Genomic DNA, 56,983 nt, shown 5'->3' with positions numbered 1-56,983 from the left:
GAATGGCGGGGCCGGATAGCGTGCAGGCCATGTCTGCCGCCCCGCTCGCCCCTGTACGGACCGTAGTCATCAGGGCCGTCACCCGGACGGCGTACTGGACGCGGCTGCTGCCCCTCCTCGCGGCCCTGGCCGGTGTCACCCGGCTGCCGTCCTTCGTCCGTCCGCTGTGGAACCCGGACGAGGGCTACCTCGCCGTCCAGGCACGGCTGCTGGCCCACGGCGGGCAGCTCTACGACACGGTGGTGGACCGCAAACCGCCGCTGCTGCCCTGGCTGTACGAGGCGGTGTTCGCGGTGTGCGGCTCCGGATCGCTGACCCCGCTTCGGGTGCTGGCGGTCCTCGCCCATCTGCTCACGGCCGTGGCGGTCGCCGCCCTCGCCCGGCGCCGCTGGGGCGACGGCGCGGGCCGCACCGCCGGGGTGCTGTATCTGCTGGTCTCGGTCGGGCTCAACCCCGAGGACGCGCAGGCGGTCGGCTTCGAGGTGTTCATGCTGCCCGGTACGGCCGCCGCGCTGTGGTGCGCGGACCGCGGACGCTGGGGTGCGGCCGGGTGCGCCGTGGCCGCTGCGTTCCTCGCCAAGCAGACCGGCGGCGCGGTGCTGCTGCCGGTGGCCTGGCTGCTGCACCGGCGGGGCGCCCCGCGTCGGGACGTGCTGCGGCTCGCGGCCGGCGCTCTGCTGCCGGTGCTCGGCGCGGCCCTGCTGACGGACCCGGCCGGATTCCTGTTCTGGACGGTGACCGGCTCCGCCGCCTACGCCTCCTTCGCCGGCTCCGAGCTCCATGTCCTCGCCCGTGCGTCGGCGAACGGCGCGCTCCTGGCCGGGGCCTCGGCGGGCCTGCTCGCACCCGTCGTACGGACCCTGCGCGTCACCCGTGCGTCCGCGGCGGACCTGTGGCTGTGGCTGGCCTCCTCGGTGGTCGCGGTGACCCCCGGCTGCCACTTCTTCGGCCACTATTTTCTGCAGCTCACCCCGCCGCTCGCCCTGTCGGCGACCGCCGCGCTGCACGCGCTGCCCGCCGGACGGCGTGCGCGGGCCGTCCGCACCTCGGCCGGGGCCTGTGCCCTCTTCCTGGTCTGGGGCCTGATCGCCCCGCGCCCCGAACTCGCCCACGCCCAGCGGCTCGCGGCCGCCCTCGACCGGCGCACCACCACCGCCGAGCGGGTCCTCGTCTGGGGCATGCACCCGGAGACGTACTGGCTGGCCGGCCGCGCCCCCGCCACCCGCTATCTCACCGCGGGCCTGCTCACCAACTACAGCGGCGGCCGGGGCGGCCCCGGCGTCGGCGAGAAGTACGCCGTCGCCGGCGCCTGGCCGGTCTTCCGGGGGGAGCTGGACCGCCATGCACCGGCCCTGGTCGTCGACGACTCCCGGGGCAAGCCGTACGCCCCGGGCCGTGTCCCGACCCTGCGCCGGTGGCTGGCCGCCCGGTACGAGGAGACGGGCACCGTGGACGGAGCGGTGCTGTACACCCGGGTGCCCGGGGAGTGACGGCGGGCTCGCCCGCCACCGTACGGATGGCTCAGCCCGGCTCAGCTCAGTTCAGCTCAGCACCGAGCGCGGGCCGGTGACCTGGGCGCCGTGCTCCTGGACCCGGCGGCGCAGTTCGCGGTCGGCGGTGACGACCAGGCATGCGCGGCCGGCCGCCGCCGCGAGGTCCACGATCAGGTCGTCGCCGCTGCCGGGCGCGTCCGCGACCCGCACCCCGGGCACCGGGGCCACGCCCCGGGCGGCACCCTCCACCACCAGGACCAGCTCCACCGGACCGGGCAGTCCCGGCACACCGGACCGGGCGAAGGGCACCAGCCGGTCGCGCAGGCGCTCGGCGGCGCCGCGGCGGTCGCGCCACCAGCCGTCGGGCACCGACCCGACGACGTTCGCACCGTCGACGATGAGCAGGGGGAGGGGCTCGTCCGCCACACCCGAAGTGTCCGTCATGTCCGGTAACAGCCCCGTGGTAGCGCGTGTGTGACGCACTCAGTCTTTCACGGGTTTCGCCGCCCATCGGCGGGTGATCTCGGCGATCGCGGCGGCCGCCCGCTCGGCGGGCTGTCCTCCGGCCCGGACCGTGGGGGAGAACTCGACGTGCAGGAACGGCACATGGTCGGCGTCGGCCGCGTGCCCCTGCACATTCGTCCTGCCCTCCAGCGGACAGGAGCGCACCCAGGCCCGGCACACCGCGAAACCGTGCCCGCGCAGGGCGTCGGCCAGCTCGCGGCCCTCCGGCTGGGCCGCCGTCCCGGCACCGGTGGAGGCGATCACGTCATAGTCGGGCGCGGCGGAGGCGGCGAAGCCGTGCAGCTGGATCCCGGGCATCCCGCGGCGGGCCAGCTCGGCGCAGATGGCGTGGAAGACGGTGTCCGTGCGGTGCGCCACATCCGCGGAATTGCCGACCCCGGCTTTGCGATGTGCTCCTGCTATCACCAGGATCCCGCCGGGCGAGCCGCGCAGCACCCGCACGCCCAGCTGCTCGGTACCCAGGTCGAAGCCGGGATGCGGAACCTGGACCGACCAGCTCGGGTGGTGGTCCAGGTCGAGGTAGACCCGGCCCCAGCCGCGCGGTGTCACGGCCGCGTCGGTACGGTCCGCCACCTCGACGAGACGGCGGCCGGAGGGCCGGTCGACGACCGTGCGCACGGTGAAATCGCGTTGTGAAAGCCGCTGTTCCGCTTGTTTGCGCTGGCCGTCGAGCAACATCCCGATGGCCGAGGCGATGTCCTCGCGGTCGGCCCGGCCGGGCTGCCGATAGCCGTGGCCGGGGCCGAACCGGCCGGTGTAGTCGGCCACCTCGCGCGCCAGGTCGATCGGTGCGACCCCCGGCGGGACGGGCCGGCCGGCATCGTCGGAGCCGCCGTCCGTGCGCCGGAGCAGGACGGTCAGACATGCGGCCAGGGTGGCGACGGCCAGCAGAATTGTTGCGATCGTTATGACGCGTGAGCGATGGGCTCTCATGGTTGTATCAAGATATCTTGGTGAACACACGCCGTAGCCGGACCCTGCTGTCCCTGCTGACCCCGCTCTCCCTGCTCGCCGCAGTCTCCGGCTGTGGTCTTCTGTCGGACGACGCCTCACCCGAGGGCGGCGGACGTTCCTTCACCGTCGCGGCGGCCGGGGACATCCTGATGCACCCCGAACTGGTCGACCAGGCACGCAAGGACGCGGGGCGCACCGGCAAGGGCGTGGACGGGCTGGACTTCGGGCCGATGATGGCCGGGATCAAGCCGCTGATCAGCAAGGCGGACCTGGCCATCTGCCACTTCGAGCCGGTGATGGGCCCGGCGAAGGGCCCCTTCGAGGGCTTCCCGGACTTCCAGGTGCCTCCGCAGCAGGCGAAGACGATCAAGGACATCGGTTACGACACCTGCTCCACCGCCTCCAACCACACCCTCGACCACGGCTATGACGGTGTGAAGCGCACCCTGGACGCGCTGGACGCCGCCGGGCTGAAGCACACCGGCTCCTTCCGGACCGCGAAGGAGGCGCAGACCCCGCTGGTCATGGACGTCAAGGGCGTCAAGGTGGCCCAGATATCCTTCGCGTACGGCTTCAACGAGCCGCACCGGCTGCCGAAGGGCAAGCCGTGGCTGGCCAACCAGCAGGACCTCGGCCGGATCAAGGCCGCCGAGCAGCGGGCCCGCAAGGCCGGCGCCGACGTGGTGATCCTCTCCCTGCACTGGGGTCGTGAGCACCATCCCGAACCGTCCGGCGGGCAGATCTCCTTCGCCCGGCAGATCGCCCGGCACACCGGTATCAACCTGGTCATCGGTCATCACGCGCATGTCGTGGAGCCGATGGAGAAGGTCCACGGGACCTGGATCAGCTACGGGCTCGGTAACCAGATCGCCCGGCACGAGCAGCCGACGGGGCTGACCGAGGAGGGTGTGATCGCCTGGTTCACCTTCACCGAGCGCGGCAAGGGGCGCTGGGACGTCCAGCCGCGCTTCGAGCCGACGCTGCTGACGATCCCGCCGGACGCCGAGAACGTCCGCGACGGTGGGAAGGCCGCCTACGGCGACGACGACGTGCAGGACTACCGCCTGCTGGACGTGCCGGCCGCACTGCGCGACGACCACCACCTGACGGACACTCAGAAGGCCCGATTGCGGCTGGCGTTCGAACGGACGGAGGGTACGCTGCTGAACCGGGGTGCGGGTGCGGACGGGCTGAAGCCGCTGACCTCGCTGCCTGGGTAAGACTTCGTACAAGACGCGAACGAAGGCTGAACCAGAGCTGGACTGGACACGTATTTGTCCGTGCTTGTCTGCAGGTTGCGCGATGTTGCCTAGATCACGTCCGACTTACGGCAACTTAACCGCCCTCTTATCTGTCTCAGGTTTCCGGGTGCGGTCTTACCATCGGCGCGCCCGGACCATATTCAAGAGAGGACCGTCCTGTGGCGTCACCGCCCCCGGCGCGGCAGCACCGAGCCCGCCGTCGAGCCGATATGTCGCTGATCGGAGGCATACGCCCGCCGATCGCGGTCCTCTCGGCGCTGCTGCTGACGCTCGCCGGCATCACCGCACTCGTCCTGGGCCGTGTCGACGGCGCCGGTGTGCCGAAGGCGGTGCTGACCTCCCAGCAGCACTTCGCCGAGGACGGCGCCGTCGCACTGCGCGCTTCCATCGACGAGTCCGTGACCGATGTCACCCGCTCCGCCGCGCTGTTCAGCGCCGGGGAGCCGGTCTCCGGTGACGCGGTCCTCGACAAGCTCGGCAGCACGTACCAGAAGTGGACGGGCATCGCCGTCGTCGAGATCCGCACCGGCAAGCTGGCCGCGGCCCGCGGCGAGACGGTTCCGCTCACCGACGTGGACCTCTCCGGCCTCAACGGCGAGGACGGGCTGGCCCCGCGCATGGTGCGGCTGAAGAACGGCGAGGTGCGGCTGCTGTCCTTCGGCCTGCTGACCTGGCAGGGCAAACCGCAGCTGCTGCTGGTCGCCTCCCGGAACCTGAAGTTCCCGGGCATCAGTCTCGGCCAGTTCCGTTCGATCGCCGTGGTCGACTCGGCCGGCGCGATCCTCAGCAGCGACGGCATCGCCGAACCGGAGTCGGCCCGCAACAGCATCGACCGCAAGGACATCAAGGACTCCACCAAGCAGCTGAAGGACTTCGCCGGGCGGGCCGCCGAGAAGGCGCGGCAGGATCCGCGCAGCAGCAAGGAACCCGGCATCGGCGGCTACCAGGGCGTCAGCGGCAGCCTGCTCGGCGGAAAGCTGACCGACGACCGGTCCGTCGCCGGATACGCCACGCTCGCCGCGCCCGAGTCCGGCGAGTCCACCACCGCCAGCGGCCTGGGCCTCTCCGTGGTCGCCATGGTCAAGGTGACCGAGAAGTCCGGCACGACCCTCTCCCCGGTGTTCGGACTGGCTGCGGGAGGTGCGCTGCTCATCGTCGGCGCACTGGCCGTGGCGGTGCTGCTGGGCACCGTGCAGCGCCCGCTCATCCGGCTGTTCCTGGAGTCCCGCCGGCTCACCCGCGGCGATCTGACCCGGCCCGTCACCGTCCCCGGCTACGGCGAGGCGCACCGCATCGGCGGCGCCCTGGAACGGCTGCGCCGGCAGCTGCTCGGCGAGAGCGCCGAGGCCGCCGGCCCGGCCGAGCAGCCGCGCGGGGTGCGCCGGGTGGGCACCAGCGCCCTCCTCGCGGTCTGCGCCGTACTGCTGCTGGCCTGGTCCGCCCCGCTGATGCTGCTGGTCAACCGCGCGGACAGCACGGCCGACGTCCCCCGCCAGCTCGTCAACGACCAGCGCGAACGCACCGACACGCTGAGCGACCGGGTGCGCCGCGCGCTCAACGAGGGCGACGCCGACCTGCAGTCGGTCGCCTCCCTCATCGGCGACAAGACCTCGCCCGAGGCCATGGAGACGGTGCTGGAGCACACCTACAGCGAGAACAAGCGCTACCGCTCCCTCTACGTCGTCGACTCCCACGGTGAGATCCAGGCCCGCGAGGGCAAGGACCCGAAGGTGGTCCGCTCCGACCGGGTCTCCGGCAAGCCCATCCGGCTGCTGGGCCGCGGCGGCAAGGAGCCCGTGGTCGTCGCCTCCGCCGAGATCCCGGGCCGCAGCGGAGCCCAGCTGGTCGGCGAGTTCCGCGTCGAGTTCTTCAACGCGCTGCTGACCCGGCCGGGCCTCGGCGTGGTCCGGCTCGTGGACGACCGGCACCAGATCATCGGCGGCAACACCGGCTTCCTCGCCTTCCAGTCGCTGCCCGACCAGCACCTGAGGGACCTCGTCGCGGCCAGCTCCCAGCGGCTCGGCAAGAAGCCGCGCCCCAACGGCGTGCTGTACCGCGAGAACGGGATCCGGATCGCGGCCGCCGCGCCGTTCTCCGGCAGCGGCTCGGCCGAGTCGCTCGGCTGGAGCGTGGTCAGCTGGCAGCCCGTCGACCGGCTCGCCATCCCGGAGTACGACGCCCAGAACCGCACCGTCCTCGCCGGTCTGCTCGGCGCCGCCGCGGCCGTCGCCTGCCTCGGCTGGCTGCACATCGTGGTGGCCCGGCCGCTCAGCTCCCTGGCCGACCGGGCCGACGCGCTGGCCGGCGGCGACCGCAAGACCGTGCTGTTCCCGCAGCACCACGACGAGGTCGGCGCCGTCACCCGCTCCCTGGAACTCATCCGGCAGCAACTGCAGGACCAGAACCGCCGCCAGCCCCGCCGTGCGCAGCCCCCGCGGCCCACGGCCCAGCCGTCCCCGCCCGAGCAGTACACAAGGAACTGATCACCCGTGCTCTTCCTCTACACCGTGCTGCTGATCTGCTGCGCGATTCTGCTCATAGCGGGCATCGTGGAACAGCGTCGGCACTTCGCCAACCTGGACCACATACCCACCCGGGTCCTGGTGAACGGCATCCGCGGCAAGTCCTCCATCACCCGGCTGTGCGCGGGCGCCCTGCGCGGCGGTGACCTGGTCACGGTCGCCAAGACCACCGGCACCGCGGCCCGCTTCATCCACCCGGACGCCACCGAGGAGCCGGTCTACCGCAAGTTCGGCATCGCCAACGTGGTCGAGCAGATCGGCATCGTGCGGCGCGCCGCCGCGTACAAGCCGGACGCGCTGGTCATCGAGTGCATGGCCGTCATGCCGGCCCTGCAGGAGATCAACCAGTCCAAGCTGATCCGCTCCACCATCGGCGTGCTGTGCAACGTCCGTGAGGACCACCTCGCCGAGATGGGCCCCACCCTGGACGACGTGGCGCGCTCGCTGTGCCGCTCGATGCCCGAGGACGGCATCTGCGTCACCGCCGAGAAGGACCGCTACCACATCCTCCAGGAGGAGGCGAACGCGCGGAACTGCAAGCTCATCTACGCCGACCCCGAGACGGTCACCGACGAGGAGCTGCGCGGCTTCAGCTGGTTCACCTTCAAGGAGAACGTGGCCATCGCCCTCGCCGTCGCCGAACTCCTCGGCGTCGACCGCGAGACGGCCCTGCAGGGCATGTACGACGCCCCGCCGGACCCCGGTGTCCTCTCCGTCGAGCGCTATCTCACGCCCGGGAACAAGAAGCTGCGCTTCGCCAACGTCTTCGCGGCCAACGACCCCGAGTCGACGCTGATGAACATCAACCAGCTCCTCGACCTCGGCGCCATCCACCGCCCGCTCAACGTGGTCATCAACTGCCGCCCCGACCGCGTCGAACGCAACGGCCAGATGGGCGAGATCATCCCCGACCTCGACCCCGAGCGCGTCTTCGTCATCGGCCACCCGGCCAAGTCCGCCATCGACGCCATCCCCGCCGAGTTCCGCTCCCGCGCCGTCGACCTCGGCGGGGACAAGCGCGACCCCGAGGAGTTCATGGGCAAGATGCTGGACATGCTCGGCCCGGACTCGTCGATGGTCGCGATCGGCAACATCCACGGCCAGGGCGAGATCCTGCTGGAGCACCTCGCCGAACTGCCCCCGGACGAGAGCGGCGACGAGCCGGCCGCCGAGGCCCCGGCCCGGCGCTCCGACGAGGCACCGGCCGTGGTCGACCCGTCCGAGACCATGCAGCTCTACGTGCCCCGCCTCGACCCCTACCAGCGCTACCCGGAGGCGTACGAGGCGCGGTACACGCAGACCCAGCCGCACGTCCCGCAGCTCCCCGCACAGCGGGACGCCGCCCATCCCTATCCGCACGGGGAGCCGGGACGCCAGGCCGGCCCCGCCGCGCTCCCGCCCGCCGACGACGGCCGGGCAGCCGAACCGCCCGAGTCCCGCGGCATGTTCGAACCCCGCCGCGCGCCCCAGCCTTCCGCCGACGACAGCCAGCAGTGGCACAGCCCAGGAGAACCGCGTTGATCCCCTCCGTCCTCACCCCCGAGATCGCCGCGATAGGCATCGGCCTGGGCCTGATGTTCTCGCTCATGTGCTACCTGACGACCAATCTGTCGCCGGGCGGCATGATCACCCCTGGCTGGCTCGCGCTCACCCTCATCGAGGACCTGCAGCGCGCCGCGCTCGTCGTCGGCGTGACCGTCCTGACGTACCTCGCCACCCTGCTCATGCAGAAGTTCGTGATCCTGTACGGCAAGCGGCTCTTCGCGGCCGTCGTGCTCAGCGGCGTGCTCATCCAGGCCACCGTGATCATCGTGCTGCAGATGGAGTTCCCGCTGCTGTACGCCAACCAGACGCTGGGCTTCATCGTCCCCGGCCTGATCGGCTACCAGCTGGTCCGCCAGCCCAAGGGCGCCACCCTGCTGTCCGTCGGCTCGGTCACCCTCGCCACGTATGTGGTGCTGACCGCCGGCATTCTGCTCGGCGCCATGCCGACCGCCTGACCCCGACCGCCTGACCCCGACCGCCTGACCCCGACCGCCTGACCCCGCCCGTCTCCGTCGCACTCCTGGAGCCTCCACCATGCCGAAGCGCAAAGGCCGCCCCGTCGTCCACACGGTGACGGTCCTGGCCCTGCTCGCGGGCAGCGCCTACTTCACCTACGAGCTGCGTCACGACGCGAAGGCGAAGCTCCCGGCCGGCCAGTCGGTCACCGAGAACCTGCACACCTCGGGCGGGGCGCCCGGCAAGGAGACCTGGGAACGGCTGAACAACCCGGCGCGCTCGGTGCTGCGCGACGGCAAGGGCGCGGTCATCGCCACCTTCACGGACGGCGCCCGCACGGCCACCCTCAAGGGCCCGACGCGCACCTTCAGCGAGCCCGTCAACACCACCACCAAGGTCGTCACCGACGACTGGGTCCGTCTCATGCCGGAGACCTGGACCAAGGGGTCCGAGAAGCAGCAGTGGTTCAAGGACTGGTTCAAGCAGTACTACGGCAGCCAGGAGGACGACGTCTTCGCGTTCGCCTTCCAGTACATCCAGGGCGCCCCGGTCAAGAAGGACGACCAGGGCATCCAGTACGAGGGACACGCCACCTACGGCCCCCTCAAGTCTGACGGCGTCGACCGCTACGAACAGACCGACTTCTACGACTACCTGGGCATCCCGTACACCTTCCGGGACGGCGTCACGGTGTACCCGCAGAAGGACCGCCTGCGCGCCGTGGACTGCTCCGGCTATCTGCGTCTTGTCTACGGTTACCGGGCCCGCTTCCCGCTGATGTCCGACAACATCCACGGCGACGGGCTGCCCCGCACCGCCGACGGCATGGCCCGCGGCAAGGAGGGCGTGGACATCATCAAGCTCCGGGGCCCGAGCCCGTGGTACGTACAGCCGCAGAACATCGACGTCCTGCAACCGGGTGATCTGCTGTTCTTCAAGATGGACCACCGCACCGGCAACCACATGGACCACTCCGCGATCTACCTCGGGCCGGACACCGAGGGCCACAAGGTGTTCATCTCCAGCCGCAAGGAGCAGAACGGCCCCACCATCGGCGACCAGGGCGGTGTCTCGCGCCTGGACGGCAACGGCTTCTACGCCAAGCTGTTCCGCAGCGCGAAGCGGCTGTGAACGGACGGCCGCGGGCGGCCGCCGGGCCACCGCACAGGGCGAACCGGTGAACGGCGGCTGGCTCCTGCGCGGGCGCGACGGCCGGCTCAGCGTCTACCAGCTGTCGGGCGACGCCGTCCGGTGCCGGGCGGAGCGCGAGCCCGGCGGCCCCTGGACCGCCCCGCGCACGGTGGGCGGCGAGCAGACACTGCACCCCGTCCTCGCGATCGGCCAGGGCCCCGACGGCTACGCCCACCTGGTCTCCTGGCGGCCCACCGTCAAGGGCGAGTCGGGGCTGGTGCACTCCACCCACTTCCGCCCGCGCCTCGCCGCCCTGGACTGGAACCCGCTCGGCCACCCGCTGAAGAAGGGCGACCGCACGGGTACGCCCGCGGTCGCCGTCGACGCACAGGGCCGCGCCCATGTCTTCGTGCCCGACGGCCAGGGCGGGGTGCGGCTGCTCGCGCAGAAGGCGAAGGGCGGCTGGGCGGCCTGGCGCGACCTGAAGGGCCACGGGGTACGGGACGGACTCGCGGCGGTCACCGGGGAGTCAGGCCTGGTCGAGCTGTACGCGGCCGTCGCCGACGGGATCGCGCACTGGCGCCAGGAGGAGGCGGGCGCCCCGCCGGTCCTCCAGGAGTCCGTCGCGGCCCCGGTCCGCCCGGGCACCCTCCACGCCCTCGCCACCTCGGCCGACAGCACGACCCTGTACTTCACCAGCGCCTCCGGAGACCTGTGCGCCTGGCGCCCGGGCGGAGCGCCGGTCACCCTGCTGTCCCCGGCCGGATCCGGGCCGGTCTGCGCGGTCCGCTGCGATCTCGACGGCCATGACTGCACCCTGCTCGCGCAGCGCTCGGCGAGCGGCCGCGTCGGCTTCGCCGCCTACCCGACCGAACAGGAGTCGGCGGGCGCCTGGTGGACCGAGTCGGGCCCCCGACTGCCGGTGGACGCACGGGTGTCCCTCACGACGGATGCCCAGGGCCGGGTCACGGCCGCGACCTTGTCCCCGTCCACGGGCCGGCTCCTGCTGACCCGGCGCAAGGACGAGCCGGGGCTGGCCCTGGAGGCCTGGCGGCAGGTCTGAGCATGCGAGAAGGGCCCCCGCCGCCGCGGGGGCCCTTCCCGTACGCATCCGGTGTTACGCCGGGACGCTGGCGACGCCCTGCGCCAGGAACGTCTTGCCGTTCACGCGCTCCGAGACACCCTCACGGTCCAGGTACGGCGTGATGCCGCCCAGGTGGAAGGGCCAGCCGGCGCCCGTGATCAGGCACAGGTCGATGTCCTGGGCCTCGGCGACGACGCCCTCGTCGAGCATGAGCCCGATCTCCTGCGCCACCGCGTCGAGGACCCGGGCACGGACCTGCTCCTCCGTCAGGACGGAGTCGCCCTGCTTCAGCAGCGCGGCGACCTCCGGGTCCAGCTCCGGCTTGCCGCTGTCGTAGACGTAGAAGCCGCGCTTGCCCGCCTTGACGACGGCCGCGAGGTTCGGGGAGACCGTGAAGCGGTCCGGGAAGGCCCGGTTGAGGGTCTCCGAGACATGCAGACCGATCGCGGGGCCGACCAGCTCCAGCAGGACGAGGGGAGACATCGGCAGGCCCAGGGGCTCCACCGCCTTCTCGGCGACCTCGACCGGGGTGCCCTCGTCGATGACGTTCTGGATCTCGCCCATGAAGCGGGTCAGGATGCGGTTCACGACGAACGCCGGGGCGTCCTTGACCAGGACCGCGGTCTTCTTCAGCTTCTTGGCGACGGCGAACGCCGTGGCCAGGGAGGCGTCGTCGGTCTGCTCGCCGCGGACGATCTCCAGCAGGGGGAGGATCGCCACCGGGTTGAAGAAGTGGAAGCCCACGACCCGCTCGGGGTGCTTGAGCTTCGACGCCATCTCGGTGACCGACAGCGAGGAGGTGTTGGTCGCGAGGATGGCGTGCGCCGGGGCGACCGCCTCGACCTCCGCGAACACCTGCTGCTTGACGCCGATCTCCTCGAAGACGGCCTCGATGACGAAGTCCGCGTCCGAGAAGCCCTCGGCCTTGTCCAGGACGCCGCTCACCAGCGCCTTGAGGCGGTTGGCCTTGTCCTGGTTGATACGGCCCTTGCCGAGCAGCTTGTCGATCTCGGCGTGGACGTAGCCCACACCCTTGTCGACGCGCTCCTGGTCGATGTCGGTCAGCACGACCGGCACCTCCAGGCGGCGCAGGAAGAGCAGCGCGAGCTGGCTGGCCATCAGACCGGCGCCGACGACGCCGACCTTGGTGACCGGGCGGGCCAGGTTCTTGTCCGGGGCGCCCGCGGGACGCTTGCCGCGCTTCTGCACCAGGTTGAACGCGTAGATGCCGGAGCGCAGTTCGCCGCCCATGATCAGGTCGGCGAGGGCCTGGTCCTCGGCGTCGTAGCCCTGCTGTAGGTCGCCGTTCTTGGCGGCCGCGATGATGTCGAGGGCACGGTAGGCGGCCGGGGCCGCGCCGTGCACCTTGCCGTCCGCGATGAAGCGGCCCTTGGCGACGGCCTGGTCCCAGGCCTCGCCGCGGTCGATCACCGGACGCTCGACCTCGATGTCGCCCTTGAGGACCTGCGCGGTCCACAGCAGCGACTGCTCCAGGAAGTCGGCGCCCTCGAAGATCGCGTCCGCGATGCCGAGGTCGAAGACCTGCTGGCCCCTCAGCTGCTTGTTCTGGTTGAGGCTGTTCTCGATGATGACCGAGACGGCCTTCTCGGCGCCGATCAGGTTCGGCAGCAGCGTGCAGCCGCCCCAGCCCGGGACGAGGCCCAGGAAGACCTCGGGGAGGGAGAACGCCGGGATGGCCTTGGACACGGTCCGGTACGTGCAGTGCAGACCGACCTCGACGCCGCCGCCCATCGCCGCGCCGTTGTAGTACGCGAAGGTCGGCACGGCCAGGCCCGCGAGGCGCTTGAAGACCTCGTGGCCGCCCTTGCCGATGGCCAGCGCGTCCTCGTGCCTCGTCAGCAGCTCGACGCCCTTGAGGTCGGCGCCGACGGCGAAGATGAACGGCTTGCCGGTGACACCGGCGCCGACGATCGTGCCCTCGGCGGCCTCCTTCTCGACCTGGTCGACGGCGGCGTTCAGGTTCGCCAGCGAGGCCGGTCCGAAGGTGGTCGGCTTGGTGTGGTCCAGGCCGTTGTCCAGCGTGATCAGGGCGAAGCGCCCGGCGCCGAACGGCAGGTCGAAGTGGCGCACGTGCGCCTGCGTCACGACCTCGTCCGGGAACAGCTCGGCCGCGCCCTTCAGGAGTTCAGCGGTGGTGCTCACTTGTCGCCTCCGTCGAAGTGCGGGTTCTCCCAGATGACCGTCGCGCCCATGCCGAAGCCCACGCACATGGTGGTCAGGCCGTAGCGGACGTGTCGCTGCTCCTCGAACTGGCGGGCCAGCTGCGTCATCAGCCGGACGCCGGAGGAGGCCAGCGGGTGGCCGTAGGCGATCGCGCCGCCGTACTGGTTGACGCGCGCGTCGTCGTCCGCGATGCCGTAGTGGTCGAGGAGGGCCAGCACCTGCACGGCGAAGGCCTCGTTGATCTCGAAGAGACCGATGTCACCGATGCCCAGACCCGCCTTGGCGAGGGCCTTCTCGGTGGCCGGGATCGGGCCGTAGCCCATGACCTCCGGCTCGACGCCCGCGAAGGCGTACGAGACGAGGCGCATCTTGACCGGCAGGTTGTTCTCGCGGGCGAAGTCCTCGCTCGCGATGATCGACGCGGTGGCGCCGTCGTTCAGACCGGCCGCGTTACCGGCGGTGACCCGGCCGTGGACGCGGAACGGCGTCTTGAGGCCGGACAGGTTCTCCAGGGTCGTGCCCGGGCGCATCGGCTCGTCGGCCGTGACCAGGCCCCAGCCCGTCTCGCCGCCCTCGGGGCTCGTCCGGCGCACCGAGATCGGCACCAGGTCCTGCTGGATCTTGCCGTTGGCGTACGCCTTGGCGGCCTTCTCCTGCGAGCGCACCGCGTACTCGTCGGCGCGCAGCTTGGTGATCTGCGGGTAGCGGTCGTGCAGGTTCTCCGCGGTCATGCCCATGAACAGGGCGGACTCGTCGACCAGCTTCTCGCTCACGAACCGCGGGTTCGGGTCGACGCCCTCGCCCATCGGGTGGCGGCCCATGTGCTCGACACCACCGGCGATGACGGCGTCGTAGGCGCCGAAGGCGATGGAACCGGCGGTGGTCGTCACGGCGGTCAGGGCGCCGGCGCACATGCGGTCGATCGAGTAGCCCGGGACCGACTGCGGCAGACCGGCGAGGATGCCGGCCGTACGACCGAGGGTCAGACCCTGGTCACCGATCTGCGTGGTCGCGGCGATGGCGACCTCGTCGATCTTCTTCGGGTCCAGACCGGGGTTGCGGCGCAGCAGCTCCCGGATCGCCTTCACGACGAGGTCGTCGGCGCGGGTCTCGTGGTAGACGCCCTTCGGGCCCGCCTTGCCGAACGGGGTGCGGACGCCGTCGACGAAGACGACGTCCCTGACGGTACGAGGCACGATGGCTCTCCTCCAGGGTGCGGGATGGCACTGCTGCGCGACGCTGCACTGAGCGTGCGCTCAGGACCCATGCTACTTACGAGTAACGTAGCTGCACAGCCCTGTCGGGTGGAGCGGTGAACGTCACACCCGTGAAGCGGCGCCGAGCAGGCCCCCCGGTGAGGAGGTATGGCTTGATCTCGTCGGCCAGGCCCGCTCTAGGCACCCTGGCCCTCGGTCAGCGCGGCGACCAGGACCGGCGTGACCAGCTCCACCTGCCACGGCCGCGCGCCGTAGCCCGCCAACGCGGCACCCACGGACTCGGTGTCGATCACCTTCGGCGGCTCCCAGCAGACCCGCCGGACCGTGTCCGGGGAGATCAGGTTCTCCTGCGGCATGGCGACCTGCTCGGCGAGAGCCGTCACCCCGGTGCGCGCCGCGGACAGCCGCGCCGCGGCGACGGGATCCTTGTCGGCCCACGCCCGCGGTGGCGGCGGCCCGGTGACCGGCTGTCCCGGCTGCGGCAGCTGCGACTCGGTCAGGGCCTTCGCCCGATCCACCGCCGCCTGCCACTGCTCCAGCTGCCGGCGCCCCATCCGATGCCCGAATCCGTTCAGCGCCGCGAGCGCGTGGACGTTGGCCGGAAGGGCGAGCGCCGCCTCCACGATCGCGGCGTCACCGAGCACCTTGCCCGGCGACACGTCCCGCCGCTGCGCGATGCGGTCCCGTGTCTCCCACAGCTCCCGTACGACACCGAGCTGCCGGCGCCTGCGCACCTTGTGCATCCCGGACGTACGGCGCCAGGGATCCTTCCTCGGCTCGGCCGGCGGTGCGGCCGCGATCGCGTCGAACTCCTGCAGCGCCCACTCCAGCTTGCCCTGCCGGTCCAGCTCCTTCTCCAGGGCGTCGCGCAGATCGACGAGGAGTTCCACGTCGAGCGCGGCATAGCGCAGCCACGGCTCGGGCAGCGGCCGGGTCGACCAGTCGACGGCGGAGTGCCCCTTCTCCAGGACGAAGCCGAGGACGTTCTCCACCATGGCGCCGAGGCCGACCCGCGGGAACCCGGCGAGCCGGCCGGCCAGCTCGGTGTCGAAGAGCCGGCTCGGGACCATGCCTATTTCCCGCAGACAGGGCAGGTCCTGGGTGGCGGCGTGCAGCACCCACTCGACACCGGACAGCGCCTCGCCGAGCCCGGACAGATCGGGACAGGTCACGGGGTCGATCAGCGCGCTCCCGGCGCCCTGGCGGCGCAGCTGCACCAGATAGGCCCGCTGGCCGTAGCGGTAACCGGAGGCGCGCTCGGCGTCGACGGCCACCGGGCCGGAGCCCGCGGCGAAGGCGGCGATCACCTCGGCGAGGGCCGCCTCGTCGGTGATCACGGGCGGAATGCCCTCGCGGGGTTCGAGGAGCGGAGTCGGCGCCCCCGTCACAGAAGATCCGGCGTCGTCCGGAGGGGTGCCTCCGGTGATGCGCAGGGAGCTGTCTGCTGCGGTGTCTTGGGCGTCGGTCACCTGTCAAGGGTATCCGTGTGTGGACGGCGCCCGTCGACGGAACGTTCCGTCGACGGGCGCGGGAGGGTCGTAAACCAGTCAGGTCGGTGAAAGCCGCGGTTCAGGCGGGTGAGCCGGACGCTGCTCCGAACGGCCCAGTGGCTCAGTGGATGATTCCGGTGCGCAGCGCCACGGCCACCATGCCGGCCCGGTCGCCCGTGCCCAGTTTGCGGGCGATCCGGGCGAGGTGGCTCTTGACGGTCAGGGCGGACAGGCCCATGGAGACGCCGATCGCCTTGTTCGACTGCCCCTCCGCGACCAGCCGCAGCACCTCGACCTCGCGCCCGGACAGCTCGCGGTAGCCGCCCGGGTGACTCGGGGCACCCGGGGGGCGGCGGTGCATACGGGCGGCGCCGAGGGGGGCGGCCCCGGGCCGGGAGGGCAGGCCGATATTGGTGCGGGTGCCGGTGACGACGTAGCCCTTGACCCCGCCGGCCAGGGCGTTGCGCACGGCGCCGATGTCGTCGGCGGCGGACAGCGCCAGCCCGTTGGGCCAGCCCGCGGCGCGGGTCTCGGACAGCAGGGTCAGGCCGGAGCCGTCGGGCAGGTGGACGTCGGCGACACAGATGTCGCGCGGGTTGCCGATGCGGGGACGAGCCTCCGCGATGGACGAGGCCTCGATGACATCGCGCACGCCGAGCGCCCACAGATGGCGGGTGACGGTGGAGCGGACGCGCGGGTCGGCCACGACCACCATGGCGGTCGGCTTGTTCGGGCGGTAGGCGACCAGGCTTGCGGGCTGCTCGAGGAGAACGGACACCAGGCCTCCTGGGTGGGGGGACGGGGCCGGCTTGTGGGGAGGAAGCCGGGACGAACCGTGCTTTCAAGGTCACAGTCGTCTTCGGCAGCAAACTCGTCCGCCTTTAGAGAATGATCACGATCTAGTGAGTAACAATCTGCGCAATTCGGACACGCGATCGATCATCCGAAGATCGAGTCGGTCCGAGCGGATGCGATTCGGGTCGGAAAGTGGCCGTATCGACAAAGGGATGGTCAATAAGGGGCCCATGCGGGGGACCCCACCCTTGACCGGCGGCCGGCTCACTGCGGCTGCGGGCCCCTGCGCTGCGGCAGCGTCACCACCGAGGCGTCCCCCGGACCGGCCGGCGGCAGCCCCGCGACCTGCGCGAGCAGATCGCACCAGGAGGCCAGATGGGAGGCCGTGTCCGGTACTCCGCCGAGGCCCTCGCGGGGCGTCCAGGACGCCCGGATCTCGATCTGCGAGGCGGGCGGCCGCTCGGCCAGCCCGCCGAAGTAGTGCGAACTCGCGCGCGTGATGGTGCCGCTCGGCTCGCCGTAACCGAGCCCCCGCGCCTGCAGCGCCCCGGTCAGCCATGACCAGCACACCTCGGGCAGCAGCGGATCGGCCGCCATCTCCGGCTCCAGCTCCGCGCGCACCAAGGTCACCAGCCGGAACGTGCCCTGCCAGGCGTCATGGCCCGCCGGGTCGTGCAGCAGCACCAGCCGGCCGTCGGCCAGCTCCTGGTCGCCGTCGACCACCACGGCCTCCAGCGCGTACGCGTGCGGGGCGAGCCGCTGCGGGGCGGGCGTGGGCTCCACCTCGACCTGCGGCCGAAGCCGGGTGCTGCGCAGGGCGTCGACCGCGGCCCGGAAAGCGGGCGGCCCCCCGGTGCCGGAGCGCCGGTCAGCCTCCTCGGTGTCCTTCACGTCGTCCAATCCGTCAGCACTGTCCGACCTTTGTCCGTGAGCCGCAGCCATGCGGGGAAGAGTAAGGGGAACGGGGCCTTCGTGCAGGCAAGACACCACGACGAGGCGCGCGGCCGCGGGCGGGCGAGCCGCCTCGACGGCAACCCCCACACCGGGTGAGCCCGGTGCGGAGGGCATGCGAAACTTGGCCCGTGACCGCCAATGACAGCCCGACGGGCCCGCAGCCGACAGCGACCTACGACAGCGCCTTCCTGAAGGCGTGCAGGCGCGAGCCCGTGCCGCACACGCCGGTGTGGTTCATGCGTCAGGCCGGCCGCTCCCTGCCCGAGTACCGCAAGGTGCGCGAGGGCGTCCCCATGCTGGAGTCCTGCACGCGGCCCGAGCTGGTCACCGAGATCACACTGCAGCCGGTGCGCCGGCACGACGTGGACGCGGCGATCTACTACAGCGACATCGTCGTCCCGCTGAAGGCCATCGGCCTCGGCCTCGACATCAAGCCCGGCATCGGCCCGGTCGTCGACGAGCCCATCCGCACCCGCGCCGACCTGGCCCGGCTGCGCGACCTCACGCCCGAGGACGTCTCCTACGTCACCGAGGCGATCGGCCTGCTCACCAAGGAGCTGGGCGCCACCCCGCTGATCGGTTTCGCGGGCGCGCCTTTCACCCTCGCGAGCTACCTCGTCGAGGGCGGCCCCTCTCGCACGTACGAGAACGCCAAGGCGATGATGTACGGCGACCCCGAGCTGTGGGCCGACCTGCTGGACCGCCTCGCCGACATCACGGCCGCCTTCCTGAAGGTGCAGATCGAGGCCGGCGCCAGCGCGGTCCAGCTGTTCGACTCCTGGGTCGGCGCCCTCGCCCCGGCCGACTACCGGCGCTCGGTCATGCCGGCCTCCGCGAAGGTCTTCGACGCCGTCGCCGGCTACGGCGTCCCGCGCATCCACTTCGGTGTCGGCACCGGTGAGCTGCTGAAGCTCATGGGCGAGGCCGGCGCGGACGTCGTCGGCGTCGACTACCGCGTCCCGCTGGACGAGGCGGTGCACCGCGTCGGGCCCGGCAAGGCGCTGCAGGGCAACCTCGACCCGACGGTCCTGTTCACCGACAAGGACACCGTCGAGCGCAGGGCCCGCGAGGTGCTGGACGCGGCCGCCGGCCTGGACGGCCATGTCTTCAACCTCGGCCACGGCGTCATGCCGAACACCGACCCGGACGCGCTGACCCGCCTCGTGGACTACGTCCACACCGCGACCGCCCGCTGACCCGCCCGGCGTGCGGGGCCGGCGGCCGGCGCATCGGTGAACGCCCGGAGCCGGGCGCGCGTATGTGTTCTCAACCGACGTGAGGACAGGCGATGACGAACGCTCCGCAGGCGCAGGCGATGCAGGCGCTCCCCGACGGCGAGGCCGAGCTGGCGCTGGTGGTACGGATCCCCTGGGAGGATGTCGCGCGGCTCGGCCAGGAGGCCGGCCGGCTCGCCGCGCAGATGCAGCGGCCCGTGACCCTGGACGAGGCCGTGAGCTACCGGCTGCGGTCCACCCGGCCGTCCGCCACGCATGCGAAGCCCGCCGGGGAGCAGCCGGCCGCCGTCTCCGCTCTGCCGCGGATCAGCGGGACGGCTTAGGGCCTGTCCGGCGGATCCTGTCGCGGACGCGGGGGGCGGTGCGCCCATCTGCGGCGTTGTCGTCGGTCGCCGACTCCCCCACGCTCGACTCCGCTCGCGCGGGGGGACCCTCATCGCGTCGACTCCCTCCTCCGCCTTGCAGCTGGACGCACCGCCCCCCGCTCACCTGCGCCGATGAGGCACCGTCACTTTCCCGCGACCTGATCCGCCGGACAGGCCCTAGCCGCGTCGCGGGGTGTGCCGCGTCCCTTGGGGCCGGTCACCTTGCCCGGACCTTCGACGCGGCCCTTCTCGCCGCCACCAGGACCGGGTCCCACACCGGGGAGAACGGCGGGGCGTAGCCCAGGTCCAGGGCCGTCATCTGTTCCACCGTCAGCCGCGCGGTCAGCGCGACCGCGGCGATGTCGACCCGCTTCGCGGCGCCCTCCCTGCCGACGATCTGGACGCCCAGCAGCCGGCCCGTGCGGCGCTCGGCGAGCATCTTGACCGTCATCGGGGAGGCACCGGGGTAGTAGCCGGCGCGGCTGGTGGACTCGATGGTGACGGTCTCGTACCGCAGGCCCACCCGGTCGGCGTCCTTCTCGCGCAGGCCGGTGCGGGCGATCTCCAGGTCGCAGACCTTGCTGACCGCCGTGCCGACCACGCCGGGGAAGGTGGCGTAACCGCCGCCGACGTTGCTGCCGATGACCTGGCCGTGCTTGTTGGCATGGGTGCCGAGCGGGACGTACTGCTCCTGGCCGGAGACCAGGTTCTGCACCTCCACGCAGTCGCCGCCCGCCCAGATGTCCTCATGTCCGCGCACCCGCATCGCGAGGTCGGTGAGCAGACCGCCGTGCGCGCCGAGCGGCAGGCCCGCCGCCCCGGCGAGCGCGGTCTCCGGGCGGACCCCGATGCCGAGGACCACCACGTCGGCGGGGTACTCGGCGTCCTGGGTGGCGACCGCGCGGGCCCGGCCGTCCGCACCGGTGAGGATCTTGGTGACCTCGGCGTCGTTCACCATGGTGATGCCGAGGCCCTCCATGGCCTCGTGCACCAGTCGGCCCATGTCCGGATCGAGCGTCGACATGGGCTCCTTGCCGCGGTTGACGACCGTCACCTCGAAACCGCGGTGGATCAGCGCTTCCGCCATCTCCACACCGATGTAGCCGGCGCCCACGACCACGGCCCTGCGACCACGCGTGCGTGCCAGTGTCTCCAGCAGGGCCTGGCCGTCGTCCAGGGTCTGCACGCCATGCACCCCGGGAGCGTCCGCGCCCGGCAGGTCGGGACGGACCGGGCGCGCCCCGGTCGCGATGACGAGCTTGTCGTACGGCGTCCAGGACTCGGCGCCGGAATCGACATCACGCGCGCGTACCCGCCGTCCGGGCACATCGATCTCCGTGACCTCGGTGCGCAGCCGCAGATCGATTCCCCGTGCGCGGTGTTCCTCGGGGGTGCGGGCGATCAGGTCGTCCCGTTCGGGGACGTCGCCGCCCACCCAGTAGGGGATGCCGCAGGCCGAGAAGGAGGTGAAGTGGCCGCGTTCGAAGGCGACGATCTCCAGTTCTCCGGTCCCCTTGAGCCTGCGTGCCTGCGACGCCGCGGACATGCCCGCGGCGTCCGCGCCGATCACGACCAGCCGTTCCGTCCCACCCTGCCCACCACTCATGGTCATGGTCATGGGAACACGCTACGGGGCCACGGCATTTCAGTCCCTGCTGGCCTCCCCACGCCGCGGCAGCCGGGGGCGTACGACCCGCAGCCACACCAGCGCGAGCAGGGCCGCGAACGCCACGAACGGCAGGGCGGCGCCGAGCGCGAGGGCGATCCAGCGCAGCCCGGTGACGAACACATGCCAGCCACCCGCCGGCGCGTCCCCGATGCCGGGGGAGTCGCCATGGGCCGCCTTCCGCACCGGCGTCCCGGACAGCGACATCGCTCAGCCAGGGCCTGTCCGGCGGATCCTGTCGCGGACGCGGGGGTCGGCACGCCCATCTGCGGCGTTGTCGTCGGTCGCCGACTCTCCCACGCTCGACTTCGCTCGCGCGGGGGCACCCCCATCGCGTCGACTCCCTCCTCCGCCTTGCAGCTGGACGCTCCGCCCCCCGCTCACCTGCGCCGATGAGGCACCGTCACTTTCCCGCGACCTGATCCGCCGGACAGGCCCTGGTCCGCCCGGTTCATAAGCGCGCGGATCCGGTCGACGCCGGCCCGCTGCGACCTGACGCGGCTGTCCACGTCGACCACCTGGTCGGTGACGTCCTCCGCCCTGGCGGTGCGGTCCATCACCCGGCCCGTGCCCTGGAGGCCGGTGAGGACCTCGTCGTACCACGCGCCGGGCACCCGCAGCACGACCCGGGTGTGCTCATGGCCGTCGGCGTCCCGGCTCGTGTCCTCCTGGCCGACGTAGCCGCCCGCGCTCTCGGCGGTCGCACGGAACGTCGTACGGAACCTGGCGTGCGCATGGGCGGTACCCCCGGGGACGGTGAGCTGTGACGGTCCTACGACGGCGGGGCGGGCGGGGACGTTTGGCGTCCGGGGTCGCGAAGCGGTCACGGTCCGGACTCGCCGCGATCCCCGGGCCGCGGCAGCGGAGTACGCGGAGTACTTCGGGCCCTGGCGGGAGTGTCAGTGGGGTCTGAGAGAGTGGGGGACATGAGCGCAACGGGTTCGCGTACAGGGCATGTCGTCGTCATCGGAGCCGGAATCGCCGGGCTGGCCGCCGCCCACCGGCTGCTCGGACGCAGCGCGCGCGTGACCGTGCTGGAGGCCGCGGACCGGGTCGGCGGCAAGCTGCTGCCCGGCGAGATCGCCGGCGTGCGGGTCGACCTGGGCGCCGAGTCGATGCTCGCCCGCCGCCCCGAGGCAGTGGCCCTCGCGCGCGAGGTCGGCCTCGACGGGCGCCTGCAGCCGCCGGCCACCGCGTCCGCCTCGATCTGGACCCGCGGCGCCCTGCGCCCCATGCCCAAGGGCCATGTGATGGGCGTGCCCGGCACCGCCGCCGCGCTCGCCGGCGTGCTGTCCGAGGAGGGCCTCGCCCGCATCGAGCGCGACGCCGACCTGCCCCGCACCGAGGTCGGCGACGACGTGGCCGTGGGGGAGTACGTGGCCGCCCGCCTCGGCCGCGAGGTCGTCGACCGCCTGGTCGAGCCCCTGCTCGGCGGGGTGTACGCGGGCGACGCGTACCGCATCTCGATGCGCTCGGCCGTCCCCCAGCTCTTCCAGGCCGCCCGCACCCACGCCTCTCTCACCGAGGGGGTCCGCGAGATCCAGGCGAAGGCGGCCGCAGGGCAGCAGACCGGCCCGGTGTTCATGGGCATCGAGGGCGGTGTGGGCACCCTGCCGCTCGCTGTCGCCGGCTCCGTCCGGGCGCGCGGCGGCGAGATCCTCACCGGGACACCGGCCACCGAGCTGCGCGTCGAGGCCGCCGGCGGCTGGCGGATCGCCGCCGGAGAGCGTGTGCTGCACGCCGACGCCGTGGTCGTCGCCGTTCCCGCCCCGGCCGCCGCGCGGCTGCTGCGCGAGGAGTCCCCGCAGGCCGCCGCCGAGCTCGCCGCCGTCGAGTACGCGTCGATGGCGCTGGTCACCCTCGCCTACCGCCGCCGCGGACTCACCCTCCCCGAAGGCAGCGGCTTCCTCGTCCCGCCCGTCGACGGCCGCACCATCAAGGCGTCCACGTTCGCCTCCCACAAGTGGGGCTGGATCGCCGAGGAGGACCCGGACGTGCTCGTGCTGCGCACCTCCGTGGGCCGCCACGGCGAGACGGAGATCCTCCAGCGGGACGACGCCGCCCTGGTCGACGTCTCCCGCCACGACCTGCGGGAGGCCACCGGCCTGGACGCCGAGCCCCTCGCTACCCGGGTCACCCGCTGGACCGACGGCCTGCCCCAGTACCCGGTCGGGCATCACGCGCGCGTGGCCCGCATCCGCGAGCACGTCGCGAGGCTCCCCGGGCTCGCGGTGTGCGGCGCGCAGTACGACGGCGTCGGCATCCCCGCCTGCATCGCGAGCGCGTACGCGGCGGCGGACCAGCTGGACGGCGACCTGAGCGGAATCCGGGCGCTTGCGGCCAACCCGGTGCACAGCCTTCACGGCGGAGCAGGAGAATAGGGACCATGAGTGACGACGCCCCCATCACCCCGTCCGGCAAGATCCCGAACAAGGGCAAGCTGGCCAAGGACCTCAACGAGGTCATCCGCTACACCCTCTGGTCGGTCTTCAAGCTGAAGGACGCGCTGCCGGAGGACCGCGCGGGTTACGCCGACGAGGTCCAGGAGCTGTTCGACCAGCTCGCCGCCAAGGACGTGACGATCCGCGGCACCTACGACGTCTCCGGTCTGCGCGCCGACGCCGACCTCATGATCTGGTGGCACGCCGAGACCAGCGACCAGCTCCAGGAGGCGTACAACCTCTTCCGCCGCACCAAGCTGGGCCGCGCCCTGACGCCCGTGTGGTCGAACATGGCGCTGCACCGCCCGGCCGAGTTCAACCGCTCGCACATCCCGGCGTTCCTCGCCGACGAGACGCCCCGCAACTACGTCAGCGTCTACCCGTTCGTGCGCTCCTACGACTGGTATCTGCTGCCCGACGAGGACCGCCGCCGTATGCTCGCCGACCACGGCAAGATGGCCCGCGGCTACCCGGACGTGCGCGCCAACACGGTCGCCTCGTTCTCCCTCGGCGACTACGAGTGGATCCTGGCCTTCGAGGCCGACGAGCTCTACCGCATCGTCGACCTCATGCGCCACCTGCGCGCCTCCGAGGCCCGCAGGCACGTCCGCGAGGAGATCCCGTTCTACACGGGCCGCCGCAAGGACATCGCGGACCTGGTGGCCGGCCTGGCCTGAACCCCCTGCCGGGGCGACGCCTTCGCCGGCGCAGCCGCCGAAGGCAACTCGTGCGGCGCGCACGACGCGCGCCGCCCGGGGACCCGGCCCTCCAGGAGGTAGGCGTCGAGGTGGCCGCCGACGCACTTGTTGGGGCCGCCCCCGATGCCGTGCGTGCCGGCGTCCCGCTCGGTCACCAGCACCGAGCCGGCCAGCCGCCGGTTCATCTCCAGCGCGCCCGGGTACGGCGCCGCCGCGTCCCGCTCGGCCGCCAGGATCAGCACCGTCGGCAGTTCACCCCGCCCGGTCCGTACGTCCAGCGGCTGCTGGCGGGGCGCCGGCCAGTAGGCGCACGGCAGGTTCATCCACGCGTTGTCCCAGGTCTCGAAGGGGGCCATCCGGGCGAGTCGGGTGTTGTCCCGGTCCCACACCTTCCAGTCCGTCGGCCAGGGCGCGTCGTTGCACTCCACGGCCGTGTAGACCGCGTTGAGGTTCTCCGCCTCCGCGGCCGCCTTCGGGCTCGGCGCCGCCATCTCCACCAGCGGCTTCGGGTCGCCGTGCAGATACGCGGACAGGGCCTGGGCCCGGCTCGGCCAGTAGGCGTCGGAGTAGGCGGCCTTCAGCAGCGTGCTCTGCAACTGGCCGGGACCGACCGTTCCGCCGGCAGCCTTGCCGGCCAGCCGCTTGCGCGCGGTGTCGTAGCCGCGCTGCACCTTCTCGGCGGTGTCACCGAGCCGGTAGACGTCGTCGTGCCGGGCGATCCAGTCCCGGAAGTCCGCCCAGCGCTCCTCGAACGCGGCCGACTGCTCCAGGTTGTTGCGGTACCAGATCTTCTCCGGGTCCGGATCGACCGCCGCGTCCAGCACCATGCGCCGTACATGGCTGGGGAACATCGTCGCGTACATCGCGCCGAAGTAGGTGCCGTACGACGCCCCCATGAACGTCAGCCGGTCCTCGCCCAGCGCGGCCCGCAGGACGTCCAGGTCCCGGGCGTTGTTCAGCGAGGTGTAGAAGGGCAGTGTGCTGCCGGCGTGCTGGGCGCAGCCGTGCGCGTACGCCTTGGCCTGGGCGATCCGCTGCTGCTTGTACGACTCCGAGGGGTGCGTCGGCGACGCGGTGGGCGCCGCGACGAAGCGCTTGGGATCCTGGCAGGACAGCGGCGCCGAACGGCCCACACCGCGCGGGGCGTAGCCGACCAGGTCGTAGGCGGAGGCGATGCGCTGCCACTCCGGGACCGCGGCGACCAGCGGGAAGAACATGCTGGACGCGCCGGGGCCGCCCGGGTTGTAGACGAGGGCGCCCTGCCGGGGAACCTTCCGCTTGCTGTTGCGCGGGTCCTTCTGGGTCGCCGGGCCCCGGCTGACGGTCAGCTTGATCTGCCGGCCGTTCGGGTGGGCGTAGTCGAGCGGGACGGTCACCGTGCCGCAGCGCACGGCGCTCGGTGCCTTCGGCACCTCGGCGGCGGAACACGCGCCGAAGGCGATGCCGGTCGCGTGGGCGCGGGCCGCGGCCACCTCGGTGCCGCGCAGCTCGGCCGCGCCGGGGCCGCTGCCTGGCGCTCCGGCGGCGGGCACGCCGCCCGCCGGGGCCGCGGCCAGGGTGGTCAGGAGCAGGGTCCCGGCGGCCGAATACAGAGCGGCAGCTCTCATGGCGTATCCCTTCGGTGCGGCGGCGATGGCATGACTGCCACGCCCGGCGACAACAAAAGGGATATTTCGTACGGCCGTGGGTGAAGGCAAGCACCGTCCGGCCGGTGTCGTCGTCAATGCCCCCGATGCGCCCCCGAAGCCGTCCCGACACTCCCGCCCGAGCCGGTCGTGTCACTCCCGCCAGGGCTTCGTGTCACTCCCGCCAGGGCTGGTCGCGATGGGCGAAGGCGGCGCGCAGCTGCGGCTCGCCGATCGCGCGGATCCCGCGTACGGCGACCGTGGTGAGAAGCGACCGCTCGTCGCCGGCCGGCCTGCGGGCGAGCGCGCCCAGCAGCCGCTGCCCGGCCGGAGAGGCCCAGCGCGAGTACGGGTGCACCTCGAACCGGGCGATGGCCAGGCAGCTCAGCGACAGTGTGAGGGGCAGGGCGAACCACAGACCGACCAGCAGCCGCGGTGTGCCGGTCTGCACGGGCAGCAGCAGCGCGGTCGCACCGAGGGCGGCCACGGCGAGCGCGGCGGCGCGCACCTGGCGGACGGCGGCCCCCACGGTGCCGCCGGCGCCGTCGGGGACGGCGAGACCGGCGTGCACCAGCCGGTCGGCGAGCCGCCGTACGGCCTCGGTGCCGGCCGCCCGGGCGCGCACCGGCGCGATCCGCGACTGTCCGTCCGGGCCTATGGCCCCTATGACGGACTGCTCGATCTCGTCGCGTCCCCGTGGGTCGACCACCGTGGCCCAGCCGGTGTGCGCGAGCAGCAGGCGCCGCTGGCGGGCCATGGAGACCAAGGTCACATCGGCGACCCGGGCGGGCCCGCCGGAGAGGAAGGCCGCCTCGTACAGCGTCAGACCGCGCCCGGGGTCCGCCGGCGCGGTATCCGCGTCCAGGGCGGCCGTACGGGCCGCCGTCAGGCACAGCCGGGTGCACGCCGTACCGGCGAAGGCCCAGGCCAGGAAGAGGAGAAGGACCCAGAACATGACAAGTTTCTATGCCAGAGGTCTGGTCGGACGCCATGCCCTGTTCATCATCCGGACACAGTGTTAGCGGCCTGTGACGTTCCGTTTCCCGCCCGGGCCAGGCCAGGCCAGGTCGGGGCGGGGCGGTTCGGGCCCGGTCAGGGGCTGCTCGTGGCCGGCGGCGGGCTGGCGGTGGCCGGCGGCATGGAGTACGAGTCGCTCGGTGACGGCATGACGGGCACGGCGGCGCTCGGGGCGACGGCCGGCGGGGCCGCCACGGGGGTGGGGGAGGCGGCCAGCTCCTTCGCGAGCGCGGCGAAGTCGACGTACCCCGTCGCCTCCATGACCTTGATGTGGTCCAGGACGGTCGCGTTGGTGTCGTCGGCGAGATCGCGGACCAGGGAGTTCTGGGTGTCGGCCCGGACCTGCGCGGCCAGTGTGTACACCCGGCCGTGCGCGAGCCGCAGGATGCCGGCGAACGTGCGGTCGAAGTCCTCGCCCTGTGTCGCGGTCAGGGTGTCCAGCCACTGCGTCTGCTGCGTGTTCGGCTCGTTGGGCAGCGGGGTGCCGAGCTGGGTGGCGACGGTGCGGACGTGGGCGTCCAGCGAGGTGTGTCCGTCGACCAGGTGCTGGCCCGCCGTGCGGACGGCCGCGGTGGTGCCCTTGTGCTCCGCCAGTTCGCCGGCGGGCAGCTCCCAGAGGTCCGCCAGCCGGACCTTGGTGATGAAGTCGCGGTCCTGCGTGGACAGCGGACCGTAGGGGGTCGTCACGGTCTGTGCGCTCAGTACGGCCGCGGTCGCGTCGGCCGCGTCCTGGTGGCCGGCGTAGGACCAGAGCGGGTAGAGCAGCGCCGACGCGGTCGCCGCGAGGGCCGCGATGACGAGGCCTGTGCCGCTGAATATGCCTCGGCCCTTGATCGGGGGTCGGGGTCGCATGGCGCCTCCTGTAGCGCACCGCACGCGAGTGTGCCTGGGGGGTGGGTGCGGGCGGCATATTACTTCGCGTTCGCGGCGGAGGCTGTGGCCCATACGCAGGGTGGCTGTTTCGCTGCGGTGCGTCGGCGCAGGTGGCGGGATGGGAGATGGGATACGCAGGGCCGCCGACGGCTTGCCGTGCGCGCCGGCGGCCCCGGCTCAGCCCCGGTGCCGCAGCAGTACCCGCCGTGTCGCGCGGGCCACCCGCCCGCCGGACCTGGGGGCCGGGCCGGCTCGGTCCAGCCACCACGCGCGCAGGGCACGGTGGGTGCCCGTGTCTGTGCCCGTGCCCGTGTCCGTGGACGGGCCGGCCTTGAGCAGATGCGCGGCGAAGGTCAGGGCATCCTGGCGGTAGCCCCCGCTCATGGGCCGCTCCCGCGCGTAGTCGAGGAACGCCGCGCGGTACCCGTCGCCGAGGATCACCGGCAGCTCCGGTGCGACCTTCGCCACAACGTCCGCCCGCTTCGCCGCGAGCGCCCGCGCCTGCACCCCCATCCGGACCCGGTCGAAGCCCTCCGGCACCGGCGTCCCGGCCACCAGCGAGGACAGCACGGCAGCCTGCGCAACCCCGACCCGCTCCCGCCCCCGGACCCCCGACGGCGCAAGCACCCCGGCATCCCCGCCTGCCGGGCCTGCGCCCGCGCCATCGGCCGGGCCTGCGCCCGCGTCGCCCGCCGGTGCGCCTACGCCGCCCGCCGGACCCGTGCCCGTCCGGACACCCCCTGCGCCTGCCGGCCCGGCGCTCGCCCCGCTCGCCGCCCCGGCGCCCCGTCCGCCTGCCGGCTCGTCGGCTTCTTCGCCTGCCGTCCACGCGGTCGTGCCGTTCACCGGGTCGGTGACCGCCCTGCTCGTCGGCCTGGCATCCCGTCCGCTCGCGAGCTCGGCGCCCTCGCCGTCTGTCGGCGCCGTGCCCCCGCCATCCACCGGCTCGGCGGCCGCCCTGCTCGTCGGCCTGGCGCCCCCTGCGTTCGCCGGCTCGGCGGTCTCTCCGCCTGTCAGGCCGGCGCCCCCGCCATCCACCGGCTCGGCGGCCGCCCCTGCGGCCCCACGCGAACCCTCGGCACCCGCTCCAGCCCCCCGCGGCCCCCCGGCGGCGCGCTCGCGGCCGGTGTGGATCGCGGTCCGGATCATGGTGAGCTCTTGCTCCAGCTCGGTCGGGTCGGGGAAGTTCTCGTCGCGTTCCAGCAGGACGCCGGGCGGGGTGGTGCGGGAGGCGAGGTCGGTGAGGATGTCGAGGACCGGGCGCGGCACGGGGTGTGCATGGCTGTCGTGCCAGACGCCGTCGCGCTCGAAGCCGCCCGCGACATGGACGTAGGCGATCGCCTCCACGGGCAGCGCGGCCAGTGCCTCAGCCGGGTCCTCGCCCCGGTTGACGTGGTTGGTGTGCAGGTTGGCCACGTCGATCAGCAGCCGTACGCCGGTGCGCTCGACCAGCTCGGACAGGAACTGCCCCTCGGTCAGCTCCTCGCCCGGCCAGGAGAACAGCGCGGCGATGTTCTCCAGGGCGAGCGGCACGGGAAGGACGTCCTGGGCGATGCGTACGTTCTCGCACAGCACGTCCAGCGCGTCCCTGGTGCGCGGCACCGGCAGCAGATGCCCGGCCTCCAGGCGCGGGGAGGCGGTGAGCGGGCCGCCCGCGCGGACGAACGCGATGTGCTCGGTGACCAGCGGGGAACCGAGGGCCTCGGCGCGTTCCGCGAGCGAGCTCAGCCGGTCCTCGTCGGGGCGGTCGGCGCCGCCCAGCCCGAGGGAGACGCCGTGCGGGATCACGGTCACCCCGCGCTCGCGCAGCCGCAGCAGCGACTGGGGGAGGTGGCCGGGGCAGACGTTCTCCGCCACGACCTCCACCCAGTCGATGCCCGGCATGCGCTCCACGGCGTCCGCGATCTCCGGCCGCCAGCCGATCCCCGTGCCGAGTCGCCGCATGGCTCCTCCCCTCCCGTCGAATGACGGGGGTATGGCCCCGCCCCTCGGCCCCGAACCGCCTTCGTGGCGTGTTCAGAGCAACATTTGAGGTTCAGCAGGTTCAGCAGGTTCAGCGGGTCCGGCAGGTTCAGCGGGTCCGGCGGCGCGCCGGCCAACGTCCCGGGTCACGGCCCAGCAGATACAGCGCCTCCTCCAGCGGGCCGGAGCCCACCGGTACCTCCAGCACCGGGGCGAAGGCGGACCCCGGGCCGCGCCGGGCCGGGTCGGTCGGCACCTGACGGGCCACGGCGAGCGCGGCGACGCGCACCTGCTGGGGGAGTTCCACGGCGCTGCCGAGGGTGGCGGCCACGTCCCAGGCGTGCACGACGTAGTCGACGAAGTGGAAGCCGACCGCCTGACCGCCCGGGAAGCCGCCGCCCAGTTCCGGCAGCGTGAACTCCCGCTCCGTGGCGCCCGGTTCGGCGAAGGCGGACAAGACCGCGGCGGCGGCCGACCGATGGGTACGGGCGGGCTCGCTCATGTCCTCGGGTTCTCGCCAGTACTCCGGCTCCCGCCCCGCGCCGCGTGCCGCGGCGGCGAACCCGACGTGCTGCGCGCTCATGTGCGCGACGAGCCGGCGCAGGGTCCAGCCCGCGCAGGGCGTGTCCCGCGCCCAGTCCGCGGCCGTGGCCAGGTCCACCACGCGCACGGCCTCCTCGACGGCGATCCGATCGAGTTCCACGAAGTCCGCTCCGGTCACAGTCATGGCCTCAGCGTAAAACAAGGCGAACGATCGTGCTTATTATTTTGAGCGATCGGAGGAGGAGTAGTCGGAGGGGAGAATGGGTTCAACCAGGCTGCCGGTCAGGGGACTTGGGGGAGCGGGACTCCGTCCGCGGCTGCGGCGCGCAGCCGTTCCGCGATACCCGTCCGGGCCCTGCGGTACACGCTCTCCTCGTCGTGCAGGACCGACAGGGCGTTCGCCGTCTCCAGCAACGCCACCAGCTCGAAGGCGAGTTGCGGGACATCCGTGCCGGCGCGCAGCTCGCCCGCCGTACGCGCCTCCTCGATCGTGAGCTCGACATGGGCCGACCAGTCGCGCTGCGCACGGACCACGGCGTCGTGCACGGGCCCGGTGCGCGCGTCGAACTCGGCCATGGCGCCGTAGAAGAAGCAGCCGCCCGGGAAGACCCGGCCGTGCGAGTACTCCAGCCACAGCGCGCACAGCCGGCACACCCGGCCGAGGCCGGCCGGGGTCTCGGCCGCAGGCCGGATCACCCGCTCCGTGAAGATCCGCACCGCCTCCCGCACGGTGGCCAGCTGCAGTTCCTGCTTGGAGCCGAAGAGCGCGAACACCCCGCTCTTGCTCAGCTCCAGCTCGGTTGCGAGCCGGCCGACGGTGAGCGCCTCCAGGCCCTCGACCGAGGCGATGTCCACCGTGCGGCGCAGCACCAGCCGGCGGGTGCGATTGCCCCGCTCGACCCGCCCGTCGACCCGCGTCATCCGCCTCTCCTAGCGCAGCGCGGGATGGCCGGCGACGACGGTGCAGGAGCCCGGCGCGATCTCCGTGAAGCCGGCGTCGCGCACCACGGGCAGCCCGCTGCCGGTCAGCCGGGGCCAGTCGGCGGGGTCGGCCGTGCGGACGGCGAGAGCGAAACCCGTGTCCCGCCACGCGGTGCGCTCGGCGTCGGACAGCGCCCACCAGGCCAGCTGGGCGCCGTGCCCGGCCTGGGCCATCGCCTTCCCGGCCGACATCTCCAGCTCCGGATTCAGCCACAGCACCGGCTGCGTCGGATCCGCGGCGACGGGCGGCTCGGGGTCGTCCAGCTCGGTGCCCGACACCTGCAGCTTGGCGAGGTCCTTGGGCCAGCCGTCGAGCGGGATCGGCACGAAGACCCGTACCTCGGCGGACTTGCCGCTCACCGTGATCCCGGGCAGCGCCTCGGCCCGCCGCCACTCGGCACCCCGGGCCCGCCGCACGACCTTGCGAATCCGCGCGTCCTCCCAGTTCCGCACGGCCTCGGCCCACTCACCGTCGCCCTGTGCCCGCTCGTCCCCGAGCAGCACCAGCACCGCGCGGGCGGCCGTCTCCAGGGCATCGGTACGCGCGGGCGGCGCGCCGCGTTCCATCCGTACGACGAGGGGCAGCACGAACTGCGGTGCTTCGTCGCGAGGGTTGCGCTCGGAGGTGAAGGGACTGTCGCTGGGGGAGGCTGGAACATGGCTCACACCAGCCAACTTTAAGGGGCGCGGGGCTGTGTGTTCCGCGGCTGCGCCGCACGGACGCGACCCGCCCACGACGTCCCGCACATCAGACTCGTGATCAGCCCCTACGGCGAGACCGGACACAATCTCCCCATGCAACGTGACCTACGACTGACCGGCGTGGGCCGGCGCTACGGCATCCGCGGCCCCTGGGTCCTGCGCGGCCTCGACCTGGCGCTGGCGCCCGGCACTCTGACCCGCGTAGAAGGAGCGAACGGCACCGGAAAGTCCACCCTGCTCCGCCTTCTCGCCCGCCTGGACGCGCCGACGGAGGGCCGCGTCACCGGCCGGCTCCGTACGGCATACGTACCCGAGCGGTTCCCCTCGGCGCTGCCTTTCACCGCCCTCGGATACCTCACCCACCTCGGCACGGTGCACGGCCTGGGTCGAGGGACCGCACGCCGCGCGGCGGGCACCTGGCTGGAGCGCTTCGGTGCCGGCGCCTACGCCGGTACGCCCATGGCGCAGCTGTCCAAGGGCAGCAGCCAGAAGGTGGCCGTCGCCCAGGCCCTGCTGGGGGATCCGGAGCTGCTGGTGCTGGACGAGGCCTGGACCGGCCTGGACGCGGCGGCGCGGGCCGAACTGGAGCGGGCCGTGGCCGAGCGGACCGCAGCCGGGGGTGCCGTGGTGTTCGTGGACCACGACCCGCGCCGGCTGGCCGGGGCGCCGGACGCGACGTACGCGGTGCGCGACGGCGGCCTCAAGCTCCGTACGGGCGAAGGGAGTTCGCCGCAGGGGCCGCTCACGCTGATCATCGCCCGCGGGCCGGCCGGCGGGCAGCTGCCGCCCGAGGCGGCGCGGACCGTCGCCGCCGCCGAGGAGACCGCGCCCGGCAGCCACCGTCTCGCCGTTCCCGCCTCGCACTCCGACGTCGTTCTGCGTGCTCTGCTCACGGCCCGCCCGCCCTGGCACGTGGTGAGCGTCGCCCCGCCCGCCGAGGCCGCACCCCACCCGTCCGCCGGCCTCACCCCGTCCGCCGACCCCGGAAGCCGCCCATGACCGCACTCCTGCGCTACCAGGCCGACCTCCTGGCGCGCTCCCAGCGCTGGCTGCCGCCGCTGATCCTGTACGTCGCGTTCCTCGGGATCGGAGTGCAGAGCGGCCAGCCCGTTCTCGACTCGCTCGGCTACACGGCCGCCGGCCTGCTCCCGGTGGCCGCCTGGCTGGTGCGGATCTGTGTCACCGGCGAGCCGGACGCGGCCCGCGCCTGTGTCGCCGCCGCGCGCGGTCCCGCCCGCGCACACCTCGCCTGTCTGCTGACGGCCCTGCTGGCGTCGGTCACGCTCGGGGTGGTGGCGACCCTGGTGGTGACGCTGATCAGCGATCCGGCGAGCAACGGCCACCGGGTCCATGTGGCCCCGCTGCGGGCCGGAGCCGCCGGACTGCCGGCCACGCTCACCTGCGCGCTGCTCGGCGCGGCCGTCGGCGCGCTCACCAGCCGGCCGCTGCTGCGCTCCACCGGCCGTGCCGTGCCCGCGATGCTGCTGGGCGCGCTGTTCGCGGTGGTGCTCACCGGTTCCCCGGCGCAGGCCGCGGTCCATGGCCTGGTCACCGGTTCGCAGACCGGCCGGGCGCCGCTGCCGCTGCTGCCCCTGGCGGGGGCGGTCCTGCTCACGGCGGCGGCCTTCGCCGCGGCCGCCCGGCTCACCGACCGCCGCTCCCCCTGAGCGGGCAGCGGGCAGCGGGCAGTCGGCAGTGGGCAGCGGGCAGTCGGCAGTGGGCAGCGGGCGGCCGGCATGGGCAGTGGGCGGCGGGCGGCGGGCCGGCGCCCGCCGCTCAGCGGTGCCCGGTGCTCTCGCCGATCAACTCGGAGACCTTCACGAACCGGTAGCCGCGCCCCCGCAACTCCGGTACGACCGTGCGGACGACCCGCTCGGTGGTCGGGGCCGCGCTGCGCGTGCAGTGCATGACGACCACCGAGCCGGGCTTCACCCCGTCCAGCACCTGCTGGGTGACGGCGTCGGCGTCCGTGGCGAACGCGTCGCCGCTCACCACGTCCCACTGCACCGCGGTCACCCCGAGCCCGCTCAGCGCGCGCAGCGCGGGCTGGTCGTAACAGCCGCCGGGGAAGCGGAAGTAGGGCAGCGCGTGCGGCACGCCCGCCTGGTGCAGGGAGGCGTACGCCCGCTCCACGTCCGAGCGCATCCTGCCCGCGTCGACCCTCGGCAGGCCGTAGCAGTCATCGGTGAACGCGTAGTGGCTGTAGGAGTGGTTGGCGACCTCGAACTGCGGGTCGTGGCCGAGACCGCGGGCCTCGGTCGGGTACTCGTCGGCCCACCGGCCGGTCATGAAGACCGTCGCCGGGACCTTCAGTTCCCGCAGGGCGCCGATCAGGCTGGGGTTGTCGAAGTGCTCCCCGGCGGCCGCGCGGGGGCCCTGGTCCGCGGTCATGTCGGCGTCGAAGGTCAGCGCGACGGTCTTGCCCAGGGTGCGCGGGCCGTGCTCGAAGACCGGGGTCAGACCGCCGGGGCCCGGGGCCAGCACCGGCGGGCGCGAGGCGGCGGGGGAGGCGGAGACGGGGGACTTGGCCGGGGCCGGGCGGGCGGGGCCCGCGGGGTCGGGGCTGCCGCAGGCGGCGAGAGCCGCGCCCAGGGCACAGACGGCGGTGATGCGACGTACTCGTGGGATCACCGTATGAAAGTAGGACTGAATGACGGCTTGTATGTCGATATGCCCGGCGGCACGGCGTCGGGATCACCCGCGCGGCGGCCCCGGCCGTCCGCGCCGTCTGCCCGGCGCTCGCCGGTGCGGACATGCGAACGGCAGCGGAGAGCACACCGCCGCTCCGCTGCCGTCGCCGACGCGGGGACCTCGCACGCACCTACGGATCTCGCTCACGGACCTGTCCGCGCGCACGTGCGGTCACCACGCGTTCCCTTGTCGGCGGTGGGGCGGCCGGCCGGCCCACCGGACGCCGGTCCAGCCGCCGCCTGCCACCGCCAAGGGGTTCTGAGGGGCCTGTTACCGGCCGGCCGAGTTGTCGCAGCCCATGACCGAGCCCACGTGGGTGCTCTGGGCGCCCGGGTCGCCCTCGCCGTTCAGCGCATTGCCCAGCAGGCCGTTGAGCAGGCCGAGGTTGCCGATGACGTCGAGATTCAGGTCGTGGTCCTTGCAGTTGGAGCTTTGCCACACATGGCCGCCGTGCTCGCCGCCGGCGAAGGCGGTGCCACTGGTCATGAGCCCGATGGTGCCGACGGCGGCGACCATCACGGCAGCCTTGCGAAGTCTGTGCATGTCATCTCCATGGTGTGAGTGTGGAAGCGGTCTGCAGCAGATCGACCTCTTACAGACACGGAGATTAATATTAAAATCGCCCAAAACGGACAACGACGCGCCGTAAATCAATCTTCGTTCTGCAGTCGCTTCGCGAGTCCACCGGGCGCGGTGCTAACCGCGGCCGTACCGGCCCGTGAGCGAGCCCGTGGCGAGGGTGTGCCCGGACAGGGCTCGCAGCAGGTCGGAGACGGAGGCGTCCGGGGCGAGCGACAGCCGGCGGTCGGTGGCGTAGACCGTGAGCACATAGTGGTGGGGGCGGTCTCCGCGCGGCGGGCAGGGGCCGCCGTAGCCGGGCCTCTTGAAGTCGTTGCGGCCCTCGGTCGCCCCCTGCGGACGCTCCCCGGCGGGCAGTTGCCGGGTGTGCGGGTCGATGTCCCACACCAGCCAGTGCGTGAACGCGCCGTGCGGGGCGTCGGGGTCCCGCAGCACCAGGGCCAGCCCGGCCGTGCGCGCGGGTACGGCGGTGAGGGCCAGCGGGGGCGACACGTCCGTGCCGTCGCAGGTGTGGCGCCGGGGGATGGTGCCGCCGTCGCCGTACGCGGGACTGGTGACGGTCAGCCGCTGGGCGGCGCCGGTCGGGGGCGCGGCGGCCGGCCCGCCGCCGTCCCCGCAGCCCGTCACGAGGGCCATCGCGGCCACGGCCGTCACCCCGCTCACAGCGGTCACCCAACTCCTGCGCATGCCGGGCACGCTAGCCGGAGCGGGGCTCTCGGTCACCGTTCGGCGCGGGCAGTTGGTTGCCTCGCTCCAGGAAGTGCAGCAGTTCCACCGGGATGGGCAGGACCAGCGTGGAGTTCTTCTCGGCGGACACCGCCATCACCGTCTGCAGCAGCCGCAGTTGGAGGGCGGCGGGGGTGTCGGCCATCTGCTGGGCGGCCTCGGCCAGCTTCTTGGAGGCCTGGAGTTCGGCGTCGGCGTTGATGATCCGGGCCCGGCGCTCCCGGTCGGCCTCGGCCTGGCGGGCCATGGACCGCTTCATGGTGTCCGGCAGGGAGACGTCCTTGATCTCCACCCGGTCGACCTGGATGCCCCAGCCGATGGCCGGGCTGTCGATCATCAGCTCCAGGCCCTGGTTGAGTTTCTCGCGGTTGGAGAGCAGATCGTCCAGATCGCTCTTGCCGATGATCGACCTGAGGGACGTCTGGGCCATCTGCGACACCGCGAACTTGTAGTCCTCGACCCGCACCACGGCGCTCTCCGCGTCGACCACCCTGAAGTAGACGACCGCGTCCACGCGCACGGTGACGTTGTCGCGGGTGATGCCCTCCTGGGCCGGGATCGGCATGGTCACGATCTGCATGTTGACCTTCTGCAGCCGGTCCACGAAGGGGATGATCAGCGTCAGGCCCGGCGCCCGGGACTCGCCGGTGACGCGCCCGAGGCGGAACAGCACTCCGCGCTCGTACTGCTTGACCACCCGTGCCGCCATCGCCAGATAGATCACACCGGCGGAACCCGCCGCCGCGATGGCGCCCAGCAGCTCCTGGAGCATGGTGACCTCCTCACGAAGAGGTCCGCTTCTGTTCGTTGCTGTAACGATATGCCCGGGATGAGGCGGAAGCCATAAGCCCAGCTGCGGACGGTCCCGGCCCGGCCGCGGACGGTCCCGGCGGGGACCGGGCCGGGATGCCGACGCCCCTCGGCATCCCGGCCCGGAGACAGCGGCCGCCGGTCGGCGGCCTTCGGGCAGGAGCTGTCAGACGGCCTGCGCCGCCGTGACCTTCACCGTCGTGACCTTCACCGGTTCCGTCCCGGCCGCGCTGTGCCGTTCGGCCCAGTTCTCCAGGGCCGTACGACAGGCGTGGTCGAGATGGTGCAGACCGGACAGATCGAGGCGGACCGGGCGGTCCTGGGGGAGCGACTCCAGGCTGTCCAGGATCTTCGGCAGCCGCAGGAACGTCGCGTTGCCCGTGAGGTAGGCGTCGACCGGGCCCGCGCCCTTGTCGATCACCTCCAGCTTGATGTGCGAGGCCTCCCAGGCCGTCTTGACCACGGCGAGCGCGAGACCGATCAGGACCCCCTCGAACATGCTGACCGCCACGATGGACAGGGCGGTGACGGACAGGATCAGTGCCTCGCCCCGGTGCTCGCGCCACAGCCCGGCCAGTGCCCGCACCGGGACCAGCTTGGCGCCGGAGTGGATCAGGATGCCCGCGAGCGCCGGGATCGGGATGTAGGCCAGCACGTTCGGCAGCAGCGCCGCGAACAGCAGCAGCCACACCCCGTGCAGCACGCGGGAGGCCTTCGTACGGGCGCCCGCCTGGACGTTGGCCGCGCTGCGCACGATCACCGCGGTCATCGGCAGCGCGCCCAGCACCCCGCACACCGTGTTGCCGGCGCCCTGGGCGAGCAGCTCTTTGTCGTACGCGGTGCGCGGCCCGGTGTGCAGCCGGTCCACGGCGGCCGCGCTGAACAGGGACTCGGCGGAGGCGATCAGCGTGAAGGCGACGACCGTGCCGAGCAGGCCGACACTCGCCAGCTCGCCGAACGCGCTGAGCGGCGGCGGCTGTACGGCGCCCAGCAGGCCCTGCACCTTGACCGTGGCGACCGGCAGGTCCAGCGCGAACGCGGCCACCGTGGCGAGCCCCACCGCGGCCAGCGGGCCCGGCAGCGTACGCACCTTCGCCGGGACGTGTTTCCACAGCAGCAGCACTGCGATGGTGCCCCCGCACACCGCGAGCGAGGCCACCGCCGTGCCGTCGCCGAAGGCGTCCCAGAACGCCCCCGGCAGCCCGACGATCTTGGCCGGCCCGGAGTCGGGGGCCTTGGCCGCCAGCGCCGGATACAACTGCCCGGCGATGAGGACCAGTCCGATTCCGGCCAGCATGCCCTCGACCACGGAGACCGAGATGGCGCGGAAGTAACGGCCCAGCTTCAGCAGGCCCATGGTCATCTGGAGGAGTCCGGTGGCGAGCACGATGACGCCGAGCGCCGGCAGCCCGAACTCCTTGACCGCCTCGAAGACGAGCACGGTCAGGCCGGCCGCCGGCCCCGACACCTGAAGGCTGCTGCCGCGCATCAGCCCGGTGACGAGTCCGCCGACGATACCGGTGATCATGCCCAGCTCGGCCGGGACTCCGGCGGCGACGGCCACGCCCACGCACAGCGGCAGCGCGACCAGAAAGACGACGAGAGAGGCGGCGAAGTCCTGCCGCAGATACGGGAAGCGGGATATGAGGCTGGTGTTCTTGCTGGTCATCGGCGCGCTCACAGGGACTCGAAGGTGTCGGTCTGCGGGCGGTGCGTCCGTACGGCGCCGGTGTGCACCTCGTAGTACCAGGCGTGCAGGCCCAGCCGGCCCTCGGTCAGCTTCCGCTCGACACAGGGGTACGAGCGCAGCCGCAGCAGCTGGGTCAGGACGTGTGCCTGCACGCCCTCGGAAACCTCCGGATCCTCGGCCGCGCCTGCCGGGCGCGGGGTGGCGTGCGCGAGCCAGTCACGCACGGCAGGTACGGCGGTGAGGTCGTCGCCGCGCACCAGCGCGCCGACGGCACCGCAGTGCGAGTGACCGCAGACGACGATGTCGCGGACACCGAGCACCTCCACGGCGTACTCGATGGTGGCGGCCTCGCTGGTGGGGTGGAGCGAGGTGTGGGGCGGGACGATGTTGCCCGCGGTGCGCAGCTCGAAGAGCTGGCCGGGACGGGCGCCCGTGATCAGGGCCGGGACGACCCGGGAGTCGGAGCAGGTGATGAACAGCACCTGCGGGGACTGGCCTTGGGCGAGCTTGGCGAACTCCTCAGGGCGCTGTCCGAAAGTACGGGCGTTGTCGATGAGGGGCTGCATAGGTATGGGTTCCTCCTGGCGCGCCTGCACGGGCGCGTCGGACTTGAACGACATTGTGGGGGGGCAAGAGCCCGGGATCCCGGGCCCGGTGCGGCTCCCTGGCGGGGTGCCGCACGGGCTGTCAGCAGCGGAAGACCTGAAGCGCTGCCGGGGTGTGGGCTCTTGAGGTTCTCGCGGTGGGGCGGTGCGGTGCGCCGGGGGTGCCCGGTGCGTCCGCACCGGCCGCACGGCCGGTTATCGGCTCGGGGTGCTGCGGCCGGCCGGAGGCCGGGCCGCGCTGCCGGTCGCGGAGGTGGGGGGTGCCCACGGGAGCGCCCGGACGGCTCGGGGTGCGGACCGAGTCCTTCTCCTCGTGCACCGGCGGTGCGGAGGAGGGAATGACAGGCTCGGTCTTGGCCAATGCCTGACTGAAAGTGTGCGCGGGTGCGAAGGATCCTGCGGGTGCGAAGAGTTGGAGCGCCAGCAGGAGTACCGCGAGGAGAGGGAAGAAGAGGGGGGAGCGGGTGCGGGCCGTCGTACCTCGCAACATGCGCCCTCCCTCCGGATGTTCGCACCTCTTGTCTGGACCAAACACTGGTCAATGAATGGTCAAGAAACACTTTAACCCCGCAAAGTCCTTTGCGGGGTTAATAGCGCGTTACAAGGGTGAGGGAGCGTGGAAAGTGCCGGTCGCCTGGCGCGATCCAGCCCTTGACTAGGAGGCCACGAGCCCCTTCGCGTCGCGGGCCAGTGCGGTGAGCCGGGATATGGCGCGGAAGTACTTCTTGCGGTAGCCGCCGTTCAGCATCTCCTCGCTGAACAGCTTGTCGAACGGCAGCCCCGAGGCCAGCACCGGAACCTCGCGGTCGTAGAGCCGGTCCGCGAGCACCACGAGCCGCAGTGCGGTCGACTGGTCCGGCACGGGGCGCACATCGGTGAGGCACACCGCCGTCACGCCCTCGGTCAGCGCGCCGTACCGGCTCGGGTGCACCTTGGCCAGATGCTCCAGCAGATGCGGGAAGTCGTCGAGCGAGGCGCCCTGTGTGGCGTACCCCGCCTTGGTCACCTCTTCGTCGGTGAAGGGCTTGGGAGCCTCGGGCAGACCGCGGTGGCGGTAGTCCTCGCCGTCGATGCGCAGGGGGCGGAAGCGGGCCGCGAGGCCCTGTATCTCGCGCAGGAAGTCGGCGGCCGCGAACCGGCCCTCGCCGAGCTTGCCAGGCAGCGTGTTGGAGGTGGCGGCGAGCGCGACGCCCGCGTCGACCAGCTTGCCGAGCAGGGTCGACACCAGGACCGTGTCGCCCGGGTCGTCCAGCTCGAACTCGTCGATGCACAGCAGGCTGTGGCCGGAGAGGGTCTGCACCGTCTGCTGGAAGCCGAGGGCGCCGACCAGGTTCGTCAGCTCCACGAAGGTGCCGAAGGCCTTGCGGGAGGGCTCGGCGGGGGTGGCGTGCCACAGGGAGGCGAGCAGATGGGTCTTGCCGACGCCGTAGCCGCCGTCCAGGTAGACGCCGCGCGGGCCGGCCGGGGTCTTGGGGGCCCTGGCCCTGACGAAGCCGAGGAAGCCGCGCTTGCCGGCGCCGGAGGCGTGCGCCCCGCCGAGTCCGGCCGCGAAGCCCTCCAGCACCCGCACCGCCTCGGTCTGGCTGGGCTGGTTCGGGTCCGGTATGTACGTCGAGAAGCGGACCGAGTCGAAGCGCGGCGGCGGCACCATCTCGGCGACCAGCCGGTCCGCGGGGACGCGCGGCTCACGGGCGCACAGGGAGAGGGGGCCCGCTTCGGTCAGGGGGCTGGAACCGGGGGCGGCGGTGGAGGACGACACGGTTACCCATGCTAAGCGCCGTGTCACACTGCACGACATGCGACGCCTGTTCCCTGTGACCGACGAAACAGCAGCCCAGGCCTCCGGCGGAACACCCGAGGGGGAGACGAGGGGGGCCACCGGGGCGGATGCGCCCCGTGCCGGTGCCGGTGGCAGTGCTGGTGCTGGTGCCGTTGCCGGTGCGTTCGTCGATCGTGAGTGGAGCCTCGCCGAGCTGGCCGCCGCCTATGCCTACCCGGAGCCCGCGGCAGGCGCCCCCGTGCCATGGCTGCGGGCCAACATGGTCTCCACGCTCGACGGCGCCGCGCAGCACGAGGGGCGCTCGCAGCCCATCTCCAGCGCCGCCGACATGCGGATCTTCGGCACGCTGCGGGCGCTCGCGGATGTGATCGTGGTGGGCGCGGAAACGGTACGGCGGGAGGGGTACCGGCCCGCACGCGCGCGTGCCGAGTTCGCCGCCGCCCGCGAGGCCGCCGGACAGGCCCCGGCCGCGGCGATCGCGGTCGTCTCCGCCAGTCTGGAGCTGGACTTCTCGCTCCCGCTGTTCACCTCGCCCGTGGTGCCCACGCTGATCCTGACCGGGGCCGCGGCCGCCCCCGGCCGGGTCGCCGCCGCCGAGAGGGCCGGCGCCACGGTGGTGACCGCCGGCGAGGGCGCGGGCGTCGACCCCGAGCGCGCCGTGCGCGCCCTCGCCGGACTCGGCCACACCCGGCTGCTCACCGAGGGCGGTCCCCGGCTGCTCGGCCGGCTGATCGCCGCCGATGTGCTGGACGAGATGTGTCTGACCCTCGCGCCCCTGCTCACCGCCGGCGACGCCCAGCGCATCGCCGGGGGGCCGGCGGTCGCCGTGCCGCACCGGTTCGCGCTCGTGTCGCTCCTTGAGGAGGCCGGATTTCTGTTCGGCCGTTACCGTCGGTCCTGAAATCGGCGGAATATGCCGTTCCGGTTAGCTTCCGGAGGGCAGACTTAGTCCGGCAGAACCGTGTGATCACGGGGCAGGATGGTTTCCGCAGGGGCCTCGTCCGGGCCCACGGAGGAGAAGAGGCGTTTGGTGTTCACGAGCGTTCTGATGATCGAGAAGGCCCTGACGTCCGCCGACGTGGAGTTCGTCAGCACCTTGCACGGGGACGAGCCGGTCGCCTTCCATGTGCTCCTCCAGCCGCGCGGCGACCAGGCGGACCGCCTGCTGCGGGCCATCGACGACATCGCGCTCGGCGAACTGGACGAGGCGGTGCGCGAGCGGGAGACCCCGGAGGGGGAGGACGCCAGGAGCGTCGGACAGCAGGCCCTCGACGTGTCCCTGCGGGCGCTGCGCTCCGCGGGGAGCCGGGCCGAGGGGCGGCTGGTCGAGGACCATCCGCTGGACGCGCTGAAGTCGCTGGTGGCGGAGGTGTCCGCCGATGAGGTGATCGTGCTCACCGACCCCCACTATGTGGAGGAGTTCTTCCACCGGGACTGGGCTTCCCGGGCCCGGCACAGGGTGGGCGTGCCGGTGCTGAAGCTGTTCTCGCACAGCAAGGTGCAGTGACCTCGGCTGTCGGAGGAAGGACGGGGCTCGGCATAGGCTAGGCCTGCTTCCGCTCGCATTCGTCTCTGGGGAGAAACACATGGCACCCGGCCTTCCTGCCGCCATGGACCGACCGCACTTCATCGGCATCGGCGGCGCCGGGATGTCGGGGATCGCCAAGATCCTCGCGCAGCGCGGGGCGAAGGTGGCCGGCAGTGATGCCAAGGAGTCGGCGACCGCCGAGGCGCTGCGGGCGCTCGGGGTCACCGTGCACATCGGGCATGCCACGGAGCACCTCGCCGACGACGCGAGCTGTGTCGTGGTGTCGTCGGCGATCCGCCAGGACAACCCCGAGCTGGCCCGCGCCGCCGAACTGGGCATCCCGGTGGTGCACCGCTCCGACGCGCTCGCCGCGCTGATGGAGGGGCTGCGTCCGATCGCCGTGGCCGGTACCCACGGCAAGACGACGACCACCTCGATGCTGGCCGTCTCCCTGGCCGAGCTGGACCTCGGGCCTTCGTACGCCATCGGCGGCGACCTGGACGCGCCCGGCTCCAACGCGCTGCACGGCGAGGGTGACATCTTCGTGGCCGAGGCGGACGAATCGGACCGCAGCTTCCACAAGTACGCGCCCGAGGTCGCCATCGTCCTCAACGTCGAGCTGGACCACCACGCCAACTACGCCTCGATGGACGAGATCTACGAGTCCTTCGAGATCTTCGCCGGGAAGATCGTCCCCGGTGGCACCCTGGTGATCTCCGCCGACCACGAGGGGGCGCGGGAGCTGACCCGGCGGCTGGCGGGCTCGGTGCGGACCGTGACCTACGGCGCGGCCGAGGACGCCGATGTGCGGGTCACGGCCATCGAGCCGCAGGGGCTCAAGAGCCGGGTCACCGCGCTGCTGGACGGGCAGGAGCTGACCTTCGCGGTGTCCGTGCCCGGCCGGCACTACGCCCTCAACGCCGTCGCCGCGCTCACCGCCGGTGCCGCACTCGGCATCCCGGCCGCGGAGCTGGCGCCCGCGATCGCCGCCTACACCGGGGTCAAGCGGCGCCTGCAGCTCAAGGGCGAGGCCGCCGGGGTGCAGGTCATCGACTCCTACGCCCACCACCCCACGGAGATGACCGCCGACCTGGAGGCCATGCGCGCGGCCGCCGGTGACGCCCGGATCCTCGTCGTCTTCCAGCCGCACCTGTTCTCCCGCACCCAGGAGCTGGGCAAGGAGATGGGCCAGGCGCTGGCCCTCGCCGACGCCTCGGTGGTCCTCGACATCTACCCGGCCCGGGAGGACCCGATCCCCGGCGTGACCAGCGAGCTGATCATCGAGGCCGCGCGCGCCGCCGGCGCCGACGTCACCGCCGTACACGACAAGGACGCCATTCCCGCCGTGATCGCGGGAATGGCGAAGCCCGGTGATCTCGTTCTCACCATGGGCGCGGGCGACGTGACCGACCTGGGCCCGCTGATCCTGGACCGCCTTTCGCAGTGAACAAGGGGCTGACGCTCATGTCGTACGACGTCGAGAAGCCGGACGAGCAGTGGCGCGCGGAGCTGAACCCGGCCGAGTACGCCGTGCTGCGCCAGGCGGGCACCGAGCCGGCCTTCACCGGTGAGTACACGGACACCAAGACCACGGGCGTCTACTCCTGCCGTGCCTGCGGCGCCGAACTGTTCACCTCGGACACGAAGTTCGAGTCGCACTGCGGCTGGCCGTCGTTCTTCGACCCGAAGGACACCGACGCCGTCGAGCTGATCGAGGACCGCTCCCACGGGATGGTCCGCACCGAGGTGCGCTGTGCCCGCTGCGGCTCCCATCTCGGGCATGTCTTCGCGGGTGAGGGCTACCCGACCCCAACCGACCAGCGCTACTGCATCAACTCCATCTCCCTGCGGCTGACGCCCGACGAGGGCTGACCGCCCAGGTCAACCGCTCCCCGCCGGGCCCGCCCGGAGAGCGCCCCGTCGATCGGTCGAGTCATCCTCGATCGATCGACACTCCGAATCTGGCAAAAGAGATGCTGGACAGGGTCCGACCGGTCGAAGATGAACGCCGTCGGAAATCGGAGGGGGAGAGGCGGCGGAGCGTGGGCAGGGACGGTCGCCTCGATCCGGGTACCGGGCTGCCCGCCCGGCGCACCCGCTGGGATGGATGAGGCTTGTGCCCCGTTCGCCCCGGTTTGAGATTCTGTGAGGATGTTGGGTGTGGCGCGCTGGATTCAGTCTCGTCGCAGGCCTGTGCCCGCCGACAGCGGCCGGCACCGCGAGACCGGCACCGGGCACGACGGAACTGCGACGTCCGCGCAGTCCGAGGACCCCGCGGGAACCGCGGAGGCGGCGGAAGGCGTGCCGACTGCCGATGACGAGGCGGCCGGGGCGCGGCTGAGCATGCTGCGGGACACACTGGCCGGGATAGGCAGGACCCTCGACGAGGCCGCGACCTGCGCCGAGCTGACCCGGGCCGTCGTACGGCTGGCCGACGGCACGGCCGCCGTGATGCGCCGCACCGGCCAGACCATCTCGGGGTACGAGGCGATCACCGGGGACGCCGACGCGCTGCCGGATGCCCGCTGGGCCGCCGCGGTGGCCCGCGAGGCCGCCGTACCGGCACTCGGCCAGCAGCTGGAACCCTGGCTGCAACCGGTGAGCTCACCCCGCTCCCAGGTCGCCGTGTGCGCGCCGCTGACCAGCGGTGACGATGTGTACGGCGTCCTGGTGTGGGCGCGCTCCGGGCCGCCGCTGCGCCGCGCGGAGGGCGAGCTGCTCAGCCTGCTCGCCGAGCGCGCCGCCTCCCACATCCGGCATGCGCGCGCCTATGAGGCCGTCAACCGCACCGCCGGTGATCTGCAGCGCGCCCTGCTCTCCGAGCCCGGCCGCCCGCACCCCAACCTCGACATCGCCATCCGCTATCTGCCGGCCGGCGGCGGCGTCCTGGTCGGCGGCGACTGGTGCGAGACGGTACGGCTGCACTTCGGACGGACCCTGCTGGTGGTCGGCGATGTCATGGGGCACGGCCTGGAGGCCGCCGTCGACATGAACGCCTACCGTTCCTCCCTGCGCTACATAGCCTCCGCCGACCTGCCCCCGCACCGGGTGCTGCGGCAGATGGACGAGATCGCCTCCAAGGAGGCCGAGCTGCGGCCCGCCACCTGTCTGCTCGCCCGTGTCGACCCCGGGCGCCATCAGGTCACGCTGGCCAGCGCGGGGCATCTGCCGCCGGTGCGCATCGCCGCCGGCGGCGGGGCCTCCATAGTGCCGGTTCCCGTCGGACCGCCGTTGGGCACCGGGTTCGGCGGCTATGAGTCGGCCACACACTCGCTGGCCGAGGGGGAGACCCTGGTGCTCTTCACCGACGGGTTGGTGGAGCGCCGCGGAGAGGACATCGACGTCTCTCTGGCCCGGCTGTCCGCCGTCCGTTTCCCTGCCGGGGGCGGGCTCGACAATGTTCTGGACGCCATCCTCCGTCAGTTGGACGCGCGGCACGCGGAGGACGACGTGGCCGCGCTGGCGGCTCGGCCGCATGTGCGGCAGGGGCCGGTCGCCGGCGCGGAATCACCGTAAGGGCGGCTGTCGTCCGGCGGCCGGCGGCAGGCTCCCGCCATGGGCCTGCGCCGGCGCTCTCGCCACCGGCAGGCCCCGGGCCGCGCGGAACGCGTCCGCCGCCTCGCGCGCCGGCTCCGTACTTTCTCCGCCCGCCCCTCCCGCGTCACCCGTTCGGCCCCGTCCGAGCTGCCGTCCCCCTGCGGCCGTTTCGATACTCGAGTGACAGTCGTCCGACAGGAGAACGACAGCATCCGCGGGCGAAGCTCGTCACCCAGGACCCGATCAAGGAGCTGCCGTCCGTGACGACCCTCCAGACCCGTCCCGCGCCCCCCACGGCCATCCGCCCCCGGGTCATGGCGCGTTCCGGCCTCCACATCCTGCTGATCGCCAACGCGGCGACGGTCGGCTGGTTCTTCGCCCAGGCCGGCTTCGCCTCGAACACGCTGATCGTGCTGGGCCGCCTCGCCGGCCTGTACGGCGCCCTCCTCATGGCCTTCCAACTGCTGCTGGTGGCCCGGCTGCCCTGGCTGGACCGCCGGATCGGCATGGACCGGCTGACCTCCTGGCACCGGCGCACCGGCTTCGGTGTCCTGTGGGCCCTGCTCACCCACGCCGTGTTCATCACCTTCGGGTACGCCGAGGCGTCCTCGCTGGACCCGGTGAACCAGCTGGTGAACCTCGCCGAGACCACCGAGGGCGTGCTGCGCGCCGCCGTCGCGCTCGGGCTGATCGTCCTGGTCGGCGCGGTCTCGGCCCGCTGGGCCCGGCGTCGGCTCGCCTACGAGACCTGGCACTTCATCCATCTGTACACCTACGTCGCCGTGGTCCTCGCCTTCACCCACCAGGTCTCCGTCGGTACGACCTTCACCTCGTCGCAGGCCGCGCGGACGTACTGGTACACGGTGTGGGGCCTGGCACTCAGCGCGGTGTTCCTGGGCCGGCTGGCGCTGCCGCTGTGGCGGAACCTGCGGCACCGGCTGCGGGTGTCGGCGGTCGTCCCCGAGTCGGACGACGTGGTCTCCGTCTATGTCACCGGCCGCGACCTGGACCGGCTGCCCGCGCAGGCCGGCCAGTTCTTCCTGTGGCGGTTCCTCACCCGGGACCGCTGGTGGCAGGCCAACCCGTTCTCGCTGTCGGCCGCCCCCGACGGCCGCACCCTGCGCCTGACCGCCAAGGCGGCCGGCGACGGCAGCGCCGCCCTGCGCCGGCTCAAGGTCGGCACCCGCGTCTTCGCCGAGGGCCCCTACGGCGCGTTCACCACGCTGCACCGCACCCGGCCGGATGCCGTGCTGATCGCCGGCGGCGTCGGCGTCACACCCATCCGGGCGCTGCTGGAGGACCTGGACGGCCACGCCGTGGTCATCTACCGGGTCGCCACCGACCGCGACGCCGTCCTCTACGACGAGCTGTGCGACCTCGCCCTCGCCAAGGGCGCCGAGCTGCACCTGGTGACCGGGCCGATCGTCCCCGACCGGCTCGCGCCGCGCGAGCTGGCGCGGCTCGTGCCGGACATCGACGAACGGGACATCTTCCTGTGCGGGCCGCCCGCAATGATGGCCGCGGTGCTGCGCAGTCTGGCCGACCTGGGCGTGCCCAAGCGGCAGATCCACTTCGAGCGCTTCAGCCTCGCGGGCTGAGAGAGGGCATCCCACCGTGAAGCGAGTCATCCCCGTCTTCCTGCTGACCGTCGCGGGTCTGATCCCGGTGTGGCGCTACCACCCGTCCACCGGGTCCACGACCACCACGGCGCAGGCCGCGGAGCCCTCCGCGCCCCCCTCACCCGCCTCCTCCGCCCCGGTCTCCCCGGCCTCCTCGTCCTCCCCGTCGTCCACCGTGGCCTCCACGAAGGTCGTTCCGGGCACCGCGGTGGACACCGTGAAGGGCGTCTTCCAGGTCGAGGTGACCTTCCGGGGCGACCGGATAGCCTCCGTGCGGATGCTGCAGGCGCCGCACCATCCGCAGACCAAGTGGGCCATACCGGAACTGGTCACGGAGACGCTCAAGGCACAGAGCGCCCATATCGACTCGGTGTCCGGGGCCACGGTCACGAGCGAGGGATACACGAAGTCCCTCCAGGCCGCGATCGACGCCAAGGGCCACTGACGTGCGGCATGTCGAACACGTCATGGGGTTTCCCGTCTCGCTGCGGATCGACGACGAGGGGGACTTCACCGGGGCCGCGGACGCCGTCTTCGCCTGGCTGCGCGAGGCCGACGTCCGCTTCAGCCCGTTCAAGCCCGACAGCGAGGTGTCCCGGTACGGGCGCGGCGCGTTGGCGGACGGCGAGCTGAGCGCGGACCTGACGGAGGTGCTCGGCCTCTGCGCGGACCTGCGCGGCGCGACCGGCGGCGCCTTCGACGCCCGGCTGCCCGGCCGGGGCTTCGATCCGTGCGCGGTGGTCAAGGGCTGGTCCGTGCAGCGGGCGGCCGGGCTGCTGACGGCCGCCGGGGCCAGGCGGTTCTGCCTCAACGCCGGCGGCGACGTGTTCGTCTCCGGCGGGCCCTGGCGGGTCGGGATACGGCACCCCGAACAGGCCGACCAGGTGTGTGCCGTGCTGGCGGTCACCGACGCGGCGGTGGCGACATCCGGGGGGTACGAGCGCGGCGAGCACATCCTCGACGGCCGCACCGGGCGCCCCGCGACCGGACTGCTCAGCCTCACCGTGGTGGCCCCGACCCTGACCGAGGCCGACGCGACCGCCACGGCCGCCTTCGCCCTGGGCGCGGACGGCCCGGCCTGGGCCGCCGCCCGCACCGGCTGCGAGGTCTTCGCGATCGACACCGCCCGCCAGGTGCTCCGTACCCGGGGACTTCCGGTGGCCCAGGGCCTGCCGTAGGCCTGATCCGCTGGACGGGATCTGGCAATTCACCCGCCAGAACGCTGAAACACTCGCGGTCTAGACTCTCCTCCGCAACGGCCTGCGCACCGACGACCTTGGCCGAAAACGGGCGGAAGCTGCCAAACCCGAAGGGTGTTCGGCGTTTTGATACGGATAGATTCAGTCACGAAGCGGTACCCGGACGGCACGGTCGCGGTCGACCGGTTGTCGCTGGACATACCGGACCGCGCGATCACCGTCCTCGTCGGGCCCTCCGGCTGCGGCAAGACGACGACCCTACGGATGATCAACCGCATGGTGGAGCCCACCGAGGGCGGCATCCTGCTCGACGGTACGGACATCCGGCAGCAGCCGGTCAACACCCTGCGCCGCTCGATGGGTTACGTCATCCAGAACGCCGGTCTCTTCCAGCACCGCACCATCCTCGACAACATCGCGACCGTGCCCCGTCTGCTCGGCACACCCAAGAAGGAGGCCCGTGTCCGGGCCGCCGAACTGATGGAGCGGGTGGGGCTCGACGCCGCGCTCGCCAAGCGGTACCCGTACCAGCTCTCCGGCGGCCAGCAGCAGCGCGTCGGCGTGGCCCGGGCGCTCGCCGCCGATCCGCCGGTGCTGCTCATGGACGAGCCCTTCTCCGCCGTCGACCCGGTGGTACGCAAGGGACTCCAGGACGAACTCCTGCGCATCCAGGACGAGTTGGGCAAGACGATCGTCTTCGTCACCCATGACATCGACGAGGCCATCAAGCTCGGCACGATGGTCGCCGTGCTGCGCACCGGCGGCCGGCTCGCCCAGTTCGCCCCGCCCGCCGACCTGCTCAGCGCGCCCGCCGACGCCTTCGTGGAGGACTTCCTCGGCGCCGACCGCGGCATCCGCCGGCTCTCCTTCTTCCCGTCCGCCGGCCTGGAGTTGCAGACCGCGCCGATCGTGGGCATCGACGCCGACGCCGACCAGCTCGCCTCCCGCGCGGACGCCCCCTATCTCCTCGTCACCGACCTCGACGGCCGTCCGCTCGGCTGGAGCGAGCCGGACCGGCTCACCGCCGGGGCCATCGGGCGTGACCAACTCCTCGACCACGGGCGGCCGTTCGTGCCCAGCGCCGACTCGCTGCGCACCGCGCTCGACGGCGCCGTGCTCTCGCCCACCGGCTGGGCCGTCGCGGTGGACGGCGAGGGACGCGCCGTCGGCGTCGTCTCCCAGCAGGTGATCGGCGAGGCCATCCGCGCCGCCCACAGCCGGGCCGCGGACGACGCCGAGGTCAAGGCCGTCCGATGAACGGATTCTTCGACCTCCCGAGCGATCTGGAGTACAGCTACCTCGGCCTCGTCGGGCTGCATGTGCGCGAAGGCCTGCTGCCGGTGCTCGTCGGGCTGCTCGTCGCGCTGCCCGTGGCCCAGCTGTGCGTCCGCTTCCGCTGGGTCTACCCGCCCGTCCTCGGCGTCACCACCGTGCTCTACTCGATCCCGTCGCTGGCCTTCTTCGTCGTGCTCATCGACTACTTCGGGCAGAGCGAGACCACGGTGATGATCCCGCTCGCGATCTACAGCCTGGTGGTGCTGGTCCCGGCGATCGTGGACGGCGTCCGCTCGGTGCCGCAGGAGACCCTGGCCGCCGCGCAGGCCATGGGCCTCGGCGCCGTACGCCGTTATCTCCAGGTCCAGTTGCCCATCGCCGTACCCGCGATCATCGCGGGCCTGCGGGTGGCGACCGTGTCCAGTCTCTCCCTGGTCAGCGTCGGCATGCTCATCGGCAACCAGGGCGCGCTCGGCAACATGCTGTACGCCGCCACCACCTACCACCGGCCCGCCCTGGCCGTGAACTCGGTGCTGACCACGGCGCTGCTCGGCATCCTCGCCGACGCCCTGCTGGTGCTCGTCCGCCGCCTCCTGACTCCCTGGATGCCGAGGAAGGGTGCCACCCGGTGAACGTCCTGAACTTCGCGCACGCCTTCTTCGGCGACAGCGCCCACTGGCACGGCTACGACGGGATCCCCACCCGGCTCGTCGAGCACATCACCTACTCCCTGGAAGCACTGCTGTACGCCGCCCTGATCGGGCTGCCCATCGGCCTGGTCACCGGGCACTACGGCCGCGGCGGCAACGCCCTCGCGATGATCGCCACCGCGGGCCGGGCCCTGCCGAGCTTCGGTCTCCTCGTCCTGATGTTCATCTGGATCGGCTTCGGGCTGCTGCCGGTGATGATCCCGCTGGTCGTGCTCGCCGTACCGCCGATCCTGGTCACCACCTACGAGGCGATCCGCTCCATGGACCCCTCGCCGGTGGACGCCGCCCGGGGCATGGGCATGCCCGAGGCACGGGTGCTGTTCCAGGTGGAGGTGCCGGTCGCGCTCCCGCTCGTCCTGAGCGGTCTGCGCACGGCGGCCATCCAGATCGTCTCCACCGCCACCATCGCGGCCTACGTCAGCCTCGGCGGCCTCGGCCGGTACATCATCGACGGCCTCTACCAGAAGAACTACGAGAAGGTCGTCGGCGGCGCCACCCTGGTCGCCGGCCTCGCCCTCGCCACCCTGGTGATCTTCTGGGCACTGTCCCGGATCACGGTCTCCCCGGGGGTGCGCCGCAGCGGCTGAGGGCTACCGTTCGGTGCGGGCCAGCGCAAGCTCCAGTACGACGAGCAGGGCGTCCCGCACCGAGCCGCGCTCCCGGGCGTCGAAGACCACCACCGGCACGCCGGCGGAGACGTCCAGCGCCCAGCGGACCTCCTCCAGGGTGTGCTCCACCGTGCCGTCGAAGGCGTTGACGGCGACGGCGAACGGGATGCCCCTGTGCTCGAAGTAGTCGACGGCCGGGTAGCAGTCGCCCAGCCGGCGGGTGTCGACGACGACGAGCGCGCCGAGGGCGCCCTCCACGATGTCGTCCCACATGAACCCGAACCGCTCCTGTCCGGGCGTGCCGAACAGATACAGCTTCAGCGTCGGGTCGACGGTGAGACAGCCGAAGTCCATCGCGACGGTCGTCGTGGTCTTGCGCGGGGTGTGCGTGAGGTCGTCCACGCCGGCCGCGACCTCGGTGACGGCCGCCTCCGTGGTCAGCGGCTCGATCTCCGAGATCGCGCCGACCGCGGTGGTCTTGCCCACCCCGAAGCCGCCCGCGATCACCATCTTCACCGGCAGCGGCGGCCGTACGGTGGGTGCGGCCCCGCCCCGGACGAGCGGTTCAGTCGGTGTCACTCGATACCCCTCGGGAGTCGGGGACGGCCCTGAGGCCATCGATGAGCCTGCGCAGGACCGATACGTCATGGGTGGCCTCGGCGTCGGGCACGTGCACCGCCAGCTGGCCGGCCTCGCGCAGGTCCTCGGCCAGGACACGGACCACGTTCAGATGCAGCCGCAGCCGGGCCGCGAGTTCTGCCAGGGACTGCGGCAGCCGGCAGGCGGCGACGATGTCGTGCCGCTCGAAGGAGAGCCGGCCGAGCGCGTCGAGCCCGGCGGCGGTGGCCACCACCTGGGTCTCCAGGGGCAGCGCCCGGCCGCCGCCCGCGTCCGCGACCCGGCCCGCGGTGACCAGGAACGGCCGTACGGCGGGGGCGGGGCCGACCGGGTCCGGCCCCGCGATGCCGTCCGCCATGCCTCGCCACGCTCCCTCAGCGGGCCGACGCGGCGCCGACGCTGTTCTTCAGCTCCAGCACCAGCTGCGGGCTGAGCGCGGCACCGGCGCGGTTGGCGAACAGGGTCATCTCGTAGGCGATGTTGCCGAGCTTGGCCTCCTTGCCGGTGACGACACCGAGCACGGCGCCGCTGCCGATCGCGGAGACGATCACATGGCCGCCTTCCAGATCGATGATGACCTTGTTGAGGCCGCCCAGGCCGTAGTTGCCGGAGGCGCCCGCGGCCAGGCTGGTGATGCCCGAGACGATGGCCGCGAGCCGCTCGGAGCCGGTGCTCTCGCGCAGCTCCGACACCGCGATCAGCAGGCCGTCGGAGGACACGGCGATCGCGTCGACGACGCCCGCGGTCTCGGTCGCGAAACGATTCAGCAGCCAGGTGAAGTCGGCCGCGGCGGCCTGCAGATCGGCCGGCGCGGTGCCGCCCGTCGGGGTGTCACCTGTCGACGTGCTCACTCTCGGCTCCTTCCGGAAGGTGGTTCGGGTCGTACGACGGGCCGGTCGGGCCCGTGGGGCGGGGCAGGACACGCGGTGGCGCTCCGGCGGGGTCCCCGGGGCGGGCGAACTCCCCGGTGTCGCAGTCCCGGTGGGCCCGGGCCACGGCCGCCTCGAACTCCTCCAGCGCCCGGCGCTCGGCCTCCGCGTCCCGGGTGCGGGCGGCCGCCGGCACGGCCTGCGCGGCACCCGCGGTGGCGGGCAGCGAGGCCCCCCGCACCCGACGGCGCAGCGGACGGGCGGAGCCGGCGTCCGAAGGGGCGGGAGCGCCGGGGCCGGTGGCGTCGGCCTGTCCGGTGCCGGGCTCGGCCGCGCGGCGGGGGACGCGGCGGGGCAGCGTGCGGGCGGGCCCGGTGGTGCCGGCGGGCGCGGGGGCGGTGCCCGCCGGCTCCGGTGCCGTGTCCGCTGTTTCGGGCGTGACCGGGACGGTCGGCGTGGCCGTGGCCGTGGCGCGGGCCGCGGGGGCAGGGGGCGTCACCGGGGCGGTGTCCGCCGCCGGGTCCGGATCCGGCTCGCTGTCCGCCGGCGTCGGCCCCGACACCGCCGTGGTGTCCGGTGGCGTCACCGTGAGCGGCGTACCGGCCACCGGGCTCGTGGCCGGCAGCAGCGAGGCCGGCAGGGTCACCTCCGCCGTGACACCGCCGCCCGGGGTACGGGTCAGCTCGACCCCGATCGCCCAGCGGCGGGCCAGCGCGCCCACCACGAACAGGCCGAGCACCTTCGTCGGCACCAGGTCCAGCCGTTCACGGCGGATCAGCCGGGCGTTCTCCTCGGCGAGCCGCTCGGCGCTCATCCCGAGCCCATGGTCGGTGATCACCACATGCGCGCCCTGCGCCCCGGAGCGGACGGTCACCTCCACGGGGCTGCTCTCGGGCGAGAACGACACCGCGTTCTCCAGCAGTTCGGCCGTCATCAGGGTCAGGTCGCCGATGATGTCGGGCTCGACCATGGCGTCCGACGCGGCATACAGCCGTACCCGCCGATAGCCCTCGATCTGCCCGAGCGCGGCCCGGACCACGGTGGACAGCGCCGTCGGCCCCGCGTCCAGGACCGTCTCGCGGATCCCGGCCAGCAGCATCAGGCTGTCGGCGTTGCGGCGCAGTCGTACGGCGATGTGGTCGATGGAGTAGAGGCGTTCCAGCAGGGCCGGATCCGTCTCGCCGCGCTCCACGGCGTCGATCAGAGCAAGTTGACGTGTCGTCAGATTGCTGACGCGGCGGCCCACGTTGCCGAACATCTCGGCGGTGTTGCGCCGGCTGAGCACCTGGCGTTCCACCAGCGCGGCGGCGGTGGTCTGCACCCGGTTGAACGCCCCCGCCAGGTCGCCGATCTCGTCGCGCGCCGTGACCGGCATGTCCCGCAGCCGGGGCGGCCCGTCGTCCTCGGCGTCGTCGTCGGCCACCCGGGCCAGCTCGCGGCCCGCCACCTCGGCGACCTCCCGCGCGGCTCCGGTGAGCGCCTGTACGGGCCGGATCACCGAGCGCCGTACCAGCACCGCGAACGCGATCCACAGTGCGAACGCGAGCAGCGCGGCGCTCAGCAACAGCGCGGCCCGCGTTCGCGCGGAGCCGGCGGCGGCGTCGGCGCGGTCGGCGATCTGCCCGATCAGCGCGGTGGTGATCGCGAGGCGGGCCGTGGCCTGTGCGGGATAGTCGGGATAGTCGTCCAGCGCGCCCCGGACCGCGCGCTGGATCTCGGCCGGCGTGTCCGCCTGCAGCTGACCCGCGTCGACCTGCAGCTCGGCGTAGGAATCAGCGATGCGGCGCTGCGCCGCGCTGTGCTCGATGCCGTCGAGCAGCTCGGCCTGCGCCTCGGCGGCGAACCGGGTGAACCGGTCGGCCTGGTGGGTGTACTGGTCATAGGCGCCGACCGCGTTGGTGAACTCGATCAGCGCGTTGGTGTCGCCCGTGGTCGCGGCGAACACATTGGTCTCGAAGGCGCCGTGGGCGGCGTCCGCGCGCAGCAGTGAGTCCAGCAGATTGCCGGTGAACGTGGCCGCCAGGTCCGCGTCGCGGTCCAGGCCGAGGCCGTCGATCAGCCGCCCGGCGGCGCTCGTGTAGGCGGGGTCGATGGCGTCGGCCGGCAGATACGCCTGCTCGACCGTGGTGCGCAGGCTGGACAGGCCCGCCACCTCGCGCAGCGCCTGGGCCTCGCGGTCCGGCAGCCGGTCGCCGAAGGCCGCGCGCACCTTCGTCATCTGGTCGTCGACCGCCCGCTGTGCCGCGCGGTAGGCGGACACCGAGGGCCCGGCGGAACCGGACTCGTGGCGCGCCGAGAGCAGGATGGCCTGCTGGTGTTCGGCCTCGACCCGGTCCACCAGCCGCGCCACCTGCGCGCTGTCGCGGACCAGCCGGGCCGCCGAGGCGGCGCCGTTCGCCGCCTGGACCTGGTCGGTGAACAGGTAGGACAGCAGGGCGGCGATGACCGCCAGGGGGATGCCGACCAGCAGGTTGAGCTTGCGTCTGAAGGGCCAGCGGTCGGCGAAACCCCCCGCGCCGCCCCGTGCCGGATCATGCCGGGCGGGCGCGTCCACCTGCTTCGTGGACACCGGGCCTCCTTCGGGGGTGTGTCTGGTGGGGCGGTCGTCACCCCGCGGACCCTGGAGGCCCCTGTGGCCGATCTCAACGACCCTGAGATTACGTGCTCCTGGGAGTCCGGTCGGCGTGCCTTTCATCAAGAATCAGTTACGAAGCGAGCGCTGTCCGTGCACAACTGATCGCAGATCGAAGCCAATCGGTGATCCGTGGCCCTTGACTGGTGGAGAACTGGCTGGATTGGATCAGTGGGTGACTTCCACCAACCGCATCAGCAGGTCCATCCGGAGAAACCGAGGCGCGGCGGTGGTCGCCCTCGCGGCGGCCACGGCTCTGCTGGCGGGCTGTTCCTCCAAGGGCGATTCGTCGGGCAACCCCCTGACGGACGACGGCAAGGCCGCGGACGGCACCGTCGTCGTCGGATCCAACAACTTCCCCGAGAGCACCCTGCTCGCCGACATCTACGGCGAGGCCCTCAAGGCCAAGGGGATCAAGGTCACCTACAAGCCGAACATCGGCAGCCGCGAGACCACCTACGGGCTGATCAAGAACGGCTCCATCAAGGTGCTGCCCGAGTACAACGGGGCGCTGCTGGCCTACCTCGACCAGAAGGCGAAGCCGAAGACGCCCGAGGCCACCACGACGGCCATCGAGGCCAAGCTGGACTCCAAGCTGACCCTGCTCAAGCCGGCGGCGGCGCAGTCCAAGGACTCGGTCACGGTCAACGCGGCCACCGCGAAGAAGTACCACCTGACCGAGAAGTCCTCCATCGCCGATCTGAAGGACATCGCGAAGGACCTCGTCATCGGCGGCTCACCGGAGTTCCAGACCCGGCAGCAGGGCTTGGAGGGCCTGAAGTCGGTCTACGGCCTTCAGTTCAAGTCGTTCCGGGCGCTGGACGCGGGCGGCCCGCTCACCCAGGCGGCGCTGAAGAAGGACGCCGTGCAGGTCGCGGACATCTTCACCACGGAACCGACCATCTCCACGCAGAAGTTCGTCGTGCTGCAGGACCCGCAGAACCTCTTCGGCTTCGAGAACGTCCAGCCGCTCGTCCACAAGAACGCCCTGCCGCAGAAGGGCGTCGACGCGCTCGACGCGGTCTCGGCCAAGCTCGACACCGCGACCCTGCTGAGCCTCGACACCCAGGTGCAGGCCCAGAGCAAGGACCCGCTGGACGTCGCCAAGACCTGGCTGAAGTCCGCGGGCCTCGTCTGACGCCCGCTGCCATGTGAGATTTCCGCACCGACAGCCGTGGTGGTGGAAGAAATCCTCAGGTGCACCGCTCCTGGTGGAGTCGGTCCGTCCTGTCCTCGCACGCTGGCCCGGGGCCGCTTCCGGTCCCGTGGCAAGCGTCGAGAGGGACTCCATGACCACGCACCCCACGGCTGTCGCCGCCCACCGCGGGCGTTGGCCCGCACTGGCCGCCCTGCTGCTCGGCGAGGCGATGAACCTGCTGGACGCGACCGTCGTCCAGGTGGCCGCGCCGGCCGTCCACGCCGACCTGGGCGGGCCGGTCGGTGACATCCAGTGGTTCGCCGCCGCCTACACCCTGCCGTTCGCCGTGCTGCTGATCACCGGCGGGCGGCTCGGGGACATCGCGGGCCGGCGCCGGATGTTCCTCCTCGGCGTCACGGTGTTCACGGCGGCCTCGGTGGCCTGTGCCCTCGCCCCGGCACCGGGCCCGCTCATCGCCTTCCGGGCCGTGCAGGGCGCCGCGGCCGCCCTGATCGTTCCGCAGACCATCGGGCTGATCAAGGCGATGTTCAAGGGCGAGGAGACGGCGAAGGCGCTCGGCAGCATCGGGCCGGTGATGGGCCTCGCCGCCGTCTGCGGACCCGTCGTCGGCGGTGTGCTGACCCACGCC

54 protein-coding genes and 1 pseudogene (1 of these 55 cut by a window edge) are annotated in these 56,983 nt (G+C 72.5%); 26 read left to right on the top strand and 29 right to left on the bottom strand.

Annotated elements, in window-relative coordinates:
* Positions 1 to 29 precede the first annotated feature (29 nt).
* The gene (locus tag IE277_RS10395) at positions 30 to 1,490 is read left to right on the top strand and encodes a glycosyltransferase family 39 protein (protein WP_189950777.1); all 1,461 of its coding nucleotides are present in this window, start codon (positions 30 to 32) and stop codon (positions 1,488 to 1,490) included.
* A 51-nt stretch (positions 1,491 to 1,541) separates the two neighbouring features.
* Here IE277_RS10395 and IE277_RS10390 read toward each other — a convergent pair whose 3' ends face one another.
* Positions 1,542 to 1,919 (bottom strand): PIN domain-containing protein, encoded by a 378-nt coding sequence (locus IE277_RS10390; protein ID WP_229881186.1) that lies wholly within the window; start codon positions 1,917 to 1,919, stop codon positions 1,542 to 1,544.
* A gap of 57 nt (positions 1,920 to 1,976) precedes the next feature.
* The gene (locus IE277_RS10385) at positions 1,977 to 2,951 is read right to left on the bottom strand and encodes a hypothetical protein (RefSeq protein WP_189950773.1); all 975 of its coding nucleotides are present in this window, start codon (positions 2,949 to 2,951) and stop codon (positions 1,977 to 1,979) included.
* Between the two features lie 20 nt (positions 2,952 to 2,971).
* On the opposite strand from IE277_RS10385, the gene IE277_RS10380 reads away from it, so the two are divergent.
* The 6 genes from IE277_RS10380 (at position 2,972) to IE277_RS10355 (ending at position 10,951) form a co-directional block, all read left to right on the top strand.
* Positions 2,972 to 4,192, top strand: a complete 1,221-nt coding sequence (locus tag IE277_RS10380; protein WP_229881182.1) for a CapA family protein — start codon at positions 2,972 to 2,974, stop codon at positions 4,190 to 4,192.
* Between the two features lie 251 nt (positions 4,193 to 4,443).
* The gene (locus IE277_RS10375) at positions 4,444 to 6,717 is read left to right on the top strand and encodes a HAMP domain-containing protein (RefSeq protein WP_189950771.1); all 2,274 of its coding nucleotides are present in this window, start codon (positions 4,444 to 4,446) and stop codon (positions 6,715 to 6,717) included.
* Between the two features lie 6 nt (positions 6,718 to 6,723).
* The gene (pgsB, locus tag IE277_RS10370; RefSeq protein ID WP_189950769.1) at positions 6,724 to 8,277 is read left to right on the top strand and encodes a poly-gamma-glutamate synthase PgsB; all 1,554 of its coding nucleotides are present in this window, start codon (positions 6,724 to 6,726) and stop codon (positions 8,275 to 8,277) included.
* The gene (locus tag IE277_RS10365; RefSeq protein WP_189950767.1) at positions 8,274 to 8,756 is read left to right on the top strand and encodes a poly-gamma-glutamate biosynthesis protein PgsC/CapC; all 483 of its coding nucleotides are present in this window, start codon (positions 8,274 to 8,276) and stop codon (positions 8,754 to 8,756) included. The genes pgsB and IE277_RS10365 overlap by 4 nt, the downstream gene beginning before the upstream one ends.
* Positions 8,757 to 8,835: 79 nt before the next feature.
* On the top strand, positions 8,836 to 9,888 hold the full coding sequence (locus IE277_RS10360; RefSeq protein WP_189950765.1) for an NlpC/P60 family protein: 1,053 nt from the start codon (positions 8,836 to 8,838) through the stop codon (positions 9,886 to 9,888).
* A 46-nt stretch (positions 9,889 to 9,934) separates the two neighbouring features.
* A complete protein-coding gene (locus IE277_RS10355; RefSeq protein ID WP_189950763.1) occupies positions 9,935 to 10,951 on the top strand; it encodes a PLL family lectin in 1,017 nt (338 codons plus the stop codon).
* Between the two features lie 54 nt (positions 10,952 to 11,005).
* On the opposite strand, the gene IE277_RS10350 is transcribed toward IE277_RS10355, so the two are convergent.
* From IE277_RS10350 to IE277_RS10330, 5 genes are all read right to left on the bottom strand, one after another.
* On the bottom strand, positions 11,006 to 13,135 hold the full coding sequence (locus tag IE277_RS10350) for a 3-hydroxyacyl-CoA dehydrogenase NAD-binding domain-containing protein (RefSeq protein ID WP_189950762.1): 2,130 nt from the start codon (positions 13,133 to 13,135) through the stop codon (positions 11,006 to 11,008).
* Entirely contained in the window at positions 13,132 to 14,352 is a 1,221-nt protein-coding gene (locus IE277_RS10345; RefSeq protein WP_189950760.1) for a thiolase family protein, read from the bottom strand. The genes IE277_RS10350 and IE277_RS10345 overlap by 4 nt, the downstream gene beginning before the upstream one ends.
* A gap of 197 nt (positions 14,353 to 14,549) precedes the next feature.
* Complete coding sequence (locus IE277_RS10340) at positions 14,550 to 15,842, bottom strand: ribonuclease D (RefSeq protein ID WP_189950758.1); 1,293 nt, start codon at positions 15,840 to 15,842, stop codon at positions 14,550 to 14,552.
* A 142-nt stretch (positions 15,843 to 15,984) separates the two neighbouring features.
* The gene (locus IE277_RS10335; protein WP_053655677.1) at positions 15,985 to 16,641 is read right to left on the bottom strand and encodes a response regulator transcription factor; all 657 of its coding nucleotides are present in this window, start codon (positions 16,639 to 16,641) and stop codon (positions 15,985 to 15,987) included.
* 281 nt (positions 16,642 to 16,922) lie between these two features.
* Positions 16,923 to 17,600 (bottom strand): DUF3000 domain-containing protein, encoded by a 678-nt coding sequence (locus IE277_RS10330; protein ID WP_189950756.1) that lies wholly within the window; start codon positions 17,598 to 17,600, stop codon positions 16,923 to 16,925.
* A 140-nt stretch (positions 17,601 to 17,740) separates the two neighbouring features.
* Between IE277_RS10330 and hemE the strand changes: the two genes are divergently transcribed.
* Together hemE and IE277_RS10320 are read left to right on the top strand one after the other, a co-directional pair.
* Positions 17,741 to 18,808 carry a uroporphyrinogen decarboxylase gene (gene hemE / locus IE277_RS10325; protein WP_189950753.1) on the top strand — a complete coding sequence of 356 codons (1,068 nt, stop codon included), beginning with the start codon at positions 17,741 to 17,743 and terminating at the stop codon, positions 18,806 to 18,808.
* Between the two features lie 92 nt (positions 18,809 to 18,900).
* On the top strand, positions 18,901 to 19,170 hold the full coding sequence (locus IE277_RS10320; protein ID WP_229881180.1) for a hypothetical protein: 270 nt from the start codon (positions 18,901 to 18,903) through the stop codon (positions 19,168 to 19,170).
* A 259-nt stretch (positions 19,171 to 19,429) separates the two neighbouring features.
* Here the strand turns inward: IE277_RS10320 and IE277_RS10315 are convergent, their stop codons facing one another.
* From IE277_RS10315 to IE277_RS49445, 3 genes and pseudogenes are all read right to left on the bottom strand, one after another.
* Complete coding sequence (locus tag IE277_RS10315; RefSeq protein ID WP_189950970.1) at positions 19,430 to 20,824, bottom strand: FAD-dependent oxidoreductase; 1,395 nt, start codon at positions 20,822 to 20,824, stop codon at positions 19,430 to 19,432.
* Between the two features lie 33 nt (positions 20,825 to 20,857).
* Positions 20,858 to 21,085 (bottom strand): annotated as a pseudogene (locus IE277_RS10310) (DUF4349 domain-containing protein); the annotation flags it as partial.
* A 173-nt stretch (positions 21,086 to 21,258) separates the two neighbouring features.
* Complete coding sequence (locus IE277_RS49445; RefSeq protein WP_189950750.1) at positions 21,259 to 21,705, bottom strand: DUF4349 domain-containing protein; 447 nt, start codon at positions 21,703 to 21,705, stop codon at positions 21,259 to 21,261.
* 99 nt (positions 21,706 to 21,804) lie between these two features.
* On the opposite strand from IE277_RS49445, the gene hemG reads away from it, so the two are divergent.
* Both hemG and hemQ read left to right on the top strand, forming a co-directional pair.
* Positions 21,805 to 23,259 (top strand): protoporphyrinogen oxidase, encoded by a 1,455-nt coding sequence (gene hemG, locus IE277_RS10300; protein WP_189950749.1) that lies wholly within the window; start codon positions 21,805 to 21,807, stop codon positions 23,257 to 23,259.
* Positions 23,260 to 23,264: 5 nt separating this feature from the next.
* Positions 23,265 to 23,996: a hydrogen peroxide-dependent heme synthase gene (hemQ, locus tag IE277_RS10295; protein ID WP_189950747.1), complete on the top strand. Its 732-nt coding sequence runs from the start codon at positions 23,265 to 23,267 to the stop codon at positions 23,994 to 23,996.
* Here the strand turns inward: hemQ and IE277_RS10290 are convergent.
* The 7 genes from IE277_RS10290 to IE277_RS10260 all read right to left on the bottom strand — a co-directional run bounded on the left by IE277_RS10290 (position 23,945) and on the right by IE277_RS10260 (position 31,684).
* Entirely contained in the window at positions 23,945 to 25,624 is a 1,680-nt protein-coding gene (locus IE277_RS10290) for an alpha/beta hydrolase (protein WP_189950745.1), read from the bottom strand. The genes hemQ and IE277_RS10290 overlap by 52 nt on opposite strands.
* A 193-nt stretch (positions 25,625 to 25,817) precedes the next feature.
* Positions 25,818 to 26,597, bottom strand: coding sequence for a TIGR04222 domain-containing membrane protein (locus IE277_RS10285; protein ID WP_189950744.1), 780 nt, complete (start codon positions 26,595 to 26,597; stop codon positions 25,818 to 25,820).
* Between the two features lie 137 nt (positions 26,598 to 26,734).
* A complete protein-coding gene (locus IE277_RS10280) occupies positions 26,735 to 27,511 on the bottom strand; it encodes a DUF4142 domain-containing protein (RefSeq protein WP_189950741.1) in 777 nt (258 codons plus the stop codon).
* A gap of 198 nt (positions 27,512 to 27,709) precedes the next feature.
* Positions 27,710 to 29,476 carry an MbnB/TglH/ChrH family RiPP precursor modification enzyme gene (locus IE277_RS10275; protein WP_189950739.1) on the bottom strand — a complete coding sequence of 589 codons (1,767 nt, stop codon included), beginning with the start codon at positions 29,474 to 29,476 and terminating at the stop codon, positions 27,710 to 27,712.
* Between the two features lie 127 nt (positions 29,477 to 29,603).
* Complete coding sequence (locus IE277_RS10270) at positions 29,604 to 30,221, bottom strand: TIGR03086 family metal-binding protein (protein WP_189950737.1); 618 nt, start codon at positions 30,219 to 30,221, stop codon at positions 29,604 to 29,606.
* A 98-nt stretch (positions 30,222 to 30,319) separates the two neighbouring features.
* Positions 30,320 to 30,958, bottom strand: a complete 639-nt coding sequence (locus IE277_RS10265) for a TetR/AcrR family transcriptional regulator (protein WP_189950735.1) — start codon at positions 30,956 to 30,958, stop codon at positions 30,320 to 30,322.
* A gap of 9 nt (positions 30,959 to 30,967) precedes the next feature.
* Positions 30,968 to 31,684 carry an aminoacyl-tRNA hydrolase gene (locus IE277_RS10260; protein WP_189950733.1) on the bottom strand — a complete coding sequence of 239 codons (717 nt, stop codon included), beginning with the start codon at positions 31,682 to 31,684 and terminating at the stop codon, positions 30,968 to 30,970.
* A 129-nt stretch (positions 31,685 to 31,813) separates the two neighbouring features.
* On the opposite strand from IE277_RS10260, the gene IE277_RS10255 reads away from it, so the two are divergent.
* Both IE277_RS10255 and IE277_RS10250 read left to right on the top strand, forming a co-directional pair.
* Complete coding sequence (locus IE277_RS10255) at positions 31,814 to 32,719, top strand: ABC transporter ATP-binding protein (RefSeq protein ID WP_189950732.1); 906 nt, start codon at positions 31,814 to 31,816, stop codon at positions 32,717 to 32,719.
* Positions 32,716 to 33,387 carry an ABC transporter gene (locus IE277_RS10250; protein WP_189950730.1) on the top strand — a complete coding sequence of 224 codons (672 nt, stop codon included), beginning with the start codon at positions 32,716 to 32,718 and terminating at the stop codon, positions 33,385 to 33,387. Before IE277_RS10255 ends, IE277_RS10250 begins: the two co-directional genes overlap by 4 nt.
* Positions 33,388 to 33,496: 109 nt before the next feature.
* Here IE277_RS10250 and IE277_RS10245 read toward each other — a convergent pair whose 3' ends face one another.
* From IE277_RS10245 to zapE, 8 genes are all read right to left on the bottom strand, one after another.
* Positions 33,497 to 34,351 (bottom strand): polysaccharide deacetylase family protein, encoded by an 855-nt coding sequence (locus tag IE277_RS10245; protein ID WP_189950728.1) that lies wholly within the window; start codon positions 34,349 to 34,351, stop codon positions 33,497 to 33,499.
* 330 nt (positions 34,352 to 34,681) lie between these two features.
* On the bottom strand, positions 34,682 to 34,954 hold the full coding sequence (locus tag IE277_RS10240; RefSeq protein WP_189950726.1) for a hypothetical protein: 273 nt from the start codon (positions 34,952 to 34,954) through the stop codon (positions 34,682 to 34,684).
* Positions 34,955 to 35,107: 153 nt separating this feature from the next.
* On the bottom strand, positions 35,108 to 35,662 hold the full coding sequence (locus tag IE277_RS10235) for a YbhB/YbcL family Raf kinase inhibitor-like protein (protein ID WP_229881177.1): 555 nt from the start codon (positions 35,660 to 35,662) through the stop codon (positions 35,108 to 35,110).
* 25 nt (positions 35,663 to 35,687) lie between these two features.
* A complete protein-coding gene (locus IE277_RS10230; RefSeq protein ID WP_189950724.1) occupies positions 35,688 to 36,488 on the bottom strand; it encodes a slipin family protein in 801 nt (266 codons plus the stop codon).
* 204 nt (positions 36,489 to 36,692) lie between these two features.
* Complete coding sequence (locus IE277_RS10225; RefSeq protein ID WP_189950721.1) at positions 36,693 to 38,195, bottom strand: SulP family inorganic anion transporter; 1,503 nt, start codon at positions 38,193 to 38,195, stop codon at positions 36,693 to 36,695.
* Positions 38,196 to 38,203: 8 nt separating this feature from the next.
* Positions 38,204 to 38,782, bottom strand: a complete 579-nt coding sequence (locus tag IE277_RS10220; RefSeq protein WP_189950720.1) for a carbonic anhydrase — start codon at positions 38,780 to 38,782, stop codon at positions 38,204 to 38,206.
* Between the two features lie 121 nt (positions 38,783 to 38,903).
* Positions 38,904 to 39,311 carry a hypothetical protein gene (locus IE277_RS10215; protein WP_189950719.1) on the bottom strand — a complete coding sequence of 136 codons (408 nt, stop codon included), beginning with the start codon at positions 39,309 to 39,311 and terminating at the stop codon, positions 38,904 to 38,906.
* A gap of 165 nt (positions 39,312 to 39,476) precedes the next feature.
* Positions 39,477 to 40,580 carry a cell division protein ZapE gene (gene zapE, locus IE277_RS10210; RefSeq protein WP_189950716.1) on the bottom strand — a complete coding sequence of 368 codons (1,104 nt, stop codon included), beginning with the start codon at positions 40,578 to 40,580 and terminating at the stop codon, positions 39,477 to 39,479.
* 37 nt (positions 40,581 to 40,617) lie between these two features.
* Here zapE and IE277_RS10205 point away from each other — a divergent pair, with 37 nt between their 5' ends.
* From IE277_RS10205 to IE277_RS10155, 11 genes are all read left to right on the top strand, one after another.
* Complete coding sequence (locus IE277_RS10205) at positions 40,618 to 41,502, top strand: dihydrofolate reductase family protein (RefSeq protein WP_189950714.1); 885 nt, start codon at positions 40,618 to 40,620, stop codon at positions 41,500 to 41,502.
* 129 nt (positions 41,503 to 41,631) lie between these two features.
* On the top strand, positions 41,632 to 42,108 hold the full coding sequence (locus IE277_RS10200) for an indole-3-glycerol phosphate synthase (RefSeq protein ID WP_189950712.1): 477 nt from the start codon (positions 41,632 to 41,634) through the stop codon (positions 42,106 to 42,108).
* Between the two features lie 79 nt (positions 42,109 to 42,187).
* Entirely contained in the window at positions 42,188 to 43,576 is a 1,389-nt protein-coding gene (gene murC / locus IE277_RS10195; protein WP_189950710.1) for a UDP-N-acetylmuramate--L-alanine ligase, read from the top strand.
* A 17-nt stretch (positions 43,577 to 43,593) separates the two neighbouring features.
* Positions 43,594 to 44,001, top strand: coding sequence for a peptide-methionine (R)-S-oxide reductase MsrB (msrB, locus tag IE277_RS10190; protein WP_189950708.1), 408 nt, complete (start codon positions 43,594 to 43,596; stop codon positions 43,999 to 44,001).
* A 429-nt stretch (positions 44,002 to 44,430) separates the two neighbouring features.
* Positions 44,431 to 45,645 carry a PP2C family protein-serine/threonine phosphatase gene (locus IE277_RS10185; RefSeq protein ID WP_229881174.1) on the top strand — a complete coding sequence of 405 codons (1,215 nt, stop codon included), beginning with the start codon at positions 44,431 to 44,433 and terminating at the stop codon, positions 45,643 to 45,645.
* Between the two features lie 281 nt (positions 45,646 to 45,926).
* Positions 45,927 to 47,264 (top strand): ferredoxin reductase family protein, encoded by a 1,338-nt coding sequence (locus IE277_RS10180; protein ID WP_189950704.1) that lies wholly within the window; start codon positions 45,927 to 45,929, stop codon positions 47,262 to 47,264.
* A gap of 16 nt (positions 47,265 to 47,280) precedes the next feature.
* Positions 47,281 to 47,730: an FMN-binding protein gene (locus IE277_RS10175; RefSeq protein ID WP_189950702.1), complete on the top strand. Its 450-nt coding sequence runs from the start codon at positions 47,281 to 47,283 to the stop codon at positions 47,728 to 47,730.
* Position 47,731: 1 nt separating this feature from the next.
* Entirely contained in the window at positions 47,732 to 48,463 is a 732-nt protein-coding gene (locus IE277_RS10170; RefSeq protein WP_229881172.1) for an FAD:protein FMN transferase, read from the top strand.
* 147 nt (positions 48,464 to 48,610) lie between these two features.
* Positions 48,611 to 49,741: an ABC transporter ATP-binding protein gene (locus IE277_RS10165; protein WP_189950700.1), complete on the top strand. Its 1,131-nt coding sequence runs from the start codon at positions 48,611 to 48,613 to the stop codon at positions 49,739 to 49,741.
* A complete protein-coding gene (locus IE277_RS10160; RefSeq protein WP_189950698.1) occupies positions 49,738 to 50,391 on the top strand; it encodes an ABC transporter permease in 654 nt (217 codons plus the stop codon). Before IE277_RS10165 ends, IE277_RS10160 begins: the two co-directional genes overlap by 4 nt.
* Positions 50,388 to 51,056: an ABC transporter permease gene (locus IE277_RS10155; protein ID WP_189950697.1), complete on the top strand. Its 669-nt coding sequence runs from the start codon at positions 50,388 to 50,390 to the stop codon at positions 51,054 to 51,056. Before IE277_RS10160 ends, IE277_RS10155 begins: the two co-directional genes overlap by 4 nt.
* 3 nt (positions 51,057 to 51,059) lie before the next feature.
* On the opposite strand, the gene IE277_RS10150 is transcribed toward IE277_RS10155, so the two are convergent.
* Genes IE277_RS10150 through IE277_RS10135 form a run of 4 tightly spaced genes read right to left on the bottom strand, consistent with a single transcriptional unit; the run spans position 51,060 to position 55,133 of the window.
* Positions 51,060 to 51,656, bottom strand: coding sequence for a GTP-binding protein (locus IE277_RS10150; RefSeq protein WP_189950695.1), 597 nt, complete (start codon positions 51,654 to 51,656; stop codon positions 51,060 to 51,062).
* Complete coding sequence (locus IE277_RS10145; RefSeq protein ID WP_189950693.1) at positions 51,643 to 52,053, bottom strand: DUF742 domain-containing protein; 411 nt, start codon at positions 52,051 to 52,053, stop codon at positions 51,643 to 51,645. The genes IE277_RS10150 and IE277_RS10145 overlap by 14 nt, the downstream gene beginning before the upstream one ends.
* Positions 52,054 to 52,069: 16 nt before the next feature.
* Positions 52,070 to 52,546: a roadblock/LC7 domain-containing protein gene (locus tag IE277_RS10140; protein ID WP_189950691.1), complete on the bottom strand. Its 477-nt coding sequence runs from the start codon at positions 52,544 to 52,546 to the stop codon at positions 52,070 to 52,072.
* Entirely contained in the window at positions 52,527 to 55,133 is a 2,607-nt protein-coding gene (locus IE277_RS10135; protein ID WP_189950689.1) for an ATP-binding protein, read from the bottom strand. The genes IE277_RS10140 and IE277_RS10135 overlap by 20 nt, the downstream gene beginning before the upstream one ends.
* A 238-nt stretch (positions 55,134 to 55,371) precedes the next feature.
* Here IE277_RS10135 and IE277_RS10130 point away from each other — a divergent pair, with 238 nt between their 5' ends.
* Both IE277_RS10130 and IE277_RS10125 read left to right on the top strand, forming a co-directional pair.
* Entirely contained in the window at positions 55,372 to 56,334 is a 963-nt protein-coding gene (locus tag IE277_RS10130) for an ABC transporter substrate-binding protein (RefSeq protein ID WP_189950687.1), read from the top strand.
* Between the two features lie 151 nt (positions 56,335 to 56,485).
* Positions 56,486 to 56,983: the 5' end (the start) of an MFS transporter gene (locus tag IE277_RS10125; protein WP_189950684.1), read on the top strand. It continues 891 nt past the right edge of the window; 498 of the gene's 1,389 nt are visible here — the first part of the coding sequence; it begins with the start codon at positions 56,486 to 56,488; its stop codon lies off the right edge, out of view.

The sequence above is a fragment of the Streptomyces alanosinicus genome (assembly GCF_014650595.1).
GTDB classification, from domain to species: domain Bacteria; phylum Actinomycetota; class Actinomycetes; order Streptomycetales; family Streptomycetaceae; genus Streptomyces; species Streptomyces alanosinicus.
The sequence above is the reverse complement of the archived record's forward strand: the minus strand, read 5'-3'. Positions and strand labels throughout refer to the sequence as shown.

Bases quoted from the DNA above. Each gene is read 5' to 3' on its own strand.
- IE277_RS10255 (WP_189950732.1), top strand. From the start codon at position 31,814: ATGCAACGTGACCTACGACTGACCGGCGTGGGCCGGCGCTACGGCATC.
- murC (WP_189950710.1), top strand. From the start codon at position 42,188: ATGGCACCCGGCCTTCCTGCCGCCATGGACCGACCGCACTTCATCGGC.
- IE277_RS10215 (WP_189950719.1), bottom strand. From the start codon at position 39,311: ATGTTGCGAGGTACGACGGCCCGCACCCGCTCCCCCCTCTTCTTCCCT.
- IE277_RS10275 (WP_189950739.1), bottom strand. From the start codon at position 29,476: ATGCGGCGACTCGGCACGGGGATCGGCTGGCGGCCGGAGATCGCGGAC.
- IE277_RS10395 (WP_189950777.1), top strand. From the start codon at position 30: ATGTCTGCCGCCCCGCTCGCCCCTGTACGGACCGTAGTCATCAGGGCC.
- msrB (WP_189950708.1), top strand. From the start codon at position 43,594: ATGTCGTACGACGTCGAGAAGCCGGACGAGCAGTGGCGCGCGGAGCTG.
- IE277_RS10230 (WP_189950724.1), bottom strand. From the start codon at position 36,488: ATGCTCCAGGAGCTGCTGGGCGCCATCGCGGCGGCGGGTTCCGCCGGT.
- IE277_RS10315 (WP_189950970.1), bottom strand. From the start codon at position 20,824: ATGACCATGAGTGGTGGGCAGGGTGGGACGGAACGGCTGGTCGTGATC.
- IE277_RS10220 (WP_189950720.1), bottom strand. From the start codon at position 38,782: ATGCAGCCCCTCATCGACAACGCCCGTACTTTCGGACAGCGCCCTGAG.
- IE277_RS10145 (WP_189950693.1), bottom strand. From the start codon at position 52,053: ATGGCGGACGGCATCGCGGGGCCGGACCCGGTCGGCCCCGCCCCCGCC.
- IE277_RS10320 (WP_229881180.1), top strand. From the start codon at position 18,901: ATGACGAACGCTCCGCAGGCGCAGGCGATGCAGGCGCTCCCCGACGGC.
- IE277_RS10250 (WP_189950730.1), top strand. From the start codon at position 32,716: ATGACCGCACTCCTGCGCTACCAGGCCGACCTCCTGGCGCGCTCCCAG.
- IE277_RS10270 (WP_189950737.1), bottom strand. From the start codon at position 30,221: ATGACTGTGACCGGAGCGGACTTCGTGGAACTCGATCGGATCGCCGTC.
- IE277_RS10265 (WP_189950735.1), bottom strand. From the start codon at position 30,958: ATGACGCGGGTCGACGGGCGGGTCGAGCGGGGCAATCGCACCCGCCGG.
- IE277_RS10375 (WP_189950771.1), top strand. From the start codon at position 4,444: ATGTCGCTGATCGGAGGCATACGCCCGCCGATCGCGGTCCTCTCGGCG.
- IE277_RS10205 (WP_189950714.1), top strand. From the start codon at position 40,618: ATGCGACGCCTGTTCCCTGTGACCGACGAAACAGCAGCCCAGGCCTCC.
- IE277_RS10160 (WP_189950698.1), top strand. From the start codon at position 49,738: ATGAACGGATTCTTCGACCTCCCGAGCGATCTGGAGTACAGCTACCTC.
- IE277_RS10240 (WP_189950726.1), bottom strand. From the start codon at position 34,954: ATGCACAGACTTCGCAAGGCTGCCGTGATGGTCGCCGCCGTCGGCACC.
- IE277_RS10280 (WP_189950741.1), bottom strand. From the start codon at position 27,511: ATGCGACCCCGACCCCCGATCAAGGGCCGAGGCATATTCAGCGGCACA.
- IE277_RS10330 (WP_189950756.1), bottom strand. From the start codon at position 17,600: ATGGCTGCGGCTCACGGACAAAGGTCGGACAGTGCTGACGGATTGGAC.
- IE277_RS10285 (WP_189950744.1), bottom strand. From the start codon at position 26,597: ATGTTCTGGGTCCTTCTCCTCTTCCTGGCCTGGGCCTTCGCCGGTACG.
- hemG (WP_189950749.1), top strand. From the start codon at position 21,805: ATGAGCGCAACGGGTTCGCGTACAGGGCATGTCGTCGTCATCGGAGCC.
- IE277_RS10290 (WP_189950745.1), bottom strand. From the start codon at position 25,624: ATGAGAGCTGCCGCTCTGTATTCGGCCGCCGGGACCCTGCTCCTGACC.
- IE277_RS10385 (WP_189950773.1), bottom strand. From the start codon at position 2,951: ATGAGAGCCCATCGCTCACGCGTCATAACGATCGCAACAATTCTGCTG.
- IE277_RS10225 (WP_189950721.1), bottom strand. From the start codon at position 38,195: ATGACCAGCAAGAACACCAGCCTCATATCCCGCTTCCCGTATCTGCGG.
- IE277_RS10360 (WP_189950765.1), top strand. From the start codon at position 8,836: ATGCCGAAGCGCAAAGGCCGCCCCGTCGTCCACACGGTGACGGTCCTG.
- hemQ (WP_189950747.1), top strand. From the start codon at position 23,265: ATGAGTGACGACGCCCCCATCACCCCGTCCGGCAAGATCCCGAACAAG.